Below are 55098 nucleotides of genomic sequence, written 5' to 3'. Positions count from 1 at the left end.
AACCTCCGGGACACCCGCTTCGAGGATGGCCCGGGTGCAGGGCGGGGTCTTGCCCTGGTGGTTGCAGGGCTCCAGGGTGACGAAAAGGGTGCAGGCGCGCGGGTCCACGCCCTTGGCCGCCGCGTCGCGCAGGGCTTCGACCTCGGCGTGGGCCTTGCCCCAGGCCGTGTGCCAGCCCCGGGCCACGACCTCGCCGTCGCGTACGAGCACGGCACCCACGCAGGGGTTGGGCGCGGTCAGGCCGCGGCCGCGCTCGGCCAACTCAATGGCCCGGCCCATGAAGCGCGCGTCATCTGCCATCGGTCTCCCTCTCCATGCGATGGTAGGGGATGCCGGCCTCGTCGAGCATCTCGCGCGACATGTCGTCGGGGTAGCCTTCGGCGAAATGGATGGCCCGCACCCGGCAGTTGATGAGCATCTTGGCGCACAGGATGCACGGCTGGGTGGTGCAGAAGATGTCCGCGCCCTCGATGCTCACGCCGTGGATGGCGGCCTGTATGATGACGTTCTGCTCGGCGTGCAGGGCCCGGCACAGTTCGTGGCGCTGCCCCGAGGGGATGCCCAGCTTTTCGCGCAGGCAGCCGATCTCCAGGCAATGGGTCAGACCTGCCGGTGCGCCGTTGTAGCCCGTGGCCAGGATGCGCTTGTCCTTGACGGCCAGGGCCCCGACCTTGCGGCGCAGGCAGGTCGAGCGCTCGGCCACGAGGTAGGCGATGTTCATGAAATATTGCGGCCAGGGGATGCGGTTGTCCATGGTCACCTCTTTGGAAACGAATCAACCACAGGGCCGTGGAAGCGGCCCTGTGGTTGGGGAAAGCCGGCGGGAAACGGCGCGGTTTACCAGGCGAAAAGCGGGAACTGGCCCGCGAATTTTTCCACTTCCCTGCTGATTTCGCGCAGTCGCGTCTCGTTGTCGAGACTGCCCAGAGTCGCGACGATCCACTTGGCCACCTTGCGCATGTCGTCGGTCTTCATGCCGCGGGTGGTCAGGGCCGGCGTGCCCAGGCGTATGCCGGACGTGACGAAGGGGGAGCGCGTCTCGAAGGGCACGGTGTTCTTGTTGACGGTCATGCCGGCGTGGTCCAGGCCGATCTCGGCGTCCTTGCCCGTGATGTCGTGGCTGGTCAGGTCCAGGAGCATGAGGTGGTTGTCCGTACCGCCCGAGACCAGGTCGAAGCCCGCGTCGGTCAGTTCCTTGGCCAGGGTCTTGGCGTTGTCCAGGACCTGCTGCTGGTAGTCCTTGAACTCGGGGCGCAGGGCCTCGGCAAAGGCCACGGCCTTGGCCGCGATGACGTGCATGAGCGGTCCGCCCTGGATGCCGGGGAAGATCTGGGAGTTGAGGGTCTTGCCGAATTCCTCGGAGCTCAGGATCATGCCGCCGCGGGGGCCGCGCAGGGTCTTGTGCGTGGTCGTGGTGGTGAAGTGGGCGTGCTTGATGGGCGAGGGGTGCAGGCCCGTGGCAACCAAACCGGCGATGTGGGCCATGTCCACCAGGAGCTTGGCCCCGACGCTGTCGGCGATGGCGCGGAAACGCTCGAAATCCAGGGTGCGCGGGTAGGCGCTGGCCCCGGCGATGATCATCTGCGGCTTGTGCTCCCTGGCCAGAGCCTCGACCTCGTCGTAGTTGATCTGGCCCGTTTCCTTCTCCACGCCGTAGAACACGGTCTTGAAGAGGCGGCCCGAGAAGTTCACGGGGCTGCCGTGGGTCAGGTGCCCGCCGTGGGACAGGTTCATGCCCAGGATCGTGTCGCCGGGCTGGATGGCCGCGAAATAGGCGCCCATGTTGGCCTGGGAACCGGAGTGGGGCTGGACGTTGGCGTACTCGGCGCCGAAGAGCTGCCGGGCCCGCTCCATGGCCAGGTTCTCGGCCATATCCACGAATTCGCAGCCGCCGTAGTAGCGCTTGCCCGGGTAGCCTTCGGCGTACTTGTGGGTCATGACGCTGCCCATGGCGATGCGCACCGCATGGGAGGTGAAGTTCTCGGAGGCGATGAGCTCGAGCTTGGTGATCTGGCGGTTGGTTTCCAGCTGGATGGCTTTGGCTATCTGCGGATCCTGGCGTGTGAGTTCGTCCATGGCTTCTCCACTCTGTTGGGCCGCGCGTGCGGCGGATCGTTATTTGAAACTGCGCAGGATGATGGAGGCGTTGGTGCCGCCGAATCCGAACGAGTTGCTGATTCCGTATTCAAGCGCCATTTCCCGGCTGCCGTTCGGCGTGTAGTCGAGGTCGCAGTCCGGGTCCGGGGTGTCCTGGTTGATGGTGCCAGGAACGATGCCCGTGACGAGGCTCATGGCCGTGAACACGGCCTCGGCTCCGCCGGCGGCGCCCAGAAGGTGGCCGATCATGCTCTTGTTGGCGGTGATGGGCATCTTGTAGGCGTGGTCGCCGAACACGGCCTTGAGGGCCTTGGTCTCGGTCTTGTCGTTGAGCTTGGTCGATGTGCCGTGGGCATTGACGAAGGATACCAGTTCCGGGGCCAGCTCGGCGTCGCGCAGGGCGCATTTCATGGCCTGGGCCATGCCCGTACCGGACTCCTCGGGGGCTGCGATGTGGTAGGCGTCGCCCGAGGCGCCGTAGCCCACGACCTCGGCGTAGATCTTGGCGCCGCGCTTCTTGGCGTGCTCGAGTTCTTCGAGCATGAGCAGGCCCGCGCCCTCGCCGATGACGAAGCCCGTGCGGTCGGCGTCAAAGGGACGGCTGGCCTTGGTCGGCTCGTCGTTGCGCGTGGACAGGGCCTTCATGGCCGTGAATCCCGACACGCCCATGGGCGTGATGGTCGACTCCACGCCGCCGGTGATACAGGCCTTGACCCGGCCGAGCTTGATGTCGGAGAAGGCGTAGCCGATGGCGTGGGTGGCCGAAGCGCAGGCCGAGGTGGTCACCAGGTTGGGGCCTTTGGCGCCGGTCTGGATGGAAATCTGCCCCGAGGCCATGTTGGCGATCAGCATGGGGATGAAGAAGGGCGAGATGCGTCCGGGCCCGGACTTGAGGAGCTTGGAATGGAAGTCCTCGATGGTCGACAGGCCGCCCAGGCCGCAGCCCAGCAGCACGCCGACCTCGGGGGCCGTCTCCTCGTCCATGACCAGGCCGCAGTCTTCCATGAGCTGCTTGCCTGCGGCCACGGCGATCTGGACGAAGCGGTCCATGCGTTTGGCGTCCTTGACGCTGGCATAGTCCGTGGGGTCGAAATTCTTCAGTTCGCCCGCGATCTTCGCGTCGAACTCCGAGGCGTCGAAGAGGGTGATGGGGCCGATGCCGCTCACGCCGGCCACAAGGTTGGCCCAGCTGTCCTGCAGGGTGTTTCCGATGGGGGTCAGGGCCGACAGGCCGGTTACGACAACGCGTTTACCAATCATGATCTTCTCGAAAAATGGGACATGCCCTGCGGACGGGTCCGCAAGACGGTGCATGAAAAAAAAGGTACCCCAGACGGACCGGGGTACCGTGTCATGTCGACGGTGCGGGTCCTTAGGACTTGGACTTGATGTAGTTGACGGCGTCCTGGACCGTGGCGATCTTCTGAGCGTCCTCGTCATCGATCTCGATGTCGAATTCCTCTTCCATGGCCATGATCAGTTCGGTCAGGTCGAGGGAATCGGCGCCCAGGGACTCCACGAAGGAGGACTCGGGCTTCACTTCATCCGCGGAAACGCCCAGCTGCTCAACCACCAGTTCTTTGACTTTTTCTTCGATAGACATTGCTTTCCTCCAAAGTGTGTATGCGTACGAATTGAGGAACCAGGCTACAGGTACATGCCGCCGTTGATTCCGAGCACCTGACCGGTGATGTAGGACGCCTGGTCGGATGCGAGATAGGCCACGGCGTCGGCGATTGCCTGCGCCGACCCGAGGCAGCCCAGGGGAATGCGTTCCAGGTACTTGTCCCGCACTTCCTTGGGGAGTGTTTCAGTCATGTCGGTCTCGATGAACCCCGGCGCGATGGCGTTGACGGTCACGCCGCGCGACCCCAGTTCCAGTGCCGCGGCCTTGGTCAGCCCGATGAGGCCGGCCTTGGATGCGCAGTAGTTGGCCTGTCCGGCGTTGCCCATCTGACCCACGACGGAAGAAATGTTGACGATGCGGCCGCGGCGCTGCTTGAGCATGATCTTGGCCGCCTGCTGCAGGCAGACGAAGGCGCCGGTGAGGTTGATGTTCAGCACCTGCTCCCACTGCTCGCGCTTCATGCGCATGATCAGCCCGTCCTTGGTGATGCCGGCGTTGTTGACCAGCACGTCGAGGCTGACCTTGTCCTTGATGTGCTCGGCGAAGAAGGCCTCCACGGCGTCCCAGTCGCTGGCATCCAGCAGGAAGCCCCGGGCAGTCCCGCCTGCGGCGGCGACTTCGGCGCACACGGCCTCGGCAAGCTCCGGACGGCTAACGTAGGTGAAATAAACCTGGTACCCCGAGCCTGCAAGTTTTTTTACGATGGCCCGGCCGATGCCGCGGGTGCCGCCGGTGACCAGTGCCGTCTTGATCGGTTCGCTCATGGTTGACCTCGTGGGGTTGCTGGAAACGCAGGAGTTGAGTGCGTACTCAATGACCGCTAAAATTGCAACAAGGCCGATGCCCAGGTGAATCCGCCGCCGAACGACGACAGCAGGACCTTCATGCCGGGCTGGATGCGGCCGGTGGCCACGGCCTCGGTCAGGGCGATGGGGATGGAGGCGGCCGAGGTGTTTCCGATGCGGTCGACGTTGACATAGACCTTGTCCATTCCGACATCGAGCTTCTTGGCGATGGCCTCGATGATGCGGATGTTGGCCTGGTGGGGGATGATGAGGTCGACGTCGTCGGCCGTCAGGCCGTTGCGCTCCAGGACCGTCTCCGAGACCTCGGCCATGCAGCGCACCGCGTACTTGAACACGTCGCGGCCGTTCATCTGTACGAAATATTCAGGACCCACTGGCTGGCCGAGAACCGGCTTGCAGGCCGAGCCGCCGCCGTGGATGGTCAGGAGGCCGCCGACCGATCCGTCGGCCTTGAGCATCGCGTCCAGGACCTTGACGGGACCGGGATTGGCCGCGCCCGTGACGATCGCCGCCCCGGCTCCGTCACCGAAAAGTACGCAGGTCGTGCGGTCTTCGAAGTTGACGCGCGAGGTGCAGACCTCGCTGCCGACGACAAGAATCCTGGCTTCCGGGTGGAGGCAGGTGAAAGCCCTGGCCGTTTCCAGACAATAGAGGAAGCCGGAGCAGGCCGCAGCCAAGTCGAAGGCGGGCAGGCCCTTGAGTCCCAGCATGTCCTGCAGCAGGCAGGCCGTGGTCGGGAGGTTGTAGTCCCCGGAAAAGGTGCCGACGAAGATGTGGGTCAGGTCCTGGGGCGCGAGGCCGGCGTTGTCCAGGGCCTTGCGGGCGGCGTTGAAGGCCAGGACCGAACAGGGCTCGTCGCCCTGGGCGAAGTATCGATTCGTGATGCCGGTGCGGGTCACGATCCATTCGTCGGATGTGTCGACCATGCGTTCGAGGTCCGCATTGGTCATGGCGGTCCGGGGCAGATGAAGCCCCAGGCCGGAGATGTAGCACGGTGAAGACATGTGATTCCTACGTTCCCTTGGGATCGCCGGGCCGAGTCCGGGGCTAGAGCGCCGAGGCTTCCTGACGCGTGGCCGAAGCCTGGCCGCTTCTGGAGAACAGGCTCAGTTCCGTGTTGGCGTGCAGGCCGGCCACGAGTTGGTCGTTGGCTTTTTTCTGCACGAAGAGCGCAGCCTGCTGCAGGGCGGTTGTGATGGCGCGGGCGTTGGACTTGCCGTGGCAGACCATGGCTATGCCGTTGAGGCCCAGGATGGGGGCGCCGCCGTACTCGGCGTAGTCGATCTTCGTGGCGAAGCGCTTGAACGCGGGCAGGGCGATGAGCGTCCCGAGCCGGGACCAGATGGATTTCTTGAGTTCCGTCTTGAGCATGGAGGCCAGGGCCGAGCCCAGCCCTTCGCTGAGCTTCAGGGCCACGTTGCCCACGAATCCGTCGCAGACGATGACGTCGGTCTCGCCGGTGAAGACGTCGCGGCCTTCCACGTTGCCGACGAAATTCAGGGATGAACTCTTCAGCAAGGCATAGGCTTCCTTGGTCAGCGCGTTGCCCTTGCCTTCCTCCTCGCCGATGCTCAGGATGCCGACCTTGGGATTGGCGATGCCCAGCACGTGCCTGGCCAGCACTTCGGCCATGAGGCCGAACTGGACCAGGTTGTAGGGCTTGCAGTCCGCGTTGGCGCCCACGTCGATGAGGACGATGGGCTTCTTGAGCGTTGGCATGATGGAGGCCAGGGCTGGCCTGTCCACCCCGTTTATGCGGCCGAGGATGAACATGCCGCAGGCCAGGGCGGCTCCTGAATTGCCGGCGGTGACGCAGCCGTGGGCGCGGCCTTCGCGCACCAGGCGGAAGGCCACCTGCATGGAGCTGTCCTTCTTGCGCCGCAGGATGTCCGAGGGCTTCTCGGCCATGCCCGCCACCTGGGTGGTGTGCACGACCTCGATTTCCACGTCGGCGTGCGGATGTCTGTCCAGTTCCTTGCGGATGGACGTCTCGTCACCGACCAGGATGATCCTGGCGCCGGTCTCGCGGGCAGCGGCGAGGGAGCCCGGAACATTCACTTCCGGGCCGAAATCCCCCCCCATGGCGTCCACGGCGAGACAGATGTCTTTAGGCATCTGCGGCCTTGGTGTACTGGCGTCCCTTGTATTTGCCGCAACCGGGGCAGATGCAGTGGGACAGGCTGGCTTCGCCGCACTCGCAGTACACGACGTTGGGGATGGCCACGTGGTCGTGGGAACGGCGCATGTTTCTTCTGGACTTGGATGTTTTCTTCTTAGGCAATGGCATGATGGCACCTCTATCCTGAACGAGATCTAATTGGTTTTGATTTTAACGCCTTGCAGCGCCCGGGCCAGAGGGGACTGGCTGTCCAGGTTGCTGCAGACGCATGGCTCCAGGTTCCTGTTTTTGCCGCAGTGCGGGCATAGACCCAAACACGTGTCGGCGCAAAGTATTTTTTCGGGCAGGGCCAGCTGGAATTCCTCCCACAAAAGCCCGGCCACGTTGAGTTCCCAGCCCGCGTCCGTGGCGCGGAGGTGGCTCTCTTCGCCTTCGAGGGCCTCGACATCCTCGTGGGCTTCGAAGGTGTCGAAGGCGTGGTCCACTTCGACGGTCGCATCCTCCAGGCAGCGGTGGCACGAAGCCTTGATTGCGCCCTTGATGCTGCCGTGGATCAGGAATCCGTCCGCCTGGGGGACGATGAAGAGCGTTGACAACAGGGGCGTCATGGCTTCAAAGTCGAACTGGAACTCCTTCCAGAGTTCCCGCCACAAGCCCTGATCCTCAAATGAAAATTCCCGACCGGTCGCCGGGAGATGTGTCAGCCCAATCCAATGTTCGACCATGAGTGTACCTCGAATCGAAACGTGTATATGGGTCTTCTTTTTCCTGTCAAGGATTTTTACTTGCCATTCCCGGCGGCCGGATATATGGGTGCAAATTCCTCTGGCGGCAAATTATGTTCATGGCCTGCCGGAAGGTCTCGGAGCTGCCAGGCCATGACAGCTTAAGATATTTTCACTACTCAGGAGGACGATATGTCAAAGGTATGCGAAGTATGCGGGAAGAGGCCCCAGGTCGGCAACAACGTCAGTCACGCCAACAACAAGACCAAGCGGCGCTTCATGCCCAACCTCCAGTCCGTTCGCGCCCAGCTGCAGTCCGGCGAAGTGAAGCGGATGCGTGTCTGCACCCAGTGCATCCGTTCCGGCGCCGTGACCAAGCCCGTCGCCAACTAGGCTGTCCTGTCTTTTCCAGCAAAAAAGGCGACCCTCGGGTCGCCTTTTTTGTTGATGATCGCTTTGCGCCTTCTCACTTCTTGAGCTGGTGGTTCACGAAGTCCCAGTTCACGAGCTTGTCGAGGAAGTCCTGCAGATAGTCCGCCCGCCGGTTCTGGTAATCAATGTAATAGGCGTGCTCCCACACGTCGGCCGTGAGCAGGGCCTTGGCGCCGTGGGCCATGGGCGTGTCGGCGTTGGGGGTCTTCATGATCTCGAGCTTCCCGTTTTTCTCCACCAGCCAGGCCCAGCCGCTGCCGAACTGCGTCATGCCGGCCTCCTTGAAGGCCTTGGCGAAATTTTCGTAGCTGCCGAAGGCCTGGTTGATGCCTTCGGCCACGGCCCCGGTAGGTGCTCCGCCACCGCCGGCCTTCATGCAGCGCCAGTAGAAGGAGTGGTTCCAGACCTGGGCGGCGTTGTTGAAAATGCCGACCTTGGAGGGGTCGCCGGCTGTGGCCATGACGATTTCACGCAGGGTCTTGCCGTAGAGGTCCGTGCCCGCAATCAGCTTATTGGTGTTGTCGATGTAGAGCTGGTGGTGCTTGCCGTGGTGGAAGTCGAAGGTTTTGGCGCTGATGTACGGGCTTAAGGCGTCCTTGGCGTAGGGAAGATCCGGGAGCACGAAGATCATACAAGCCTCCTTTTGATGAATGGAACATTGTGCCGCTTGTTCGGTGAAAATCCGTCCGTCGTGCGGACGGGGAGTCACACGGGGGAAGTCGACTCCAAAGTGAATCAATGGGGTGGTTCTGTCAACAGGAGACGAAGAAAAGGGTGACTTCTCACGGCCCGTCAATACAGGGCGAACTTGGCCAGACGCCCGTCCAGGCCGCCGTTTTTGAGGGGTTTTTTCCATTCGGGCTTGAGCCCGATGTGCTTGAGCAGGGTCCTGTCGCCGAAATAGACGAAGGCGGTGGAGCCCTGGCAATGGCGCTTCAGATGGTCGCCGAAATGCTTGAACCAGGCGCCCATGTCGTCGCCCTTGCCCAGGCGGATGCCGTAGGGCGGGTTGCAGACGATGGTCGTGCCGGCGAGGTCCAGGCGCTCGAAGAAATCCCTGCGTCCCACGATGACGTCCTCGCCGCCGGGCAGACGGGAGAGGTTGACGCGGGTGGCTTCCACGGCCGCGGGGTCCAGGTCGCTTCCGCGCAGGTCCGCTTCGTTCCCCGTTTCCGGGTCGATGGAAGACGTGTCGCGCCGTTCTCGCTCCCACAGGTTCTGCTTGAAGTCCGGTAGACGCTGGAAGCCGAAATTGCCGCGCAGCAGTCCGGCGGGGAGGTCGGCCGAAAGCATGAGGGCTTCGCACAGGATGGTTCCCGAGCCGCACATGGGGTCCACCAGAGGGGAGCGGCCATCCCAGCCGGTCATGCGCAGCATGGCCGCGGCCACGGTCTCGGCCATTGGCGCGTCGACACTCTGCACCCGGTAGCCGCGGCGGTGCATGGAGCCGCCGGAAACATCCAGGCTGATGGTCGCCGTGTCCTCGTGGATGTGCAGGTGCAGCCACAGGTCCGGTTCGCGCGGGTCCACGCTCGGCCGGCGGCCCGTGCGGTCGCGGAACCAGTCGGCCACGGCGTCCTTGAGTTTGAGGCCCGCGTATTGGGAGTGACCGATGGCGCTCTTGGAAACGTTGGCGAAGACGGCGAAAGTCTGATCCGGGGTCAGAAAGTCTGACCAGCGGACGTCCCGGGCCCCGGCGTAGAGGGCCTTGTCCGTGAGGCTGGGAAAGCGCACCAGCGGTGCAAGGACGCGCGAAACCAGCCGGGAACGGTAGACGATGTGGTACAAGGCCTGGTCGGCGGCGCGGAAACGCACGAAGCGGAAGCCGCGGGTGCAGTCCGTGGCCCCCAATTCGGCCAGTTCGGTCAGCGCCAGGTCTTCGATGCCGTCGGCGACCTGGGCGGTGAAGAGGTTGGATTTCTGGTAGTCGTACATGGGGTGGACCTTGTGGACGGTATGGACGGCATGGACGTGATGGACACGGCCGGAAGAGAAGGAAAAGGCCCGGTTCCCCGGGCCTTGGCTTACAGGGTCAGGGCCTTGCGGAAGCGCGCCAATGTGCGCTCGCGGCCGAGGACCTCCATGGTCTCGAAGAGGCCGGGGCTCATGGTCGTGCCGGTGATGGCCACGCGGATGGGCTGGGCCAGGGCCTTGAACTTGAGTCCGGTCTCCTCCAGGTAGGCTGCGGCCATGTCCTCCAGGCTCTTGTGGTCGAAGGCGGGCAGGGCTTCCATGCGGGAGGCCATGACGGCCAGGTGTTCGCGGATCTCCGGGGTCAGGAACTTGGCCAAGGCCGCTCCGTCGTAGGGCAGGGTCTCGGCGTCGTGCAGGAAGAAGGCGGCCTGCTCGGCCATCTCCTTCAGGGTCTTGGCGCGGGGCTGGTAGAGGGGGACGATGGCCTCCAGGTACTCGGGAGCGGGGTCGAACTGCGTGGCCTGGCGGACGATCTCGCCCAGCAGGCCAGCCAGCCGCGGCACGTCCCCGGTCTTGATGAAGTGGCTGTTGGTCCAGTTGAGCTTGTCCATGTCGAAGACCGAGGCCGATTTGCCGAGGCCCTCCAGGGAGAATTTCTCCAGCAGCTCGTCGCGCGTGAAGAGTTCGTCGTCGCCGTGGGACCAGCCCAGGCGCACGAGGTAGCTGAGCATGGCTTCGGGCAGATAGCCCATGTCCTTGTACATCATGACCGAGGTCGCCCCGTGGCGCTTGCTCATCTTCTTCTTGTCGGGCCCGAGGATCATGGGCACGTGGCCGAATTTGGGCAGGGGGAAGCCCAGGGCCTGGTAGATGAGGATCTGCTTGGGCGTGTTGTTCTGGTGGTCGTCGCCGCGGATGACGTGGGTCACGCCCATCTCGGCGTCGTCCACGACCACGGCCATCTGGTAGATGGCCGAGCCGTCGGCGCGGCGGATGACGAAGTCGTCCATCTCCTGCACGTCCCAGGCGATGGGTCCCTTGATGATGTCGTCGAAGACGACCTTGCCCGTGAGCGGCGTCTTGAAGCGCACCACCCGGCCCGGTCCGGGCCCGAGGCCCATCTCGCGGCACTTGCCGTTGTACTTGGGCTTGAGCCCGTTGGCGCGGGCAGTCTCGCGCATCTCCTCGACCTCTTCGGGCGTGCAGGAGCAGTAGTAGGCCCCGCCGGTCTCGAGCAGCTTGTCCACGTAACTGTTGTAGATGTCGCCGCGCTCGCTCTGGAAGAAGGGGCCCTCGTCGAAGTCCAGGCCCAGCCAGTGCATGGCGTCGATGATGGCGTCGGTCATCTCCTGCGTGGAGCGGGCCTGGTCCGTGTCCTCGATGCGCAGGATGAACTTGCCGCCGTTCTGGCGGGCGTACAGGTAATTGAAGAGCGCCGTGCGGGCGCCGCCGATATGCAGGTAGCCCGTGGGGCTGGGGGGGAAGCGGGTCACGATCTGGGTCATGGTGTTTTCCACTATCCGGCGGCTCACGCCGGCTGCTGCCGCGCCCCGCGCATGGCGGGGTGCGGGAAAAGGTTTTGGCTGTGTCGGGAGGGCCGATGGCGCGACGGGCTAGACGGCCTCGACGGCCTTTATGCCCGGCACCATCTTCTTGACGGCGCGCTCGATGCTGTTTCGAAGCGTCATCTGGGACATGGGGCAGCCCTTGCAGGCCCCGGTTAGGCGGACCTGGACGATGCCGCTGGGCAGGATACCGACCAGTTCCACATAGCCGCCGTCGGCCTGCAGGATGGGCCGCACGGTGTCGAGGGCTTTTTCGACCTGTTCTCGCATGGCGTTCTCCGGGGCCCGGGCACTATCCGCGGCGCCGGGCCCGTGTCAATCATTCCTCGAAGAGCAGCCCGGCCATGAGCTTTTCCGGGTCGCGGCGCTCGGGCACGACCTCGTGCGGGATCCTGTCCTCGTTCCAGTCCTTGGAGACGTAGAGGCCGCAGTAGCAGGCGCCGAACTCGGCCACGTCGGGCTCGCGGTAGACGCAGGGGCAGAAGATGTCCTTGTCCAGGTCGCGGTTGCCCGAGGCCAGGCGACAGGGGCAGGCCATGTAGCCGTAACGGTCGCGGTTGATCAGCAGGCTCTCCATGAGGTCAAGGACGAAGGCCCTGTCCCTGTTGAAAAAATAGCCCTTTGATTCCTGCAGAGGCCGCAACTTGTCGAGGAGTTCATCGGGCGTCATCATCTCTCAAGCGCCTCTTTGATCTGGTCCTGCTTGAAGCCGACGATGGCTTCCTCGTCCACGAGCAGGGTGGGGAAGGAGAGCTTGGGGTTGACCTTCTTGATGGCCTCGATGATCTGCTTGCGCTCCTCGCCTTCGAGCTTGTCGACGAAGATGCAGTCGTACTTGGCGCCGCAGTCGTCGAGGTATTCCTTGGTCTTCTTGCAGTGGATGCAGGTGCTCAGGGCGTAAAGCGTGATGGATTTGTTGTTCATAGATCCTCCTTGCTATGCAGAGGGCGTTGGGATAGCCCTTGGCCGTCTCATGGATTGGGAAGCTATAAAGATTAATCGCCCCGCCGTCCATGACGGGATGGGGCCTTCCTGTTGGAGAGCACAATGCGCGAGAATTTTTTGGTTTTCGGGTCGCCCAGGATTGAAGAGGACGAGATTGAGGAAGTGGTTTCCTGCCTGCGCAGCGGCTGGATCGGGACCGGCCCGCGGGTGGCGGAGTTCGAGCGCCGTTTCGCCGCCTACAAGGGCGCCACGCACGCCATCGCCGTCAACTCCTGCACTGCCGCCCTGCATCTGAGCATCTTGGCCGCCGGCATCGGGCCCGGCGACGAGGTCATCACCACGCCCATGACCTTCTGCGCTTCGGTCAACGCCATCATCCACGCCGGGGCGACCCCCGTCCTGGCGGACATCGACCCGCGCAGCATGAACATCGACCCGGAAAGGGTCAGGGCGAAGATCACGTCGCGCACCAAGGCCATCCTGCCCGTGCACTTCGCCGGCCGTTCCTGCGACATGGATCCGCTCTGCGCCATCGCCGAAGAGCAAGGCCTGACCATCATCGAGGACTGCGCCCACGCCATCGAGACGGAGTACCGCGGCCGCAAGGCCGGGAACTTCGGCGATTTCGGCTGCTTCAGCTTCTACGTGACCAAGAACGTCATCACCGGCGAGGGCGGCCTTATTCTCGCCCGCAAGCCCGAGTACGCGGCGCGTCTCAAGGTCCTGGCCCTGCACGGCATGTCCGCCGACGCCTGGAAGCGTTTCGGCGACGAGGGCTACAAGCACTATCTCGTGACCGAGGCCGGGTTCAAGTACAACATGATGGACCTGCAGGCGGCCATCGGCCTGCGGCAGATGGAGAAGGTCGAACCGTTCTGGGAGCGGCGCCGGGAAATCTGGACACGCTACATGGATGAACTGTCCGACCTCCCCCTGACCCTGCCCGCGCCCGTGGAGCCGGACACCCGCCACGCGTTCCACCTCTTCTCCATCCTGGTGGACGAGGCGCGGACCGGCATCAGTCGCGACGCCTTCCTGTCGGCAATGACGAAGTACAAGATCGGCGTGGGCGTGCATTACCTGTCCATCCCCGAACACCCGTTCTATCAGGGCCGCTTCGGCTGGTCTCCGGACCAGTACCCGCACGCCCGCGACATCGGCCGCCGCACGGTCAGCCTGCCCATCTCGGCCAAACTGACGGACGCCGACGTGACCGACGTCATCCAGGCCGTACGGGAGATTCTGGGCAAATAGGCCCGGCCGGCCCCATCCGCGATCCGACATGCACGGGGTGCAGGGGGCGAACCCCCTGCCCGCCGGAGGCAACCTCTTCCCCAAAGCCGGCCAGTCCGGCTTTTTTTACGCCCTGTTCACGACGTACGGCGCAAGGCGCGCCCGAATCGCCAGCGTTCGAGCAGAAAAAGGAGCAGGGCCGCCCAGACCATGGAGAAGCCCGCCAGCTGGGAGCGGGTGAAGGGTTCGTGGTACATGAAGACGCCCAGCAGGAACTGGATGGTGGGGGCGATGTACTGCAGGATGCCGATCATGGACAGGGGGATGCGCTGGGCTGCGGCGGCGAACAGGGCCAGCGGGGCCGTGGTGACCGCGCCTGCTCCGATCAGGAGCAGATCAGAGAGCGTGCCGGCGTGGAGGAAGACCCCCTTGCCGTCGAATTCGCTCCAGGCGAGCCAGGCCAGGGCGGGGGGGAGCAGGAGGGCGGTCTCCAGGGTCAGGCCCTCGAAGGCGGGCAGGGGCGCGCGCTTCTTGACCAGGCCGTAGAGGCTGAAGGTCGATGCCAGCACCAGGGCGACCCAGGGCAGGCGCCCGTAGTCGAAGGCGAGGTAGACGACCCCGACGGCGGCCAGGGCCAGGGGCGCCCACTGCAGACCCCGCAGGCGTTCGCGCAGGAAGAAGACGCCCAGCAGCACCGAAAGTAGGGGCGTGATGAAGTACCCCAGGCTCGCCTCAACGATGTAGCCCGCGTTGACGCTCCAGACATAGATGAACCAGTTCACGCCGATCAGAAGGCTTGCCAGGACGTAGCAGCGCCGGACCTCGGGGGACAGGCGGCCGCACAGGGGACGCAGTCGCCCGAGCAGGCCCAGGAACACGGCCAGAGTGACGAAGGACCAGGCGATGCGGTGCGACAGGAGTTGGGCCGTGGGCACGTGCCCCAGCAGCTTCCAGTAGACGGGCAGCAGGCCCCAGCTGATGTAGGCCCCGGCGGCCATGATGATTCCCGGTTGCATGTCGTGTCTTCTTCCCTTTCGAGTGTGGTTGCGGTGGCGGCGCGGGGCGGGCGGCGCCGCTAGAGGCTGTTCAGGTACTCCGGACCGAGTTGGCGCATCTGGTTCTGGACCCAGTTGGCCCGCTGCATGACGTAGGGAGATGGGCGCTGGGCCAGGAGCCGCCGCGGGTTGGGCAGCACCGAGGCCAGGATCGCGGCCTCGTAGCGGCTGAGACGGTCGGGCGTCTTGCCGAAAAATCGCTTCGCCGCCGCCTCGACCCCGTACGTCCCGTCCCCGAATTCGGCGATGTTCAGATACACCTCCAGAATCCTCTCCTTGGACCACAGGATTTCGAGCAGGACGGTCAGGCCCGCCTCCAGCGCCTTGCGCACGTAGCTGCGCCCGGACCAGAGGAAGAGGTTCTTGGCCACCTGCTGGGTGATGGTGCTCGCCCCGCGGACCCGCGCGCTTTTCTCGTTGTGCTCCATGGCGCGGGCGATGGCGTCCACGTCGAAGCCGAAGTGGCTGGGGAAGTTCTGGTCCTCGGCGGCGACAACGGCCAGGGCCATGTGCCGCGAGATGTCCTTTATCGGGGTCCACGCATACATGACGGCCGGGCCGCCGTCACCGAAAAGCCGCTCGGCGTGCCGTACGAGCATGAAAGCGCTGGTGGGCGGCGGCACGAAACGCAGGACGGCGATGAGGAGCACGATCCCCGGCAGGAGCCATCCGGCCCCGCGCAGCACGCGGCGCAGCAGGCCTGAAGGGCCGCTGCCCGGCTTGCCGCTGGTTGAGCGCGCCGGGGTGCGGCGCGTGGTGGCGGAGGTTGTCTTGCGTGCCATGTTGGGGCTAGTGGTTCGGTTGCAGGGCGGACGCCCGGCCAACGCTTGTGCGCTCGGGCCATGCCAAAGTCAATCCGCACCATACGAGGGGACGAACATGAATCTTCTGCGCAACGCAACCCTGGACACCATCCACGCCCGTCACAGCATACGGCAGTTCTCGCCCGAGCCCCTGCCCGAGGACATGCTCACGACCATTCTGGACGCGGCCAACCAGGCCCCTTCGGCCCACAACCGCCAGTCCTGGAAGTTCGTCGTCCTGGAGGGCGACGCCCGGACGGAACTGGCCGAACGCGTCTCAGCCATATCCAAGACCTTCGAGAAGCCGGCCTCGTCGCTCCTGCGCATGGCCGCCCGCAGCATAGCCTCGGCCCCGGCGACAATCGCCGTGGTCAACACCGGCGACCTCATCAGCCACGGCACGGAACTGTTCGAGGTCGACCGGGACCAGGCCTTCGACTTCTTCCGCACCATGGAGATCCAGAGCTCGGCCGCGGCCGTGGAGAATCTGCTCCTGGCCGCCACGTCCTTGGGCCTGGGCGCCGTGTGGCTGGGCATACTCTACCTGGTCAAGGACCGGGTGCTGGAGTTTCTGCAGGAGCCCGGGGGCGAGTTCATGGCCGTGGTGCCCGTGGGCAAGCCGCTTCGGCCCACCCAGGGTCCGAACAAGAAGCCTTTGGAGAACGTCGTCAAGAAAATCTGATCAGCCGGAGGTGGGCGTCATGGCCGAAATGCGCATAGAGACCGACAGCATGGGGCCCGTCGAGGTCCCGGCCGACCGTTACTGGGGAGCCCAGACCCAGCGCTCTCTGAAATACTTCCACATCGGGCATGACCTCATGCCGGGTGAAGTCATCCACGCCTTCGGCGTGCTCAAGCTCGCGGCGGCCCGGGCCAACCTGGGTCTCGGGAGGCTCCCGGGGGAATTGGCCGAGCCGATCATGGCCGCCTGCCGCGAGGTCATGGACGGGTCCCTGGCCGGACATTTCCCCCTGCACGTGTGGCAGACGGGCAGCGGCACCCAAACCAACATGAACGTCAACGAGGTCGTGGCCAACCGGGCCATAGAGATGCTGGGTGGGGTCATGGGCAGCAAGCGACCCGTGCATCCCAACGACCACGTCAACATGTCCCAGTCCTCCAACGACACCTTTCCGGCGGCCATGCACATCGCCGCGGCCCTCATGCTGACGGGCGAGTTCCTTCCGGCCGTGGAGGCCATGCGGGCCGGGCTGGAGGACAAGGCCGCGGCCTGGGACCGTATCGTCAAGATCGGCCGCACGCACCTGCAGGACGCCGTGCCCATGACCTTGGGACAGGAGTTCTCGGGCTACGCGGCGCTGCTGGCCGACAATCTGGAGCGCCTGCGCGGCTGCCTGCCGCATCTGTACCGGCTGGCCCTGGGCGGTACGGCCGTGGGCACGGGCCTGGGCACGCACCCCGACTTCGCGCGCACGGCGGCGCGGGAGATCGCGGATATCACGGGCCTGCCCTTCGAGCCCGCCCCAAACTTCTTCGCCGCCCTTTCGGCCCATGACGCCGTGGTCGCGACCTCGGGCGCCGTGCGCACCCTGGCCGGGTCCCTGATAAAGATCGCCAACGACATCCGCTGGCTGGCCTCGGGGCCCCGGGCCGGCATCGGGGAACTGGTCCTGCCAGCCAACGAGCCCGGCTCGTCCATCATGCCCGGCAAGGTCAACCCGACCCAGTCCGAGGCCATGACCATGGTCGCGGTGCAGATCATGGGCCTGGATGCTGCCGTGGGGTTCGCCGGGTCCCAGGGCAACTTCGAGCTCAACGTCTTCAAGCCCCTCATGATCTTCAATCTGCTGACCGGCATGCGCCTGGCGGCCGACGCCTGCCGGAGCTTCTCGGAGCACGCCCTCAAGGGCCTGGCGGCCGACGAGGCGGTCATCGCCCGGCATGTGGGGAATTCGCTCATGCTGGTCACGGCCCTGTCGCCCGTCATCGGCTATGACAAGGCCGCCGAGGTGGCCCACAAGGCTCACTCCGAAGGCACGGGCCTGCGGCAGGCCTGCCTTGAACTCGGGTATCTGGACGGGGAGAGGTTCGACGAGCTGGTGCAGCCGCTGCGGATGGCCAGGCCGCACGGGACGGGCTGATGATGCATTCCCGCCGCTCCGGGAAGCGGAGCGGCGGGAGGTCTACGCGCCTTTTTTGTCCCGTTGATTGAGTTCCGCCAGCCGGATGTACTTCTGGAAGGCGTAGAAGAAGGAGTTGACCGCCAGCACGAAGCCGGCCTTGCCGTCGAGGAAGCCGCGGCGGAAGACGTAGATCTTCAGGAACCTGGCCAGGCCGTGGCCCAGGGCCTTGGCCACGCCCGAGCGCTTGCCCTTGGCGTGCATCTCCTCGGCGGCGATCTGGGTGTAGTAGTTGATCTTGTCGACGTGCTGCTTCAGGTTCTCGTAGGGGTAGTGGATGATGTCGCCCGACAGGCGGCGCGTCTTGCCCCTGGGCTCGAAGCCGTAGTGCGGGCCCGAGACGTGCACGCCCGTGTCGGCCAGGCGGAAGACGCGCGGCAGCAGGTCGGGGTACCAGCCGCTGTGGCGCAGGAAGCGGTCGAAATAGAACGACGTGCGCGGGCAGATGAAGGCGCTCATGCCCTGCGTGTCCCCCAGAGCCGTCATGACCGAGGCCCGCAGTTCGTCGGACAGGATCTCGTCCTGGTCCAGGGATACCACCCATTCCGTCTTCACGTGCTCGAAGGCGAACTCGAACTGCTTCTTCGGGCCGGGCCAGGGGTTGACCAGCACCGTGGCCCCGTGGCGTTCGGCGATGTCGCGCGTGGCGTCGGTGCTGCCCGAGTCCACGACCAGCAGCCGGTCGCAGAAGTCCAGCGATTTCAGACATTCATCCAGATACTTGGCCCCGTTCAGGGTCAGGACCAGCCCCGTGACGGTGGGCCTAGCCAAGGCCCTTCTCCTCCAGTCCGCGCAGGATGGCGGCGAAGACTGCGTCCTCGTCCCTGTTGGCGTCCACCACCAGGAAGCGTCTGCGGTGCAGGGCGGCCCAGGTCAGGTAGCCTTCGCGGATGCGGGTGTGGAAGGCCATGCTCTCGGCCTCGAAGCGGCCTTCGGTGGTGGCCTTGTTGTCGCGCATGTTGCGGGTCAGGGCGCGTTTGAGGCCGATCTCCGGGTCCACGTCCAGGAGGATGGTCACGTCGGGCCACAGGCCCTGCACGGCCACGTCGTTCAATTGGTGCAGCAGGCTCGGTTCAAGCCCCCGGCCGTAGCCTTGGTAGACCACGGTTGAGTCGGCGAAGCGGTCGCAGATGACGGTCCGCCCGTCCTCCATGGCCGGCCGGATGATCGAGGCCACGTGCTGGGCGCGGTCGGCCAGGTAGAGGAACAGCTCGCCGGTGGGGCAGAGGTCGCTGTTTTTGGGGTCGAGGAGAATCCGGCGCAGTTCCTTGCCCAGGCGGCTCCCACCGGGTTCAAGGGAGTGCAGGACGTCGTGGCCCTGTCTCACGAAATGCTCGATGAGTTTTTTGCACTGCGTCGATTTGCCGCAGCCTTCCATGCCTTCGAACGTCAGAAACATGCATTCACCTCACTCGTGGTTGGATGTTGCGGTGAAGCCCATGGCCTTCAGCAGGGGCGAGGCGTCGGGTTTCGGGACGGCCTTCCTGGCCTGTTTCGGCTCCGCCCCCGGAGTCTGCTTCGGCGTGCGCTCCGGCTGGAAGAGGTAGCGGCCCAGGGTGCGGTGGTACTCGCTCCAGCCCTGCGCCTCCTCGCCTTCGGGGGTGGTCAGGGCGCCCTGCACGGTGTTGATCTTGGAATCCAGGTTGTCGGCGTAGTGCAGGACGAAGGCCTCCATGGTCTGCGGCACGCAGGGTGAGCCGAAGGCCAGTTCGCCGTGGTGGGCGACGATGATGTGCTTGAGGTGCATGGCCAGGCCCTCGGGCAGGTCCTTGGCCTTGCGCAGGAAGGGCCCCAGCAGCTCCAGGCCGATCTGGATGTGCCCCAGCAGGCGCCCGGAGTCGGTGTACTCGCGGCTGACGCCGTGGGACAGCTCGAAGGCCTTGCCCAGGTCGTGGCACAGGGCGCCCACGAAGAGGATCTCCTTGTCGATCTGCGGGTACAGCTCCGACAGGGCCCTGCAGATGCGCATGATGGACAGGGTGTGCTCCAGCAGGCCGCCGGCGTAGGCGTGATGGATGGTCTTGGCGCCGGGCGCGCTCAGCAGGGCTGTGCGGATGGTCTCGTCGCGCAGGATGCTTTTGCACAGGGCGGACCAGGGCTTGTATGTCAGTTCGGCGTGCAGGAAGGTCTCCAGCTCCTCCAGGAGCCGGGCCGGCGGGACGGCGGAGGTGGGCACGAAATCGGCCATGTCCAGGCCCCGTTCCGCGGGGTCGATCACGACCATGCTGTTGATCCGCAGCTGCCGGACGCCGTTGTACGTCTCCTCCCGGCCGTTGACCTCGACGAACTGATCGACCTGCAGGGACTCGTAGTTCTGGCTCTGGGGGAACCAGATGCGCGCCTCGATGCTGCCTGTTCGTCCCGTCAGGGTCAGGTGCCAGTATGGTCCGTTCTTGGCCTTTTTGGACTGGGCCTGGGAAATGACAAAAATGCCTGAAACAGTCTGATCTTCGGAAAAATCGCTTACGGATTTTTTTTCATTCGTCATCGAGTTGCAATTCCTGTATGAATATGGGAAAATACCGTTACGTCGAAGTATTATAATTTTCAAGAAGATTGGACGGTTGAAGCCTCGCCTGCTATGGTATCAAGCGGCGTCTTTTCCGTCCTTACAGGTAAGTTTTCGGCCTTGGCAAGGAGTGTGGCCCTGCCTGCCGGGTCAGAACGCTTTTCAGGGGCGGGGGCGTGTCGTTCGTGTGACCTGCAACGGAACATCCAAACACAAGCGAAAGTTATGTCCAAAAAGAAAGGTCTGGCAAAAGTGACGATTTACCCGGACTGGTGCAAAGGCTGCGGAATCTGTGCCGCCTTCTGCCCGGCCGGGGTGTTCGAGCTTCGTGCGGACGGCAAGTCTCACGTGGTCCGCGAGGAAGAATGCGTGAACTGCGGCTTCTGCGAACTGCATTGTCCCGATTTCGCGGTTTCCGTGACGCCCAAGGAGATCAGCCGCAGAAAGACCGATGCGTGCGTGGATCTGCGCGTCGAGGCCGCGGATCCGTCCGCCGGGACGGATCCGGGTCCGGAAGAGAATGTTGGAACACCTAACCGGGAAGAGGATCATGGCCACAAAAAAGCGTAAGAAGAAGGAAATGTTCGCCCTCGGCAACGAGGCCGTGGTCGAAGGCGCCCTGCTTGCCGGTTGCACCTTCTATGCGGGCTATCCCATCACCCCCTCCACGGAAATCGCCGAGGTCATGTCCGCCAGGCTCCCGCTGGTCAAGGACGGCGTCTTCCTGCAGATGGAGGACGAGATCGCCAGCATGGGCGCCATCATCGGTTCGTCCCTGGCCGGCCGCAAGTCCATGACCGCAACCTCCGGCCCCGGCTTCTCCCTCATGCAGGAGAACCTTGGCTACGCCTGCATGACCGAGGTGCCCCTGGTCCTGGTCAACGTCATGCGCGGCGGGCCGAGCACCGGACTGCCGACGAGCCCGGCCCAGGGCGACGTGCAGCAGGCGCGCTGGGGCTGCCACGGCGATCATCCCATCATCGTGCTTTCGGCCAGCGACGTGCAGGAATGCCTGGAAATGACCGTTGTGGCCTTCAATTTCGCCGAAAAGTACCGCACGCCCGTCATCCTGCTCCTGGATGAGATCACGGCCCACACCCGCGAGAAGATCGTCATCCCCGACCCGGAGGATTTCGAGATCATCTCCCGCGTCACGCCCGCCATGCCGCCCGAGTGGTACGTCTCCTACGAGGAGACCATGCGCGGCGTGCCGGCCTTGCCACCGCTCGGTTCGGGCTACCGCTTCCACGTCACGGGCCTGACCCACGACCAGAACGGCTTCCCGACCTCCAAGCCTGACGAGGTCAAGGCCCTCATGCACCGGCAGTTCCGCAAGATCGACCAGTTCTTCTACGACATCCAGCTGGTGGACGAGGTGAACTGCGACGATGCAGAGGTTGTCGTCGTGGCCTACGGCTGCGTGGCCCGTTCGGCCGAACTGGCCGTGCACATGGCCCGCGAGCGCGGGGTGAAGGCGGGGCTCCTGAAGCTCAAGACCCTCTTCCCCTTCCCCAAGACCGCGGTGCAGACCCTGGCGCGCCAGTGCAAGGCCCTCGTCGTGCCGGAGATGAACATGGGTCAGATTTCGCGCGAGGTGAAGCGCGTCAACAACGGCTTGACCCACGTCATCACCAACAACCGCGTCGACGGGCAGATCATCACCCCCTCGGAAATCTTCAAAAACATCATGCAGGCGTGACCATGGCACAGGTAACACAACTCATCCACGACTACCTCCGGCACAACAAGAAGTTCCCCCACGTGTACTGCGCGGGCTGCGGTCACGGCATCGTGCTCGGGTCGCTCATCCGCAGCGTGCACGGCCTGGGCTACGCCAAGGACGACATCGTGCTCGTGGCCGGCATCGGCTGCTCCGGCCGCATGGCCGTCTATGTGGACTTCAACACCGTGCACACCACCCACGGCCGGGCCCTGACCTTCGCCACGGGCATCAAGATGGCCAACCCGAACTTGAAGGTCATCGTGGTCATGGGCGACGGCGACGCCATGTCCATCGGCGGCAACCACCTCATCCACGCGGCGCGGCGCAACATCGGTCTGACCACGCTGGTCCTGAACAACAACATCTACGGCATGACCGGCGGCCAGTACTCGCCGACCAGCCCCGTGGGCACGGTCTCGGCCACCTCGCCCTTCGGGCAGCTGGAGCGCAGCTTCGACATCGTGGACATGGCCATGGCCAGCGGCGCGAGCTATGTGGCGCGCGGTACGGTCCTGCACGCGACCATGCTCGACGGGCTCATTTCCGACGCCCTGGAGAAGCCCGGCTTCAACCTGGTGGAGATCCTGACCCCCTGCCACACCCAGTACGGCCGCAAGAACAAGTTCAAGACCGTGGTCGACATGTACCAGTGGTACAAGAAGAACACCGTGAAGCTCGACCGCTACCGCCAGCTCACGCCCGAGGAGCAGGGCAAGTTCACGCCCATCGGCGTGTTCCGCGACGAGATGAGGCCAGGTCTGGAAACGCGGTACGCCGAACTGCGCAACAAGCTTCAGGAGCAGCGTCATGCCTAAGCAGCACGAACTGAATCGATTCGAGATCCGTCTCTCCGGCACGGGCGGGCAGGGTATCCTGACCCTGGGCAAGATCATGGGCCAGGTCCTGGCCATCGACCACGGCTTCCACGTCACCCAGACCCAGAGCTATGGCCCCGAGGCCCGCGGCGGCGCCAGCCGGGCCGACCTGGTCATCAGCTCGCACCGCATCAGCTATCCCAAGCCCGTAAACCTTGACATGCTCGTGGCTCTCAGTCAGGAGGCCTGCAACCTGTATTTTCGGAACCTGAAGCCTTCGGGCTTCCTGCTCGTGGACACCTCCCTGGTGACGCAGACGCCCTCGAACATCTTCTGGGGCCTGCCCTTCACGAGCATGGCCCGGGACAAGGTCGGCGTGGCCCAGGCCACCAACATCGTCTGTCTCGGGGCCTTGAGTCACTTTCTGCCTTTCATGAACTTCAACAACGTGAAAAAGGCCCTGGCCGGGGTGCTCCCGGCCAAGATACTGGACGTCAACGTCAAGGCCCTGACCCTGGGATACAACCAGGCCAGGAAACTCTATCCGGACGCTTCCGACAAATGGACATTCTCCTCACCAATGACGATGGAATCCGAGCAGTAGGTCTGCGAGCCCTGTACGCGGCGCTGGTCAAGGCCGGTCACCGCGTGCATGTGGCCGCGCCCATGACCGAGCAGAGCGCCGTGGGGCACTCGGTCACGCTCTTTTCGCCCCTGCGGGTCAGGGAAGTGGAGGAGTCGGGCTTCTCGGGTCTGGGCATCTCGGGCACGCCGGCGGACTGCGTCAAACTGGCCCTGAGCCACCTGCTCCCGAAGCGTCCGGACATGATCGTGTCGGGCATCAACGCCGGCGCCAACGTCGGCGTTGATGTCCTTTATTCGGGCACCGTGTCGGCGGCCACCGAGGGCGCCCTGGCCGGCATCCCGGCCATGGCCGTGTCCGTGGACGACTACCACCCGGAAGAGCTCTCGGCCCAGGCCGGGTACGCAGTGCGCATGCTCGGGGAGGACATCTGGTCGGGTTTCCCCAGCCAGTGCGTCCTGAACGTCAACTTCCCGGCCGGCCCCCTGGACCGGTCCAAGGGCCTCAAGGTCTGCCGCCAGACCTCGTGCACCTACCGGGACTGGTACGACGAGAGGAACGACCCCCGCGGCAACCCCTACTACTGGCTGTGCGGCGTCATCCCCCCGGAAAATGTTGAGCCCGACACGGACCGGGGATATCTGTCGCGCGGGTACATCACCGTCACGCCCCTGACCTTCGACCTGACCCATGCCGCGTACATGGAGACCCTGGCCCGGCAGCTGGCAAAGAACGAATAACCGGATTTCAAGGAGAACATCATGCCCCTGACCACCCCCAAGGAAATGTTTGCCCGAGGTTACGTCGAAGGGTTCGCCGTCGGCGGTTTCAACGTGAACAACATGGAGATCATCCAGGGGATCATGGAGGCGGGCAATCTCGAGAAATCCCCGCTCATCCTGCAGGTCTCGGCCGGCGCGCGCCGCTACGCCGGACAGGTCTACATCATCAAGCTCATGGAGGCCGCCCTGGCCGAGAACGACCTGCCCGTCTGCCTGCACCTGGACCACGGACAGAATTTCGAGATCTGCAAGGAAGTCATCGACGGCGGCTTCACCTCGGTCATGATCGACGGTTCGCATCTTCCCTACGAGGAGAACATCGCCCTGACCAAGAAGGTCGCGGCCTACGCCCATGACCGCGGCGTGTGGGTCGAGGCCGAACTGGGGCAGCTCTCCGGCGTGGAGGACGACGTGGACGTCGAGCACAGCGTCTACACCGACCCGGACCAGGCCGCCGAATTCGTCGGCCGCACGGGCTGCGACTCTCTGGCCATCGCCATCGGCACCAGCCACGGCGCCTACAAGTTCGCCGGCGAGGCCAAGCTCGACTTCGACCGCCTGGAGAAGATCAAGGCCCTGCTGCCCGGCTATCCCATCGTCCTGCACGGCGCGTCGTCCGTGCCCCAGGAGTTCGTCGAGATGGCCAACGCCTACGGCGCCGAGATCGCCGGTGCCAAGGGCGTGCCAGAGGACCTGCTGCGCAAGGCGGCCGCTTCGGCCGTGTGCAAGATCAACATCGACACGGACATCCGTCTGGCCATGACCGCCACTATCCGCAAGTATTTGGTCGAGAACCCGTCGCACTTCGACCCGCGTCAGTATCTGCAGGTCGCCCGTAACGCCGTGCGCGACATGGTGGCCCACAAGATCCGCAACGTCCTTGGTTCATCCAACAAGATTTAAGCCCACGAGGAACAGAACATGGCTGTCAAAATCGCACTGAACGGATTCGGCCGCATCGGCCGCTACCTGGCCCGCATCATGGCCGGCAACAAGGACCTTCAGCTGGTCCGCGTCAACGCTCGCGGAGACAACGCGCAGCTGGCGTACCTGCTCAAGTACGACTCGGTCCACGGCACCTTCGCCGGGGACGTCACGCCCAACGAGCAGGGCTTCCTGCTGAACGGCCAGCAGGTCGAGGTCACCCGCAACGCCCCCGACGCCTGGGACTGGAAGGGCATCGACATCCTGGTCGAGTCCACGGGCAAGTTCACGGACCGCGAGAGCTGCGAGAAGCACTTGGCCGCCGGCGCGAAGAAGGTCCTCATCTCCGCCCCGGGCAAGAACGCCGACCTGACCGTGGTCATGGGCGTCAACGACGCCCTCTACGACCCGGCCGCGCACAACATCGTCTCCAACGCGTCCTGTACGACCAACTGCCTGGCCCCGGCGGCCAAGGCCCTGAACGACGCCTTCGGCATCAAGCACGGCCTGATGACGACCATCCACTCCTACACCATGAGCCAGCGCATGCTCGACGGCACCCACAAGGACATCCGCCGCGGCCGGGCCGGCGCCATGAACATCCTGCCCACGACTACGGGCGCGGCCAAGGCCGTGAGCCTGGTCATCCCGGCCCTGGCTGGCAAGCTCGACGGCATGGCCGTGCGCGTGCCCACGCCCAACGTGTCCTTGGTGGACCTGGTGGTCGAGGTCGAGAAACCGACCACGGCGGCCGAAGTCAATGCGGCCCTGAAGGCCGCGGCCAGCGGTCCCGAGGGCGGCGCCATGGGCTACACCGAAGTGCCGCTCGTCTCCATGGACTACGTTGGCAGCCATTACGGCGGCGTGGTCGACGGCCTGTGCACCTCGGTCATGAACGGTTCCATGGTCAAGATCATCGTCTGGTACGACAACGAGGCAGGCTTCACACATCAGTTGAAGCGCCTGGTTGCCATGGTCGGGGCCAAGCTCTAGGGATTTCTGCACATTCCGCACAGAAACGCCCGGCCCGCCGGGCGTTTCCATTTTTGGGCGGCTTGCAATTCGGCCCCGCCTTTTCTAGTCTCCCCGTTCCGGCCCAGAAATCCCGTTTTTCCCCGAGAGCACCATGAGCGGTTTCACCCACCTGCATTGCCATTCCGAATACAGCCTCCTGGACGGCGCCATCCGCCTGAAGGACCTGTGCGCTCGGGCCGTGGATTTCGGCTTCTCCTCGGCCGCCATCACCGACCATGGCAACCTCTACGGCTCCCTGCCGTTCTACCTCGAAGCCAAGAAGCACGGCATAAAGCCCATCATCGGCAGCGAAGTCTACATCGCCGAGGACATGACCGACCGGGAGAACAAGAAGCGCTTCCACCTGGTCCTGCTGGCCCAGAACCTCACGGGCTTTCACAACCTGGTCAAGATCGTGTCCGCCGGATTTCTCGAGGGCTTCTACTACAAGCCCCGCGTGGACAAGAAGCTCCTGCGAGCCCACAGCGAGGGGATCGTCTGCCTTTCGGCATGCCTGCAGGGCGAAGTACCCTACGCCCTGCGCCACAGCACCTTCGACAAGGCGCTCATGGTGGCCCAGGAGTACATGGACATTTTCCCGGACCGCTTCTACCTGGAGTTGCAGTCCAACGGCCTCAAAGAGCAGGAGGTCGTCAACGACCGGCTCATGGAACTGGCCAGGGAGACGGGACTGCCCCTGGTGGCCACCAACGACTGCCACTACTTGGGCAAGGACGACTACGAGGCCCACGACATCCTGCTGTGCGTGGGCACGGGCAAGATCGCCTCGGAGAAGCAGCGCCTCAGGTTCGACACCAACGAGTTCTACTACAAGGCCCCCGAGGAGATGGAGGCGGCCTTCGCCCATTGCCCCGAGGCCATCGAGAACGCCGGCCGCATCGCCGACATGTGCGAGGTGGAGCTCAAGCTCAAGCAGCATTTCTTCCCGGTCTACGACGTGCCCGAAGGGTCGAGCCTGGACGAGGAGTTCCGCCGCCTGGCGGTGGAGGGTCTGAAGGAGCGCATCGCGGCGCTACCCTACGAGGTGGATGAGGAGTTCTACCGCGAGCGCCTGGAATTCGAGCTGGAGGTCATCATCGGGAAGGGCTTTCCGGCCTACTTCCTCATCGTCCAGGACTTCATCAACTGGGCCAAGTCACAGGGCATCCCCGTGGGGCCTGGGCGCGGCTCGGCCGCCGGGTCCCTGGTCTCCTACGCCCTGAAGATCACGGACCTGGACCCCATCCGCTACAAGCTTTTCTTCGAGCGCTTCCTGAACGTCGAACGCTCGTCCCTGCCCGATATCGACGTGGACTTCTGCTACAACCGGCGCGACGAGGTCATCAAGTACGTGACCCGCAAGTACGGGGCGGACCACGTGGCCCAGATCGTGGCCTTCGGGACCATGAAGGCCAAGGGCGCCATCCGCGACGTGGCCCGGGCCCTGGACGTGAGCCTCAAGGACGCCGACCGCATCGCCAAGCTCATCCCCGACGATCTGAAGATGACCCTGACCAAGGCACTGGACGAGGAGCCGGAGCTCAGAACCCTCATCGACAGCGACCCGCAGTACCGCAAGCTCTACGACGTGGCCCGCCGCCTGGAGGGGCTGGCCCGCCACTCGTCCATCCACGCCGCCGGCATCGTCATCTCCCAGAAGCCCATGGTCGAGTACCTGCCGCTGCACAAGGGCAAGAACGGCGAGGTCGTGACCCAGCTGGACATGAAGAAGGTCGAGCTCATCGGCCTCATCAAGTTCGACTTCCTGGGCCTCAAGACCCTGACGGTCATCGACGACGCCCTGAAGCTCATCCGCAAGAACAACAAGCCCGTGCCGATCCTGGAGAAGCTGCCCCTGGACGACCCCCAGACCTACGAGCTCCTGTGCCGAGGCGAGACCGACGGCGTGTTCCAGCTGGAATCCGACGGCATGCGGCGCGTCCTGCGCGGGCTCAAGCCTTCCTGTTTCGAGGACATCATCGCGCTCCTGGCCCTGTACCGCCCGGGGCCGCTCGAATCCGGCATGGTCGACGACTTCATCGGCCGCAAGCACGGCCTGCGCAAGGTCGAGTACGAATACCCGGAGCTCGCGCCCGTGGTGCACCCCATCCTGGAGGACACCTACGGCGTCATCCTCTACCAGGAACAGGTCATGAAGATCGCCTCGGACCTGGCCAAGTACTCCCTCGGCGAGGGCGACAACCTGCGCCGCGCCATGGGCAAGAAGGACCCGGCCGAGATGGCCAAGCAGCGGGTGCGTTTCCTGGACGGCGCGCGCGAGAACAACATTTCCCAGGAGGCGGCCGAGTACATCTTTGACCTGATGGAGAAGTTCGCGGGCTACGGCTTCAACAAGTCCCACAGCGCGGCCTACGCCGTCATCTCCTACCAGACGGCCTACGTGAAGGCCCACTACCCGGCCGAATTCATGGCTGCCATCATCACCTCGGAAGTCTCCAACTCCGACAAGATCCTGGCCCACGTCAGCGCCTGTCGGGACATGAACATCGAGGTCCTGCCGCCCGACGTGAACAGGAGCTTCAACGAGTTCACCGTCGAGGGCGAGTCCATCCGCTACGGCCTGTCGGGCATCAAGGGCGTGGGCGAGGGGGCCGTGGAGTCCATTGTCGAGGAACGGGAGAATGGCGGGAATTTTACCAGCCTGCTCGATTTCTGTCAGCGCGTGAATCTGCGCAAGGTCAATAAGAAGGTCCTGGAATCGCTGATCAAGTCCGGCGCCATGGACGCCTTCGGCTGCTCGCGCCGCGCCTTGCTGGAAGGACTCGACAAGGTCCAGGCCATGGCCCAGAAGCGGGCCAAGCGGAAAACCTCGGGGCAACTGTCCTTCATGAGCCTGGTGGAGGAGAATACCTGCAACCTGACGGGGCTCGGCGTCGAGGGCGAGGAGGCGGATCTGCCCGAATACGGGGACGACGAGAAGTGCCGCATGGAGAAGGAGGCCTTCGGGTTCTTTCTCATCGGTCACCCCCTGCAGCCTTTCCGGCAGGAGATCCGCAGGCTCGGGTACACGTCGCTGGCGCAGTGCGTGGACCTGCCCGAGAAGACGCCGGTGCAGGTGCCGGTGCTGGTCACTTCGGTCAAGACCATCTTCACCAAGAAGGGCGACCGCATGGCCTTCTGCGGCATCGAGGATCTGGGCGGCTCGGGAGAGGCCATCGTCTTCGCCGAACCGTACGCGGCCAGCCGCGACCTCCTGGCCTCGGAAGAGCCCCTGCTCATGACCGGCACCGTGGCCAAGCGGGAGGCCGCGGTCGGCGAGGAGGGCGAGGAGGGACCCAAGAAGGCCAAGGTTCTGGCCGAATCCTTCAAGCTCCTGGCGGACGTGGTGGGTTCGGGCTCCGAACCCGTGGTGCTCCTGGTGCGGGCCAACGGCCGCGAACCGGACTGGGCTGGGCTCGGCGACATCGTGTTGCGCTACCCCGGCCAGGCCCCGGTGCAGGTCGATCTGGTGCGCGAGGACTACGTGTGCCGTCTGCAGTTCGGGCCCGATTTCATGGTCGCGCCGTGTCCGGACTTCTGGCGGGAATTCGAACTGTGGCGTCAGGCCTGAAGGAGATGAACATGGGCAAGGGACAATGGCGGCTGCGGGTCAGCGGCGACTTCAGTTCGTCGCACCAGCTGCGGCATTACGAGGGCAAGTGCGAGAACATGCACGGCCACAATTTCGAGGTCGAGGTGGACGTGGTCGGAGACCGGCTCGACCCGAAACTCGGCATCCTCATGGATTTCAAGGTCTTGAAACGCCTTCTCAAGGCCGTGACCGACGAGTTGGACCACCGCCACCTGAACGAACTGCCCGCCTTCGCGGACCACAACCCGTCCTCGGAGCTGCTGGCGCAGTACGTCTACCGCCGCATGAAGGAGATGCTTGCCGCGCATCCCGTGCGCCTGGAGCAGGTCATGGTTTCTGAAAAGGCCAGTTCACGCGCCTACTATTCCGAAGGGGCGGACTGATGCGCGCGGTCCTGCAGCGGGTGCGCAGCGCCAGGGTCACTGTGGATGGGCGCGTGACGGGCGAGATCGGTCCGGGCGTGCTGATTTTCGTCGGCTTCGGCAGGGGCGACGAGCCCGGCATGGCCGGCGGGCCGGTCTGGAACAGGTTCGTGGACAAGCTCCTGGGCCTGCGGCTCTTCCCCGACGCCGGCGGGCCCATCAACGCGAGCCTGGCCGATCACGGCGGGGGGATCCTTGTCGTCTCCCAGTTCACCCTCTACGCCGACGTGCGCAAGGGGCGCCGGCCGTCCTTTTCCACGGCGGCCCCGCCCGAAGCCGCCCGGTCCCTGTACGACGCCTTCACCGCCGACCTGCGCCGCCGCTGGCCCGACGTGGCCGAGGGCGAGTTCGGCGCGGACATGGACGTGTCCCTGGTCAACTGGGGGCCGGTGACCATCTGGCTGGACAGCGCCGAACTGTAGCCTTCTCTTGGCAGGCATGTTGCTAGCGCAGAGCTGAACGTTCATTTTTTGACAGGACGCAACATGCCGCACTCATTCGGATCCTTCCGTATTCCTGGCCATCGCCCCGAGGAGGGGGTCAAACCTTGACCGCCGCCGACTATACCGCCGAAGCCCTGTGCGGCGAGGACGGCTCCCTGGACGTGCGCATCGTCAGTGACGGCCGCGCCCGCCATCTGGGAGGGCGTCGGGGGACCGAGAACGAGCTGCGTCGCGTGGCCGACGTGCCGGACGAGGGCGCGCTGCCCGTGCTGCTCGGCGCGGGCCTGGGCGCGGGTCTGGGCGATGTCCTGGCGCGGACCGCTGGCCCCGTGGCCGTGGTCGACGCCGAGGGAAAGGTCTACGGTCTGACGGGCGTGCGGAAAAAATGGCGCGATGATCCCAGGGTGCTGTGGCTGGACGAGTCAGACCCCGAGACCGTCCTGACCGCTCTGACCCGCTGGCAGCTCGGCCACGGCGGCCTGCCCTTCGCCCCGGTCCTCGACCCCTTCTACGCCCGGTTGCGCCCGGATTTTTACCGCGTCCTGGCCGAACGGCTCGAATTGTCCCGCAAGGTCGATTTTTGGGGCCGGGCGCGCTACCCCAAGTTTCGTTCGCCCGAGCCGCGGGTGCTCCTGCTGACGAGTTCCTATTTTCTGATGGGCGAACTGCAGGCGGCCTGCACGCGCCTCGGCTACGCCACCTGCTTCGTGCAGCTGCCCAGCCAGGAGGTGGGCAGCCAGGAGTTCGTGGAGCGCATGCTGGCGGAAATCCTGGCCTTCCGCCCCGACTTCGTGCTGACCATCAACCACCTCGGGGTGGACAAGGAGGGAATCCTTACCGGCCTCCTGGCCCGGCTCGAGCTGCCCCTGGCCTCGTGGTTCGTCGACAACCCCCATCTCATTCTCTACATCTACGAAAATCTCTCCTCGGACTGGGTCACGCTCTTCACTTGGGACGCGGACAACATCGCGTCCCTGAAGGCCCAGGGCTTCGGGCGCGTGCACTACCTGCCCCTGGCCACGGACCCGCATCGCTTCGCATTCGCGCCGGACACCAGGCCCGTGCGCGACGTGGCCTTCGTCGGCAACTCCATGGTGCACAAGGTGCGGGCCAAGCTCGAACGGTACGCATTCCCGGACGCGCTTGTGCGAGACGTCGAGGGTCTCGGCCGAGCCTTCATGGAGAGCGGGCTCCTGTCCGTCGGGGATTTTCTCGACCACGAACGCCCTGGCCATGCCGCGCTGTTCCGGTCACTTCCCGACGTGGACACGCGGCTGGCCTTCGAGACCCTGATCACCTGGCAGGCGACCCTGCTCTACCGCCTGCAGCGGGTCGAGCGCCTGCTGCCCTTCAAGCCCATGCTGGTCGGGGACCCGGGCTGGCATGAACTGCTGCCCAAGGGCGGCTGGACCTATCACCGTGAACTCAACTATTACGACGATTTGCCCCGGTTCTACCCGGCCACGCGTGTCAACTTCAACTGCACGAGCCAGCAGATGAAGGGCGCCGTCAACCAGCGCGTCTTCGACGTGCCCGTGTGCGGCGGCTTCCTGCTCACGGACCATCGTCGCCAGATGGAGGATCTCTTCGAGCCCGGCCGCGAAATTGTCTGCTACGGCGATCCCGGGGAAATTCCGGACCTGGTGCGCCACTACCTGGCCCGCGACGGCGCGCGGCGGAAGGTCACGGAGGCGGCGCGCAGCCGCATCCTGGCCGAGCATACCTACGACCTGCGCCTGGCGTCCCTGGCGCGGACCATGCGCGGGATCTACGGGTAAGCCGTGAAGAAGCCCATTCTCGTCATCCAGATGCAGCGCATGGGGGACCTGATTCTGTCCTTCCCGCTCTTCTTGTGGCTGGGCCGGGCGTTCCCAGGCCACCCGGTCTGGGTCATGGCCGAACCCGCCTTCGCCGGCCCCCTGGGACGCCTGAGTCCCAACGTGCGCTATCTGGGATACGGCCAGACCGACGCCGTGCTGCGCGAGAAATTTCATCTGGTCCTGAACCTGAGCCACAGGCCCGAGAGCATGGAGCTGGCGGGCCGCCTGCAGTCCGAAATGCTTGTCGGCGGCTATTCGCGGGACGGCGTCGTCCGCGTCAACGGCGCATGGCAGGAATACCGCCTTTCCCTGACGCACAACAACCGCCACAACCGGTTCCACTGGGCAGACCTGAACGCCCTGGACGTGATCCCACCGGACGTCATGGCCGCGACGAGCTGGCCCGGGCCGCGCGTCATGCCGGAGGTTGTGCGTCAGGTGGGGCTTTTTCTCGGCGCGAGCGAGCCGGACAAACGGCCTTCGGCGAAGTTCTGGGCGGAGCTGGTGGGGGAGGTCGAGAAACGCGGGTTGGTGCCCGTCCTGCTCGGCGGGCCGGCCGAAGGTGAGCTCGGCCGCGAGGTGCGCCGCCTGGCCGGCCGCCCTGTGGCCAGCGCCTGCGGGGCGCTGGGGCTCGATCAGTTCGCCGTGTTCGGCCAGAGCCTGGCGGCCATGGTCACGCCCGATACGGGGCCCATGCACTTGGCGGCCTGGTCGGGCCTGCGGGTCCTGAATCTGTCCATGGGGCCGGTCCACGCCTGGGAGACGGGGCCCTACCAGCCGGGGCATCTGGTCCTGCGCAGTTCCCGCGACTGCGTGGGCTGCTGGCGCTGCCGATTCGACAGTCCTCGCTGCCACGGGCCATTCAACCCGGCGCGGGTGGCACGCCTGCTGGACGCGGCCCTGCGCGGCCCCGCGAACCGTCTGGCGTCCATGCGCCTGCCTGGCCTGGAGATCCTTGCTTCGGGCCGCCGCGACGGCCTGTATCACCTCGCTCCGCTCTCAATCCGTCCCAAGGCGGGTCAGCGCCTCGGCGAGTACTGGCGGAACTTCTGGATGCACGCATTCGGCATCGGCACGGAGGCCGGGTGCCGCGTGGCCGCGGATGCCCTGCGCCGGGAACACGGCGGCCTGGCCCGCGTCATGGCTGTCCAGGCCGTGCGCTTCCTGCGCAGTCTGGCCGCGTGTGCCGATCCCGTGCGGCAGGCCCTTCAGTGGCAGTGCGCCTCGCCGTCGCTGCGCCCATTGAGCGGCTACTGCGCGGCGCACGTCTCCAACCGCGACGGATCGAAGGAGAGCCTGCGGCGGGTTCTGGCCCTGAGCGAGGAGCACGTTGGATTTCTGACGGAACGCTGACGCGTCACGGCTCCACGGAACAAAAAAGGCGACCTGCGGGCCGCCTTTTTTGTTCCGTTTTTGGTGGATGATTTCCCTACTGGATCGACGTCTCGGCCCCGCCTTCGTCCCAGCCGCCGCCCAGGGCGGCGTAGAGTTCGACCACGGCCAGCTGCCTGGCCAGGCGCGCGGCCAGGAGGTCCTGGCGGGCCGAGAAGAGGGTGCGCTCGGCGTCGTGCACGGCGAAGGCGCTCTCCAGGCCGGCTTCGTAGCGCTTGTCCACGAGGATGCGGCTCTGCCCCGCGCTGGCGACTCGCCGGGCCTGGGCCTGGGCCTGCCCTTCGTACCCTTCGTTCTTGGCCAGGGCATCGGAGACCTCGCGGAAGGCGTTCTGCACGGCCAGTTCGTAGGCTGCGACCCTGATCTGCCGGTCGGCCTCGGCCACCTTCAGGTTGGCCTTGTTCCGGCCGGCGTCGAAGATGGGCAGGGATATGCTCGGGATGAAGGTCCAGGTCCGGGCCGCGGCGTCGAAGAGGTCGTGGAGTTCGAGGCTCGCGTAGCCCATGCTGCCCGTCAGGCTGATGCGCGGGAAGAAGGCGGCCCGGGCCGCGCCGATCTGGGCGCCGGCGGCCCACAGGCGGTGTTCGGCCTCCAGGATGTCGGGCCTGCGGGCCAGCAGTTCCGACGGCAGGCCCGGGGCCACGGCGGCGCCCATGGCCACGTCGCGTACGGCTCTGGCCGGCAGGTCCAGTTCGGCCACGGGCCGGCCCGTGAGCACGGCCAGGGCGTTCTCGTCCATGGCCACCTGGGCCGTGAGACGGGCTTCCTCGGACTGGGTCACGGCCACGGCCTCTTCGGCCTGGTGGCGTTCCAGGTCCGTGGCCATGCCGTTTGCGATCCTGGCCAGGGTCAGATCCAGGGTGGCCTGGCGGCTCTGTCGGGTTTCACGGGCCAGATCCAGGGCCTCGCGGTCGCCGGCCAGGGTCAGGTAGGTCCGGGCCACTTGGGAGACCAGGGTGATGTGCACGGCTCGCCGCGCCTCCTCCGTGGCCAGGTATTCCTCCAGGGCCTTGTCTTCCAGGCTTCGGACCCGCCCGAACAGGTCCAGTTCGAAGGAGGCGACGCCGAGTCCCGCCGCCCATTGCCGGTCGATGCCCTCGATGCCGCCGCGCAGGTCGCCCGGGGAGCGGGTGTTGGAGTTCCGTCCCGAGGCATCGACGTTGGGCAGGCTGTCGGCCCGGACAACTCCGTACTGGGCGCGGGCTTTGTCCAGGGCGAGCACGGCCTGGCGCAGGTCTCTGTTCTCCAGCAGGGCCGTTTCGATGAGTTTCTGCAGGGCGGGGTCCGCAAAGACCTCCCGCCAGCCGGTTGCGTTGATGTCGGGCGACGTCGCGCCTGCGTCGGCCTTGGCGGCCGCCCACGTCGCGGGCAGATTCACCTCGGGCCGTTCGCGGTCCGGGGCCATGGTGGCGCACCCGCCCACAAGGAGCAGGGCCAGGGTCAGGATCATTCTTCGCATGCTTCGCCTCCGCTGGGGATGATGACGCGCGACGTGGAGTTCTTGGGGTTCCTGCGGGAGATGCCCAGCTTCGCCATGATGACGAAGAAGACCGGGACGAGCAGGGAGCCCAGGATGGTGGAGGCGATGGTGCCGCCGATGACGCCCGTGCCGATGGAGTTCTGGCCGCCCGAGCCGGCGCCAGAGTTCAGCGCCAGGGGCAGCACGCCCAGGCCGAAGGCCAGGGAGGTCATGATGATGGGCCGAAGCCTCTGGCGGGCCGCCTCGATGACGGCCTGGGCGAGGTCCATGCCCGACTCGGCCAGGCTCTTGGCGAACTCGACGATGAGGATGGCGTTCTTGGCCGCCAGGCCCATGGTCGTCAGCAGGCCGACCTGGAAGTACACGTCGTTGGTCATGCCGCGCAGGCTGACGGCCGCCAGGGCGCCGAGCACGCCGATGGGGATGACCAGGATGACCGAGGCCGGCAGGCTCCAGCTCTCATACAGGGCCGCCAGGCAGAGGAAGACCACGATGATGGACAGGCTGTAGAGCAGGGTCGTCTGTGATCCGGCTTGGCGTTCCTGGAAGGACAGGCCGGTCCATGAGAAGCCGATGCCCTCTGGCAGCTGCCTGGCCAGGGATTCCATGGTCGCCATGGCCTGGCCCGAGCTCTTGCCCGGGGCCGGGGCGCCCAGGATCTGCATGGCCGGGACGCCGTTGTAGCGCTCCAGGCGCGGCGAGCCCGACGTCCAGTGGGCCGTGGCGAAGCTCGACATGGGCACCATCTGGCCGGATTTGCCGCGCACGTGCCAGCGGCCGAGATCCTCGGGCATCATGCGGTAGGGCGCCTCGCCCTGCATGATGACCTTCTTCACGCGCCCCTTGTCCAGGAAGTCGTTGACGTAGGAACTGCCCCAGGCCGTGGCGATGACGCTTGTCACGTCGGACACGGCCAGGCCCAGGGCGCTGGCCTTGTCCCAGTCGATGTCGATGCGGTACTGGGGCGTGTCGTCCAGGCCGTTGGGCCGGACCATGGCCAGGTCGGGGTGCTGGCTGGCCATGCCAAGGAGCTGGTTGCGTGCGGCCGTGAGCTTTTCGTGGCCCAGCCCCGCCATGTCCTGCAGCTCGAAGTCGAAGCCCACGGCGTTGCCCAGTTCCAGCACCGCCGGCGGGGCGAAGGCGAAGACCATGGCGTCGCGGTACTGCGAGAAGGCGGCCATGGCGCGCCCGGCGATGGCCTTGACCCCGAGGTCCGGGGTTTTGCGCTGGCTCCAGTCCTTGAGGCGCACGAAGCACATGGCCGTGTTCTGGCCGTTGCCGGCGAAGCTGAAGCCCGCCACGGCCATCATGGATTCAACGGCCTGCTTCTCGTTTACCAGGAAATGGTGTTCGATGCGTTCCAGCACCTCGATGGCCCGGTCCTGGGTCGAGCCCACGGGCAGCTGGGCCTGCACGAAAAGGATACCCTGGTCCTCGTCGGGCAGAAAGCCCGTGGGCAGTCGCTGGAAGAGGAGCATCATGCCGCCGACGACCAGGGCGTAGACGATCATGGAGCGTCCCCAGTGCCTGGTCATGCCCCCGACCAGCTTCCGGTACCCGCTGGCCGTGCGGTCGAAGCCGCGGTTGAACCAGCCGAAGAAGCCGCGCTTGCCGTGTCCGGCCTTGGCGGGCTTGAGCAGGGTGGCGCATAGGGCCGGGGTCAGGATGAGGGCCACCAGGACCGAGAGGACCATGGCAGAGACCACGGTGATGGAGAACTGGCGGTAGATGACGCCCGTGGAGCCGCCGAAGAAGGCCATGGGTACGAAAACGGCGGAGAGGACTAGGGCGATGCCGACCAGGGCGCCCGAGATCTGGGTCATGGACAGGTGGGTCGCGTCGCGGGCCGAGAGGCCGTCCTCGTGCATGATGCGCTCGACGTTCTCGACCACGACGATGGCGTCGTCGACCAGCAGGCCGATGGCCAGGACCATGGCGAACATGGTCAGGGTGTTGATGGAGTAGCCGAAGGCCGCCAGCACCCCGAAGGTGCCCAGGAGCACGACGGGCACGGCGATGGTCGGGATGAGGGTGGCCCGGAAGTTCTGCAGGAAGAGGTACATGACCAGGAAGACCAGGACCACGGCTTCAAGCAGTGTGCGGACCACCTCCTCGATGGAGATGCGCACGAAGGGCGTGGTGTCGAAGGCGGCCACGACCTTCATGCCCGCCGGGAAGGTGGGGCTTATGTCCTTGATGTACTTGGCCACGGCATCGACGGTCTGCAGGGCGTTGGCGCCGGTGGCCAGCTTGATGGCCGAGGCTGCGGCGGGCTGGCCGTTGAAGCGGGAGGCGACCTGGGAGTTTTCGGCCCCCAGCTCCACCTTGGCCACGTCGCCAAGCCGCACGCTGGATCCGTCGGTGTTGACCTTGAGCAGGATGTCCCGGAACTGCTCCGGGGTCTGCAGGCGGTCCTGGACGCTGACCGTGAAGTTGATGCGCTGCTCCTCCACCGAGGGCAGGCCGCCCAGCTGGCCGGCAGAGATCTGGGCGTTCTGGGCCCGGATGGCTGCGGCCACGTCGGCCGGGGTCAGGCTGTAGGTGTGCAGCCTGTCGGGGTTGAGCCAGATGCGCATGGCGTGCTGGGATCCGAACAGGGTGACCTCGCCCACGCCCTCGACGCGGCTCAGCCCGTCAAGGATGTTGGCGGCCACGTAGTCGGCCAACTGCGCCCTGTTCATGGAGCCATCCTCGGACACGAAGCCCAGGACCTGCACGAAGTTCTTGACGGCCTTGGTGACCTGCACGCCCTGGGCCTGCACTTCCTGGGGCAGCAGGGCCATGGCCAGCTGCAGCTTGTTCTGGACCTGGACCTGGGCGATGTCGGGGTTGGTGCCGGCCTTGAAGGTCAGGGTGATGGTGGCCTGGCCCGAGGACTCGCTGGTCGAGGACATGTAGTCGAGGTTGTCGATGCCCTTCATCTTCTGCTCGATGACCTGGGTCACCGAGTCTTCAAGGGTCTTGGCCGACGCGCCGGGATAGGTCGCGCTGACGGACACGGACGGCGGGGCGATGGGCGGGTACTGCGAGATGGGCAGCCCGAAGATGGACAGGACGCCGGCCAGCATGGTGGCGATGGCCAGAACCCAGGCGAAGACCGGCCGGTTGATGAAAAAATGAGCCATGATATCTCCTTCTCTTTCCGGCTGGGGCGCGCGGAATCCGTTCGCGCCCCGGCGGGGCCGGGGCAACGGGGAGCGAGTTTATTGATTGGGGGACGGAATCAGTTGGCGGTCTGGGCGACGCGGACCTGCGTGCCGGGTCGCGCCTTCTGCAGTCCTTCGATCACAACGCGGTCGCCGGAGGCCAGGCCCTGGCGCACGATCCAGTCGCCGCCCACGGCGCGGTCCAGCTCCAGGGGGCGGGCGGCGATGGTCTCGCCGGCGTCCACGACCATGGCCATGGCCTGGCCCTGGGCGTTGCGGACCACGGCCTGCTGCGGAACGAGCATGGCCTTGGCCAGCACGCCTTCCTCGATGACCGCGCGGACATACATGCCGGGCAGCAGGTCGCGGTCGGGGTTGGGGAAGACGGCGCGCAGGGTCACGGAGCCGGTGCTCTGGTCCACGCTGGCCTCGGCCAGCTGCAGGGTTCCCTGCAGGGGATAGCTCGATCCATCCTCCAGGATGAGGCGGACCTTGGCGCCCGCCTCGCCGGCGGACTGCATGCTGCCGCTGGCCAGGGCGCGCTTGAGGCGCAGCAGTTCCACGTTGGACTGGGTCAGGTCGACGTAGATGGGGTCGAGCTGCTGTACGGCGGCCATGGCCTGGGCCTGGTTGGCCGTGACCAGGGCGCCGGGGGTGACGGAGGATCGGCCGATGCGTCCGCCGATGGGCGCCGTGACCCGTGTGCGTTCCAGGTCGATGCGCGCGGCGTCGAGCTGGGCCTGGGATGCGGCCACGTTGGCCTCGGCCAGGGCCAGGGCGGCCATGACCTCGTCATGGTCCTGCTGGCTCACTGCCTTGGTGCGGATCAGGTCGCGGTAGCGCGCGGCCTTGAGTCTGGCCGGTTCGAGCTCGGCCTTGGACTTGGCCACGGCGGCCTTGGCCTGGGCCACGGCCACCTCGTAGGTGGACGGGTCGATCTGGTAGAGGAGGTCGCCGGCCTTGACTTCCGTGCCTTCGGTGAAGGCGCGCTGCTTGATGATGCCCCCGACCTGGGGCCGTATTTCGGCCACCTGGTAGACGGCGGTCCGTCCCGGCAGTTCCGAGGTCAGGGTCACGTCCGTCTCCTGCATGGTGACCACGGCCACCTCGGGGGCGGGCTTGGCCTGGGCCGCGGCCGGCTGGTTGGCCTGGGATGGCTTGTGCCAGGCGAGATATCCGAGGCCGACTGCGGCCATGACGGCGATGACGATGAGTGTCTTCTTCATGAGTACCTTCCTGAAGTTCTGGTGCATGAAATTTATGAGTGACAGGTGATGATGCGGTAATACAATCAGGGGGCCACGGCCTGCAGGAACATCTGCCAGTTGGCCTCGGCCTGGGCCTTGGGGTCGATCATGTCGCCCCGGCGGCTGTAGAGGATGGCGATGGTCAGGAACTGCCCCAGGAACTGGACGAAAATGCGGTCGGCGTCGATGTCCCGGCGGATCTCCCCGGCGGCCTGACCTTCGCGGACGATGTCCGAGATCTGCGCCTGCTGCTGCCGGTGGCTCTCCACCAGGCGGGCCTTCAGGTCCGGTTCGTCGATCCAGATGGAATCCGAAAGGACGAGGATGGGCAGGGCGCGGTAGCGCTCGATGACGCTGACATGCAGGTCGAAGCAGCGGCGGAGTTTGGCCAGGGGCGGGCCCGGTTCCTCGAAGGCCATCCGTATGCCTTCGCTTTTCACGGAGTCGAGAAGGTCGAGGACGCTCGACAGAATGTCCGCCTTGCCCCCCGGGAAATGCCTGTACAGGGCCGGAGCGGTCACGCCCACGGCCCGGGCCACGTTGCGCGCTGTCAGGGCGCCGACGCCCTGATCGGCCACGAGGGCCAGGGCGGCTTCGGCGATCTGTTCGCGGCGGATGGTGGTGGTCAGTCGTTTTGCCATGGGCGGCTAGTTAACGATCGTTCACTTCGGCGTCAAGAAGGAAATTTCAAACTTCACAAAATGGGTCCGAGCCCGGAAAAGGGAGGACGTTCTGTACGGGATGTGGCAGGACATGGCCAGCGCGCCTGGCTTGCGAAAAGGGCAACGGGCTGAAATTTTTGCTTGCCAGCGCAGAATGATTTCTTTAGAAGTCTTCTTGATAATTTTTCCTAATAATAAACAACGCAACCATAAGGAGTAACACCCGATGAGCAAGACTACCGACAACCTGAAGGAAGCTTTCGCCGGAGAATCCCAGGCCAACCGCAAATACCTGGCGTTTGCCAAGAAGGCGGACGAAGAGGGGCTGCCGCAGGTTGCCAAGCTGTTCCGCGCCGCCGCCGAGGCCGAGACCATCCACGCCCACGCCCATCTGCGCCTGCTGAAGGGCATCGGCTCCACGGCCGACAACCTGAAGGAGGCGGTGGCCGGCGAGACCCACGAGTTCAAGTCCATGTACCCGGCCATGATCGCCGACGCGAGTGCCGAGGGCGAGAAAGCCGCCGAGCGCTACTTCGGCTTCGCCAACCAGGCCGAGGAGTGCCACGCCAACCTGTACGCCAAGGCCGCCGAGAAGATGGCCGCCCTTGAAGCCGTGGACTACTACGTCTGCAGCGTCTGCGGACACATCCATGAAGGCCAGCCCTCCGACAAGTGCCCCATCTGCGGCGCTGCCCCCAAGGCCTACAACGTCGTGGGCTAGTGTTCTGTCGCCTGCCCATGACCGCTTGAGCCGCATCCTTTCGGGGGTGCGGCTTTTTCATGCTTGCCGAAGGCACAGCCGGTCATATCTGACTGAAAATACGAGGAGGCGCCCCATGAAAATCGCCGTGGAAATCACGATCTTCGGGCACCGCTTTTCCGAGGTGGTCGACTACCCCGGCACGCCGCATTCCCAGGCCGAGGTCATTCGCTGGCTCATGAACCAGACCGAGTTCCGGTGGGTCGACTACGAACACTCCCGCAGCGAGGAGCGAATCCTGTACGATCTCGAGGACGGCGTGAAGCAGTGAAGCGGGTTGGCGTAAGGGCGCCCTTGCGACGGTGGGTCGGGGGGCTGAAAACAAGAAAGGCCGCGCTGTGGAGCGCGGCCTTTCTTGCTGGCTATTTCCTGACGGGCGGCGGGGTCGGGCGCCCCTTGGCCTTGGTGAAGACGAAGCCGCCGTCCTTGCCCTTGCGGTTGAACATGGACAGCACCTTCTCGGCTTCCTGGAAGGGCAGGGACACGAAGGCGAAGGTCTCCATGATCTGGATGTCCCAGACCTTGCGCGACGGGATGCGGCAGTTCTCGTCCAGGAAGGTCAGCAGGCGCTTGGGGGTCAGACCGTCCTTGCGGCCCTGGGTGACGAAGAGGCGGGTCTTGCCTTTCTTGTCGACCACGAAGGCGTCCTCGATCTCGCGGTAGTTGGAGGCGTCGAGTTCCTCCTGGAACATGTGCTGCAGCAGGGCGGCCAGGGTTTCGCGCGGCTTGCTCTGTTCGAGCAGTTCCTGGGCCATGCCCAGAAATTCCAGTTCCGGCTCCGTGGCCACGATGGCCGCCAGTTCCGCCCGGATACGCTCCTTCTTCATCTGGATGACGTCGCTGACCTTGGGCAGGCGCGCCTTGCGGATGTCCGTCTTGGCCTGCTTGCTGATGAACTGCAGGCGGCGGTATTCGGACGGCGTGATGAAGGTGATGGCGATGCCTTCCTTGCCGGCGCGGCCCGTGCGGCCGACGCGGTGCACGTAGGCCTCGGGGTCGTGGGGCAGGTCGAAATTGATGACGTGGGTCAGGTCGTGCACGTCGATGCCGCGCGCGGCCACGTCCGTGGCCACGAGGATGCGCGCCAGGCGCTTCTTGAACTTGGCCAGGATCTTCTCGCGCAGGCTCTGGGACATGTCGCCGTGCAGGGTGTCGGCGTCGTAGCCGCGCTCCATGAGGCGCTGGGACACGGCGTCGGCGTCGACCTTGGTGCGGGTGAAGACCAGCCCGTAGAAGTCCTCCTCCATGTCGATGATGCGGCACAGGGCCTCGAACTTGTCGGCCGCCGACACCTCGAAGTAGATCTGGTCGGTCTGGGTGGCGGTCAGCTGTTCGGACGCGGCGCGGATGACCTGGTAGTCGCCCATGTATTTCTTGGCCACGCGCAGGATTTCCGGGGGCATGGTGGCGGAGAAGAGCATGGTCCGCTTGTCGGCCGCCGTCTGCTCCATGATCTCCGTCACGTCTTCCAGAAAGCCCATGTTCAGCATCTCGTCGGCCTCGTCGAGGATGAGGAAGCGGATGCTTGAGAGGTCGAGGGTGCCGCGGCGCAGGTGGTCGAGGACACGGCCCGGGGTGCCGACGACCACGGACACGCCGCGCCTGAGGTTGCGCAGCTGGATCTCCATGGACTGCCCGCCGTAGATGGGGGTCACGCTGACGGTCCGGCCGCCGCGCAGGGAATTGATCTCCTCTGCCACCTGAATGGCCAGTTCGCGGGTCGGGGCCAGGACCAGGGCCTGCACCTTGCGGGCGTCCTGCTCCAAGAGTTCCAGCAGCGGCAGGCCGAAGGCCGCGGTCTTGCCCGTGCCCGTCTGGGCCTGGGCCACGATGTCGCTTTCGCCGGCCAGCACGGCCGGGATGGTCTTGATCTGGATGGGGGTGGGCTCCTCGAAGCCCTTGCGGGACAGAGCCTGGATGGTCAGGTCGGACAGACCCAATTCGGAAAAAGTCGTCATGATGATACCTTGCGGGCCCGAGGCCACGCGGTCAAAAGTGCCCGGCTCTGGAACCGGGCCTGCACCATGAGACCGACTGTCCAAGACGGGAGAAAACGCATTTCAGAAACGTGTGGAACCGGATGAGGCTGAAGCTCAAGAAGGTCGTGCGGATAGGGGGAACGCTCCCCCGCGAGGAAATGCTCGGGGTTAATAGACGACGTGCGCTCCGTTGGCAAGCAAAAAAGCGTCCTTTCCGGGGCCATCGCCCCGGCTCCGCCCTCAGCGGGCCAGGGCGATGGCGGCCAGGCTCTCCAGTTCTTCGGACAGGCCCAGGGCCTGGGTCATGCTTCCGCCCCAGCAGACCAGTCCGTGGTCGTCCATGAACACGGCCTGGAAATAGCGGGCGGCCTGTCCCGCGGATTCCCCGAGTTCCGGCGTGCCGGGTATTTCGGATGGGATGCGGGTCAGCTTGGTGGCGAAGACCTGCCCTTCGTAGAGGGGCAACTGCAGCAGGGACCCCTTGCCGCGCAGGGACAGGGCGATGAGCTTCGGGGGGTGGGTATGCACGATGGCCTGGGCCGCCGGCTGGTTGCGGTAGATTTCCAGGTGCACGGACAGCTCCGAAGAGGCCTGCGCCGACGACAGGGCGTCGCCGCTCTCAAGATCGACCACGGCCAAGTCCCGGGGCGAAAGGTGGCCCTTGGCGCTGCCCGTGGCGGTGATGACCACCCGGGAACCCTGACGCACGCTGATGTTGCCGTTGAACCCGGCGAAGAGCCCGCGCAGCCAGCCGTCGCGGCCCGCCTCGATGATGGCCCGTCCGGTGTCCGGGTTGACCAGGGACGGAAATTCCTCCCGGCCGGGGGCCGCGGAATTGTCCGGCTTGATGTCGATGACGGGCGTGCCGTCGATGACTTCCAGGGGATGGACCTGCATGCGCAGACCTTCGCGCCCGGTGATGCGCACGTTGTGCAGGCCGATGGGCGTGGGCCGGTCCGGGGAGCGGGTGGAGAAGATGCCGCGCATGGGCAGGTCGCGGTTGCCCCGGGGGTGGCAGCGCAGCACGGAGCGGTCGCCCTGGTGCATCCAGGTCAGCACGACGACGGCGTCGCCGATCTGGAGGTCCGTGGCCGCCGGTTCGAATTCGGGCATGATCTCGATCCAGACCGGGAGCAGGGCCGTGTCCCCGTGTTTGGGACATTCCTCGCGGGTGCGCAGGTGGGAGTGGACGATGCCGACGATGCTGGGGTTCATGTACGGTCCTTGGTGGATGTTTTCGCTGGTCAGTCTGAACCTACCGTCCGTGTAACGGCCAGTCAAACACCTGGCTTATTTCCGGATGGGCCGGCGCAGGGCGTCGTGCATTTCCGAACGACGCTTGTATTGGGGCATCGCGGGTGGTAGCGTCTTGACAAGACCTAACCGCAACCCGGAGCGCGCATGAACCGCTTCTCCACCAGTCTCCTTGGCGAGGCCAAAACCCTGCTGCTGGCCACGGACGGCTCGAACTACAGCGACGGCGCCGTCCAGGAGGCCGTCTTTTTCGGGCAGGCCTGCCAGGCCAGGGTCGTCGTGCTGCATGTCGTCAGGATCGATACGGAGTCCCTGAAGTCCGCCAATTCCAAGGTTACGCGCAGGCAGCAGGAGATCGCGCCCTACATGGAGGGAGTCCGCAGAATGGCCAGGGACAGCGGGGTGGAGTGCGAGACCGTGGTCGTCGGGTCGTCGGTTCCGGAGCACGCCATCGTCGAACAGGCGCGCATGCGCGGGGTGGACGTCATCCTTATGGGCCGCCACGGCCGCGCCGGCCGGCTGTACCTCATGGTCGGTAGCATGACCTCCAAGGTCATCGGCCTGGGTTTCCCCATGGTCCTCGTGTTGCCCAAGGATTCCCTGCTGACCGGGACGCATGTCCTCGTGGCCGTGGAGGATTCGCCGAGCAGCCGGCTGGCCGTGGAGGAGGCCCTGAGCCTGGGGATGTGCTGCGTGACCCTGCAGCGTCTGACCTTCGTGGCCGTGGCCAGACGCGAGAGCGGCCTCGGCGCGGCCCGCAAGATGGTCGAGGACGTCTGCGCGCGGGGCCGGGAGAAGTGGCCGCACCTGCAGTTCGAAGCCGTGGCCGACGTCGGGCACCCCTCGAACGTCATCGTCCGGGCCGCCGAGGAGCGCGGGGTGGACATGATCATGATCGGCGGGGTCAACGGCAGTCGGCTGCCGAGGATGTTCACGGGCCGCGTGACCAAGGAGGTCTGCGGCTGGGCGCACTGCGCCGTGCTGGTGGTCACTGCTTGAGGGCGTTTGCGGCGGTGCCGGGAACAGTCTGCGGTATCCTTCTTTCATGAATTTTCGGGCAAGGAACGGTCTCATGTCGATCAGGCTTTTGCGCTTCTTTCCCTTTCTGGCGTGGTTTCCCCTGTCCATGCTGACGGTGCGGGCCGACCTCATGGCCGGCATCACCGGGGCCCTGATCCTGGTGCCCAAGGCCATGGCCTATGCCCAGCTCTCGGGTCTGCCTCTCTACTTCGGGCTCTACACGGCCTTCGTGCCGGCCATCGTCGGCGCCCTGTGGGGGTCGTCCCGGCAGCTCGCAACGGGTCCCGTGGCCATCGTCTCCCTCATGACGGCCGCCGCGATCACGCCCCTGGCCGTGTCCAACACCCCGGAATACATCGGCCTGGCCCTGCTGCTGACCTTCCTCGTGGGCCTCATCCAGCTGCTGCTGGGCGTGCTCAAGCTCGGGACCATCGTCAATTTCGTGTCCCACCCCGTGATCCTCGGGTTCATGAACGCCGCGGCCATTATCATCGGCCTGTCCCAGCTGGATCTGATCCTGGGCATCCCCAAGGGGCGCAGCGACTTTTTCCTGAAGGATATCTGGGAGATGCTGCGGCTCGTCTCCCACACGCATCTGCCCACCCTGGGCATGGCTCTGCTGGGCCTGACCCTGCTTCTCGGGCTGAAGAGGGTTCCCGCCCTGTCCAAGGCCGGCGTCCTCGTGGCCGTGGTTATTGCCACGCTGGTCAGTGCCGTGGTCGGGTACGACAAGAAGAGCGGCGCCGTCCTGGAGGATATCGTCACGCCCCAGGCCCGCGGACTGGTCGCCGAATATGAGGCGACGAGCGGACGCATGAAGGAGGTGGCCGCGCTCATCGCCGACACCTCCGCCCGCAAGCGTCAGGCGGACAAGGACGGGCAGGTCTGGGCCGCGGCCGGCCTGCGGCATCAGGTCGAACTGGCCAGGCTGGATATGCGCTCCCTGGAGCGGCGGCACAACGAACTGCTGCGCGGCGTGCGTCAGCTGCGTTTCGTGCGTCCCGAAGGCATGGACTCGGGGCCGCTGTATGAGGAGGGGGAGGTGCCCGGCGACGTGGTGCCCGACGGACGGGCCTGGCACATCAAGGCCATCGACGGCGGCGTCATGAAGCTCGCCGGCGGCGGCGAGGTGGTCGGCGCGGTACCGGCGGGACTGCCGTCCCTGCAGTTCCCGGCCATGAATCTCGACGCGGCGCTGCAGCTCCTGTCCGCGGCCCTGATCATCGCCCTGGTGGCCTTCATGGAGTCCATCTCCATGGCCAAGGCCATGGCCAGCAAGGCCAGGCAGCACATCGACCCCAACCAGGAGCTCATCGGGCAGGGCCTGGCCAACATCGGCGGTTCGTTCTTCCAGGCCTATCCGGCCTGCGGCTCCTTCACGGGATCGGCCATCAACCTCCAGGCCGGGGCCAGGACCGGACTGGCCATGGTCTTCAACGGCCTGTTCGTGGCCGTGACCCTGCTCTTCTTTACGCCCTGGCTCTACCATCTGCCCAAGGCCGTACTGGCCGTGATCATCATCCTGGCCGTCGTCGGCCTGCTGACCCCCCACGCCTTCGTCCACACCTGGCGGGCCAACCGCGGGGACGGCGCGGTCGCGGCCGTGACCTTCGTCGTGACCCTCCTGGCCGCGCCGCACCTGGACCGGGGCGTCATTGTCGGCGCGGTCCTGTCCGTCTGTCTCTACCTGTACCGGACCATGTCCCCGCGCGTGGCCATCCTCGGGCGCTACGCCGACGGCACCCTGCGCGACGTGCACGTCCATCCCGGCCTGGCCACGTCACACAGGGTCACGGTCCTGCGCTTCGACGGCTCCCTCTATTTCGCCAACGTGGCGCATTTCGAGGACGCGGTGCTCAAGGCCGTGGCCGACCACCGCGAGGCCAAGTACCTGCTGGTCGTCGGGGACGCCATCAATTTCCTGGACTCTTCGGGCGAGGAGATGCTGCAAAGCCTGGTGGGGCAGCTCAGGGAGGCGGGCGTGGAGCCCGTGTTCTCGGGCCTCAAGCGGCAGGTTCTGGACGTCATGCGGGCCACGAGCCTCTACGAGCGCATCGGGGACGAGAACATCTTCGCCACGGAATGCCAGGCCCTGAAGGATATTTTTCAGCGGCTCGGCGAGAAGGTCGAGGACGACGCCCTGTTCGACCACGTCAAGGCCATGGTCTGCTGAACGGGGAGAATCCTTCGGACCGCCGGAAACGGGGCGTCGGCCTGGCCGACGTCCCGTTTCGTCATTCCAGTTCCACGAAGTCCTCGATGATGAGCTTGAGCCCGAAGCCGGGGAAGTTGATCTTGTACTTGTTGGGCTCCACCCGCTGCACGACCTTGCCGCGGCCGAAGATCTTGTGCCGGGCGTAGGTGCCCTGGACCGGAGTGTGGCCTTCGGGCCTGGCCCGGGGCGGCTCCTGGCCGGGGAAGTCCTCGGCGCAGGTCGAGGGCGTTGGGGTCGTCTGCGGTCTGAGGGGCGTCCTTGGCGACGGGGTCGTCTGCAGCCCGACGCCGCCCGTGAACTGCTCCCGGTAGCGGGACAGCAGATGCGCGGGGATGTCCTGCAGGAAGGGGCTGATCCGGGCCGGTGTGGTGGCCGCGAGTTCCCGGCTGTAGAGGGTCTCGGGGGAGAAGAGGGTCAGGCTGTCGCGGGCCCGGGTGCAGGCCACGTACAAGAGGCGCCGCTCCTCCTCGAAGTCGTCGTTGTCGTTCATGGCGTGACGCGAGGGAAAGCGGTCCTCGACCAGGTCGATGACCAGCACGGCGTCCCACTCCAGCCCCTTGGCCGAGTGCACTGTGGACAGGGTCACGGCTTGGCCGCGGGCCTCCTCGGCGTCGGGGCTGTCCAGGCTCAGGTCTCCCAGGAAGGAGGGGATGTCGTCGTAGCCCAGCGCGATCTGGGTCAGTTCCTCCAGGCCCGCCTCGCGGCGCGGGTAGTCGTCGGGGAACCGTTCCTTCATGACGGGCAGGTAGTAGTCGAGCACGAAGGTGATGGCCGTGGAGGGGCGCATGACCTGGGTGCGCAGGGTGTCCAGCACGCGCAGGAGTTCGTCCAGTTCCGGCTTCTTGGTCCGCTGGGCCTTGAGGAACGCCTGGTCGTTGATCATGGCCGCATGGTGGATCTTCTGGGCGCTCTTGGGCCCGATGCCCGGCACGTTGCCAAGCACCCGCTGCCAGGCCGGCAGGTCCGAGGCGTTCAGCCCCAGGCGCAGGCAGGCCAGCACGTCCTTGATGTGCGCCGCCTCGGAGAACTTGATGCCGCCGTACTTGCGGAAGGGCAGGGCGATCTTGTTCAGTTCCACTTCGACGTGGTATGATTGATACCCCGCCCGGAAGAGCACGGCGATCTGGTCCAGTGGGTGGGTGCGGGCCAGTTCGGCGATCTTGGCCGTGACCAGGCGGGCCTGGCTGCGGTCCGAGAAGGGCAGGACGTGCTCGGGCAGACGCGAGTCCGTGCGCTCGGAAAAGAGGCGCTTGCAGAACTTTTCGCGGAAGCCGTCGAGGATGGCGTTGGTCAGTTCCAGGATGGGCTGGGTGGAGCGGTAGTTCTGCTCCAGCTTGACGACCCTGGCGCCGGGAAATGTCTTCGGGAAGTCCAGGATGTTCTTCACGTTGGCGCCGCGGAAGGCGTAGATGGACTGGGCGTCGTCGCCCACGGCCATGACGTTGGGCCGCTCGTCCCCCGGCTTGGTCAGCAGGCGCACCAGCCGGGCCTGGACCAGATTGGTGTCCTGGTACTCGTCGACCATGATGTGCGAGATGGACGAGGTCACGGCCTCGCGCACGTGCTGGTGGTCGTTGAGCAGCCGTTCCAGCAGGAAGAGCAGGTCGTCGTAGTCCAGCAGGCCGCATTCGGCCTTGATGCGCTCGTACTCCTCGATGAGCCGGGTCAGGTCGTCCTCGTAGGTGCCGAGGTGGTACGCCTCCTGGCGCAGGACTTGGGACAGGGGCAGCTCCTTGTTGCGGCTCTTGCTGTACAGGCCCAGGATCGTGGCCCGCTTGGGAAACTTGCGGTCCCCGCGGCCGACGCGCAGGCGGTCCTTGGCCTGGCCCAGGATGTCCTCGCCGTCGCCGCGGTCCATGACCGTGGCGCCGCGTTCGAAGCCCAGCAGGCCCGCGTACTGCTTGAGCAGGGAGTAGGCGAAGCCGTGGAAGGTGCCGCCGCGAACGCCGCCCAGACCCTGGTGGCCCAGGAGCGCCTCGGCGCGGTGCAGCATTTCCGACGAGGCCTTGCGGGTGAAGGTCAGCAGCAGGATTTCAAAGGGGGAGACGCCGGACTCCACCAGACGCGCCAGGCGGTAGACCACGGTGCGGGTCTTGCCCGAGCCAGCGCCGGCGATGACCAGGACCGGTCCGTCCAGGGTGGTGGCGGCCTCGTACTGGGCCGGGTTGAGATCGTTTTCGTAGTCGATGCGCATGGGTCTCAGTTTTCCAGGATGGTGGCGGGGAGGCCGTAATGTTCGAGGATCAGGCGGCCGACGTCGGTGGGCGTGCGGGCTCCCGCGCCCATGGAGTCGTAGAAGAACACGTCGTCGGCCGTGTGCATGCCCTGGCGTCCAAAGTGTCCGAAGACGCCCGGCCTGCCGAATTTGCCCTTGAGGTCGAAACCGGCCTCGGGAACCAGGATCAGGTCCGGGGCCAGGTGGGCCTGGGGGCCGTGGTAGAGGTCTGACCCGCGCAGGACGCTGCGGACGACCCTGCGCCCGTGCCAGGTCAGCCCGGACAGGGCCCGCATGAGTTCCGGCACGAGCCGCTCGGCCTCGGCGCGTGTCAGCGTGCCGCGGGCGAATCGACCCTTCGTGTGCAGGTAGATGCGCCCCGGGTCAAGGGCGAAGGCCCTGGCGCCGGGGTCGATGGCGTCGGTGTCCCACTCGCTGCCGGGCGGGCGGGACAGGCGCAGCAGTCCCCGCTCCGCGAGCCAGGCGTTGAGGTCCACTTCCTGCACGAGGGAGGTGAAGCCGTGGTCGGCCATGATCACGAGGCGTTTGGGCCCGGACAGGGCCTCGTACATGCCAAGCACCCTCCCGACGAGCCGGTCCCAGGCGGCCATGAAACGCAGGGCCTCGGAGCGCCAGGGATGGAAGGGCTCCGTCAGGGCCGGGAAGAGGAAATGCCCCAGACGGTCCGTTTCCGTCAGCACGAGGAAGAAAAGATCCCAGGACATGTCCGGCCACAGGAGTTCCAGGGCCTTTTCCCGGCAGGCCAGGGTACGGTGAAGTTCTTCCAGCAGGAAGGCCGGGTCCGTGGCCCCGCGCACGGTGTCGGCCTCGACCGTGTAGCCGTGGTCCGCCAGGATGCCCGCCAGGGCCGGGGGATGCACGGCGCCTTCCAAGGCGCTTGCCGGGAAGCCCGCCACAAGCACGGCCCGCATGGGCCGCACCGGGGCCAGGTTGGGCATGTTCACGACCTTGGAGAAGAGCCCGGCTTCGGCCAGCCGTTCAAAGATGGTCGGACCGTGCACATGGGTGAAATCCGTGAACCGCAGTTCGTAGCTCTGCGGGTCCATGTGCGTGAAGCCGAAGACGCCGTGATGGCCCGGGGGGCTTGCGGTGAACATGCTGGTCCAGTTCACGGGCGAGAGTTCGGGCAGTTCGGCGGAAATGGCCTTGCAGTGCGGCGAGGCGACGACGGCCGAGAGGTTCGGCAGCAGCCCCTGGGCGCACAGTGTGCCGGCCAGGGACCAGGGCAGGCCGTCCAGCCCGAGGAAAACCAGTCGGGAAGAATGCATGGAGGCGGTGTAGCAGGGGGCGGGGACGTTGGCCAGACGCGAAAACCGCCCCGTCCGGACGGCGAATTTCGAACAAAGTGGCTTTCCCCCCTTGCGCATGAGCCCGTAGATATTAGAAAGCAAACTATTATCAATCGGCCCCGGAAGCCCCCTCGGACCATGCGGGACGCACCGGAGCTCAACCAACGGGAGCAAGCAATGATCAAGAGAGATAACGTCGTGACGTTCATGGGCAACCCGCTGACCCTGGTCGGCCCCGAGATCACCCCCGGCATGGCGGCCCCGGATTTCTCCGTGGTCGACAACGACCTGGGCCCCGTGTCCCTGGCAGCCCTGAAAGGCAAGGTGGCCATCATTTCCGCCGTCCCGTCCCTGGACACCCCGGTTTGCGACATGGAGACGCGTCGCTTCAACCAGGAGGCCCAGGCCCTCGGCGACAAGGTCAAGGTGCTGACCGTGAGCATGGACCTGCCCTTCGCCCAGAAGCGCTGGTGCGGCAATGCCGGCGTGGCCAACGTGCAGACCGTCTCCGACTACCAGGCCGCATCCTTCGGCCAGGCCTACGGCGTGCTTATCGACGGCCTGCGTCTCCTGGCCCGGGCCATTTTCGTGGTCGATGCGGCGGGCAAGGTGGCCTACGTGCAGGTCGTGCCGGAAGTGACCCACGAACCCGACTACGCCGCGGTGCTCGATGCCGTGAAAAAGCTGCTGTAATTCGTCTTCAACACATCACACTACACTCCATATTACGAGGAAGGTGACCCATGCTCAGTCCCAAGATGGAAAAAGCCCTGAACGATCAGATCAACGCGGAAATGTTCTCCGCCTACCTCTACCTGGCCATGGTGGCCTACTTCCAGGACAAGAACCTGAGCGGCTTCGCCAACTGGATGACCGTCCAGAACCAGGAGGAGTCGTTCCACGCCATGAAGTTCTTCAGGTACGTCGCGGAGCGCGGCGGGCGCGTGACGCTCGGCGCCATCGACAAGCCCCAGTTCGAGTGGGAGAGCCCCCTGGCGGCCATGGAGGCGGCACAGCAGCACGAGGCCTACATCACCGGCCGCATCAACGACCTCATGAACCTGGCCATCAAGGAGAAGGATCACGCCTCGGCCAACTTCCTGAACTGGTTCGTGGCGGAGCAGGTCGAGGAGGAGGACAGCGTGAACGAGGTCGTGCAGAAGCTGCGCATGGTCGGCTCTAACGGCGGGGGGCTGTTCATGATGGACCGCGACATGGCCACCCGCGTCTTCACTCCCCCGGTGGAATAGGGGTGAGCGGGACAGGCAGGCCTGTCCCGCCGAGCGGACGCTTTTTCGCAAGGGGTGTGTCGCGAAATGCATTGACAACCTGCTGAAGGCGGCAATAGACCGGCCGCAGCAGTCATACCCTCGTCCTCATGAAGGCAGGCCGGGTCTCCCGGCCGCCTTTTTTTATGTGAGTCCATGGAAAGAATCTGGGTCAAGATCGCTCGTCTGAGCCGTTACACCTACCTCCGCATCGTGCGCATCAAGGCTCCGGCCGAGTCCATCGCCCTGGGCCTGGCCCTGGGCGTCTTCGCCGGGGCCCTGCCTTTGCTGTCCTTGCAGATGGCCATCGCAGTGGCCCTGGCCCTGCTGCTGCGCGGGAACGTCATCGCTGCGGCCCTCGGCACGTGGTGGAGCAATCCGTTCAATTGGGCCATCGTCTTTCCCCTCTTCTACCTGCTCGGAAAGGTCTTTGTGCCCGTTGACGTCACGCCCCTGAGCATCGCCGAATTCATTCATCTGCCTCTGCTGGAACTCCTGCAGCGCGGTTGGCAATGGCTGCTCATCACCACCCTGGGAGGCGCCATCGCCGGCATCCCCATGTCCATTGCGACCTATTTCATCACCCTGCGCGCCGTGCGCATCTTTCACGACAGGCGCGCCATGCGGAAGCTGGAACGCCAGCGTCGGGTGCTGCGCCGTGGCTAGCTCCGGGTTTTCACAGCCCAAGAGGTCCCTGGGGCAGAATTTCCTGTCCGACCCCAACATATGCCGTCGCATCGTGGCCGCGGCCGAACTCGGCCCCGGAGACCCGGTCCTGGAGATCGGCCCGGGACGGGGCGCCCTGACCAGCGTTTTGGTCGGGCACGCCGGGCCGGTCATGGCCCTGGAGAAGGACTCGCACCTGGTGCGCTTCATCCGGCAGGAGTTTCCGCGCGTCGGCGTGGTGCACGCCGACGGCCTCGAATTCTGCTGGGAGGGTACGGGCGGGCTGCCCGGCCTGACCCTTGTCGGCAACCTGCCGTACAACGTGGCTTCGCCCATGATCTGGGAGATGGTCCACCGCTGCCGTTCCTGGAAGACTATGCTCTTCATGGTCCAGAAGGAGGTGGCCCTGCGGCTCACGGCCCGGGCCGGGAGCAGGACCTACGGCGCCCTTTCGGCCTGGGTCGGCAATTTCGTGCGGGCCGAGTACGTGTTCACCGTCCCCCCGCACGTCTTCACCCCGCGACCCAAGGTCGACTCGGCCATCGTGCGCTTCAGGCCACGGCCGGACCCGGCCCTCTCGGAAGCCGCCGCCCTGTCGCGCCTGCTCAAGGTTCTGTTCCAGCAACGCCGCAAGCAGCTCGGCACCATCCTCAAGGCGTACTGGTCCGAAGCCATCGAGGACTGGTGCGGGCAGGCGGGCGTGGACCGGCGCGTTCGGCCCGAGGACCTGGACCCCGATCTGCTGCGCAGGCTGGCGCCGTTGATCGTGTGCGGAAATGGGGGGGAGCGGGACCCGAAAAGCCCGAGAACGTAGGTATTGCCTGTATTTTTGGAAAATAGACTTGACTTTGCCCTGGAAATTCTGTTTGCCTGCGCTCTGGGCGTTTGCGCCGGAAACCTAGGCTGTATTTGGCTTCAGGCCTCTGGACATGGTCCTTTTCTTCCAGTAGGGAGGAGCGCATTCGCATCTGGGATTTTTTCGAATCAGGCTGGTTGTGCCACATGTTGACGGCTACGGGGTGCATGAGGCTTCTGGAGAGCCTCTCCGTGTCCGTTTGGTGAATTACTGCAAAGGAGGAAGACTGATGACGAAAGCTGAATTGGTTGCCAAGATGGCGGAAAAGGCCGGATTGACCAAGGCGAACGCCGAGCGTGCCCTTACCGAATTTCTGAAGGCCGTCCAGGAGACCCTGGTGACTGAAAAGAAGATGACCCTGACCGGCTTCGGCACCTTCGTGGTCGAAGAGCGCCAGGCTCGCACCGGCCGCAATCCCCGCACCGGCGAAGAACTGAAGATTCCCGCCTGCAAGGTCGTCAAGTTCCGCCCCGGCAAGGAACTGAAAGAAGCCATCAAGTAAGTCCGACAAGGGGGAGCTATGTTGCACGGGGAAACTGTTCAGAGCCCTCTGCCCCAGGATCTTCCCTGGTGGCAGCCGGACCATGCCATCTTTTTCGGAGTTCTCTACGCGGTTCTGTTCATTATCGGAAGCGGCGTGGGTGTTGTCATCCTCAAGTCTCTCGCCGAGACCATCAAGGAAAAGATGTAGCCGCCTGATTTTCAGAGCTTTTCAAGGGCGCCCAGGCGCCCTTTTTTTTCGCGCTTATTTCTCTTGCCATGCCTTTCGGCTTTGCGTAAGAAGCACAATTTCCTGCACGGTACGAAGTGCAGCCAAGATCGAGAACGGGAGGTGATCCGTTTGCCAGGTGTATACATGGGTGACAGCGATACGTTTGACTACTCCCTGCGGAAGTTCAAGAAGCAGGTCGAGAAGGCCGGTATCCTTTCCGAGCTGAAAAAGCGTCAGCATTTCGAGAAGCCCAGCATCCAGAAGAAGAAGAAGGAAGCTGCGGCCAAGAAGCGTCTGATGAAGAAGATCCGTAAACTTCAGGTGATGTAATGAGTCTCTCCGAGCGCATTGAAAAGGACTACGTTGCCGCTTTCAAGGCGAAGAGGACTGACGAGGTGGCTGTCTTGAGAATGCTCAAGGCAGCCGTCAAGAACAAGCAGGTCGAACTCCGGCGGGAGTTGGCCGACAATGAGATTCTCGACGTCGTGGCCAAGCAGGTCAAGCAGCGTCAGGAGTCCATTGACCAGTTCCGAGCCGCGGGTCGGGTCGATCTGGCTGAAATCGAGGAGCGCGAGCTTCTCATTCTGCGCACCTATCTCCCCACGGCCCTCTCTCCCGCAGAGTTGGAAGAGGCCGTCTCGATGACCATCCAGGCCCTCGGCGCTTCCGGCATGAAGGACATGGGCCGGGTCATGAACGCCATCCTGGGCGAATATGCCGGCCGCATCGACGGCAAGGAACTGAGCGCCCTGGTACGGGCGAAACTCTCTTCATAATCCTATGGATTCAAGAACATTGCAGCTGCTGGAATTCCCCAAGGTCCTGCA

The 55098-nt window shown here is 65.3% G+C and carries 58 protein-coding genes (2 of these 58 only partly in view); 29 read left to right on the top strand and 29 right to left on the bottom strand.

Features of this window, described 5'->3' with window-relative positions:
- The 10 genes from ribD to G394_RS0107405 all read right to left on the bottom strand — a co-directional run.
- Positions 1-300: the 5' portion of a bifunctional diaminohydroxyphosphoribosylaminopyrimidine deaminase/5-amino-6-(5-phosphoribosylamino)uracil reductase RibD gene (ribD, locus tag G394_RS0107450; RefSeq protein WP_028577130.1), read on the bottom strand. The gene continues 828 nt to the left of window position 1, outside the view; only the first 300 of its 1128 coding nucleotides appear in the window; the start codon lies at positions 298-300; its stop codon lies off the left edge, out of view.
- Entirely contained in the window at positions 290-754 is a 465-nt protein-coding gene (locus G394_RS0107445) for a deoxycytidylate deaminase (protein ID WP_028577129.1), read from the bottom strand. Before G394_RS0107445 ends, ribD begins: the two co-directional genes overlap by 11 nt.
- Before the next feature lie 83 nt (positions 755-837).
- Positions 838-2076: a serine hydroxymethyltransferase gene (gene glyA / locus G394_RS0107440; RefSeq protein ID WP_028577128.1), complete on the bottom strand. Its 1239-nt coding sequence runs from the start codon at positions 2074-2076 to the stop codon at positions 838-840.
- Between the two features lie 39 nt (positions 2077-2115).
- Complete coding sequence (gene fabF / locus G394_RS0107435) at positions 2116-3357, bottom strand: beta-ketoacyl-ACP synthase II (protein WP_028577127.1); 1242 nt, start codon at positions 3355-3357, stop codon at positions 2116-2118.
- 112 nt (positions 3358-3469) lie between these two features.
- Positions 3470-3700, bottom strand: a complete 231-nt coding sequence (gene acpP / locus G394_RS0107430; RefSeq protein ID WP_028577126.1) for an acyl carrier protein — start codon at positions 3698-3700, stop codon at positions 3470-3472.
- A gap of 44 nt (positions 3701-3744) precedes the next feature.
- Positions 3745-4488 carry a 3-oxoacyl-[acyl-carrier-protein] reductase gene (gene fabG / locus G394_RS0107425; RefSeq protein ID WP_028577125.1) on the bottom strand — a complete coding sequence of 248 codons (744 nt, stop codon included), beginning with the start codon at positions 4486-4488 and terminating at the stop codon, positions 3745-3747.
- A 56-nt stretch (positions 4489-4544) separates the two neighbouring features.
- Positions 4545-5534, bottom strand: coding sequence for a beta-ketoacyl-ACP synthase III (locus G394_RS0107420; RefSeq protein ID WP_028577124.1), 990 nt, complete (start codon positions 5532-5534; stop codon positions 4545-4547).
- Positions 5535-5577: 43 nt separating this feature from the next.
- Complete coding sequence (gene plsX / locus G394_RS0107415; protein ID WP_028577123.1) at positions 5578-6645, bottom strand: phosphate acyltransferase PlsX; 1068 nt, start codon at positions 6643-6645, stop codon at positions 5578-5580.
- Complete coding sequence (gene rpmF / locus G394_RS0107410) at positions 6638-6817, bottom strand: 50S ribosomal protein L32 (RefSeq protein ID WP_012805285.1); 180 nt, start codon at positions 6815-6817, stop codon at positions 6638-6640. Before rpmF ends, plsX begins: the two co-directional genes overlap by 8 nt.
- Positions 6818-6843: 26 nt before the next feature.
- The gene (locus tag G394_RS0107405; RefSeq protein ID WP_051307028.1) at positions 6844-7302 is read right to left on the bottom strand and encodes a YceD family protein; all 459 of its coding nucleotides are present in this window, start codon (positions 7300-7302) and stop codon (positions 6844-6846) included.
- Between the two features lie 264 nt (positions 7303-7566).
- Between G394_RS0107405 and rpmB the strand changes: the two genes are divergently transcribed.
- On the top strand, positions 7567-7767 hold the full coding sequence (gene rpmB / locus G394_RS0107400) for a 50S ribosomal protein L28 (RefSeq protein ID WP_028577121.1): 201 nt from the start codon (positions 7567-7569) through the stop codon (positions 7765-7767).
- Positions 7768-7840: 73 nt separating this feature from the next.
- On the opposite strand, the gene G394_RS0107395 is transcribed toward rpmB, so the two are convergent.
- The 6 genes from G394_RS0107395 to G394_RS0107370 form a co-directional block, all read right to left on the bottom strand.
- Positions 7841-8437, bottom strand: a complete 597-nt coding sequence (locus tag G394_RS0107395) for a superoxide dismutase (protein WP_028577120.1) — start codon at positions 8435-8437, stop codon at positions 7841-7843.
- 161 nt (positions 8438-8598) lie between these two features.
- Complete coding sequence (locus G394_RS0107390; protein ID WP_028577119.1) at positions 8599-9741, bottom strand: THUMP domain-containing class I SAM-dependent RNA methyltransferase; 1143 nt, start codon at positions 9739-9741, stop codon at positions 8599-8601.
- An 89-nt stretch (positions 9742-9830) separates the two neighbouring features.
- Positions 9831-11225 carry a glutamate--tRNA ligase gene (gltX, locus tag G394_RS0107385; RefSeq protein ID WP_028577118.1) on the bottom strand — a complete coding sequence of 465 codons (1395 nt, stop codon included), beginning with the start codon at positions 11223-11225 and terminating at the stop codon, positions 9831-9833.
- A gap of 108 nt (positions 11226-11333) precedes the next feature.
- Complete coding sequence (locus tag G394_RS0107380) at positions 11334-11555, bottom strand: NifU family protein (protein WP_028577117.1); 222 nt, start codon at positions 11553-11555, stop codon at positions 11334-11336.
- A 49-nt stretch (positions 11556-11604) separates the two neighbouring features.
- Entirely contained in the window at positions 11605-11955 is a 351-nt protein-coding gene (locus tag G394_RS0107375) for a ferredoxin-thioredoxin reductase catalytic domain-containing protein (RefSeq protein WP_028577116.1), read from the bottom strand.
- Complete coding sequence (locus tag G394_RS0107370) at positions 11955-12209, bottom strand: glutaredoxin family protein (RefSeq protein ID WP_028577115.1); 255 nt, start codon at positions 12207-12209, stop codon at positions 11955-11957. Before G394_RS0107370 ends, G394_RS0107375 begins: the two co-directional genes overlap by 1 nt.
- Before the next feature lie 123 nt (positions 12210-12332).
- On the opposite strand from G394_RS0107370, the gene G394_RS0107365 reads away from it, so the two are divergent.
- Positions 12333-13484 (top strand): DegT/DnrJ/EryC1/StrS family aminotransferase, encoded by a 1152-nt coding sequence (locus G394_RS0107365; protein WP_028577114.1) that lies wholly within the window; start codon positions 12333-12335, stop codon positions 13482-13484.
- A gap of 116 nt (positions 13485-13600) precedes the next feature.
- Here G394_RS0107365 and rarD read toward each other — a convergent pair whose 3' ends face one another.
- Positions 13601-14479 carry an EamA family transporter RarD gene (gene rarD, locus G394_RS18355; protein WP_043775025.1) on the bottom strand — a complete coding sequence of 293 codons (879 nt, stop codon included), beginning with the start codon at positions 14477-14479 and terminating at the stop codon, positions 13601-13603.
- A 59-nt stretch (positions 14480-14538) separates the two neighbouring features.
- The gene (gene mtgA / locus G394_RS0107355; protein ID WP_084435418.1) at positions 14539-15300 is read right to left on the bottom strand and encodes a monofunctional biosynthetic peptidoglycan transglycosylase; all 762 of its coding nucleotides are present in this window, start codon (positions 15298-15300) and stop codon (positions 14539-14541) included.
- A gap of 97 nt (positions 15301-15397) precedes the next feature.
- Between mtgA and G394_RS0107350 the strand changes: the two genes are divergently transcribed.
- Together G394_RS0107350 and fumC are read left to right on the top strand one after the other, a co-directional pair.
- The gene (locus G394_RS0107350; RefSeq protein ID WP_028577112.1) at positions 15398-16003 is read left to right on the top strand and encodes a nitroreductase family protein; all 606 of its coding nucleotides are present in this window, start codon (positions 15398-15400) and stop codon (positions 16001-16003) included.
- 19 nt (positions 16004-16022) lie between these two features.
- Positions 16023-17423 carry a class II fumarate hydratase gene (fumC, locus tag G394_RS0107345; protein WP_028577111.1) on the top strand — a complete coding sequence of 467 codons (1401 nt, stop codon included), beginning with the start codon at positions 16023-16025 and terminating at the stop codon, positions 17421-17423.
- 42 nt (positions 17424-17465) lie between these two features.
- On the opposite strand, the gene G394_RS0107340 is transcribed toward fumC, so the two are convergent.
- The 3 genes from G394_RS0107340 to G394_RS18350 are packed head-to-tail and all read right to left on the bottom strand — an operon-like array spanning position 17466 to position 19950.
- On the bottom strand, positions 17466-18233 hold the full coding sequence (locus G394_RS0107340; protein ID WP_028577110.1) for a glycosyltransferase family 2 protein: 768 nt from the start codon (positions 18231-18233) through the stop codon (positions 17466-17468).
- Positions 18226-18861, bottom strand: a complete 636-nt coding sequence (gene tmk / locus G394_RS0107335) for a dTMP kinase (RefSeq protein ID WP_028577109.1) — start codon at positions 18859-18861, stop codon at positions 18226-18228. Before tmk ends, G394_RS0107340 begins: the two co-directional genes overlap by 8 nt.
- 9 nt (positions 18862-18870) lie before the next feature.
- A complete protein-coding gene (locus tag G394_RS18350) occupies positions 18871-19950 on the bottom strand; it encodes a 3'-5' exoribonuclease YhaM family protein (RefSeq protein WP_043775022.1) in 1080 nt (359 codons plus the stop codon).
- A 246-nt stretch (positions 19951-20196) separates the two neighbouring features.
- On the opposite strand from G394_RS18350, the gene G394_RS0107325 reads away from it, so the two are divergent.
- From G394_RS0107325 to G394_RS0107270, 12 genes are all read left to right on the top strand, one after another.
- Complete coding sequence (locus G394_RS0107325) at positions 20197-20541, top strand: 4Fe-4S dicluster domain-containing protein (RefSeq protein ID WP_028577108.1); 345 nt, start codon at positions 20197-20199, stop codon at positions 20539-20541.
- The gene (locus G394_RS0107320; protein WP_028577107.1) at positions 20522-21670 is read left to right on the top strand and encodes a 2-oxoacid:acceptor oxidoreductase subunit alpha; all 1149 of its coding nucleotides are present in this window, start codon (positions 20522-20524) and stop codon (positions 21668-21670) included. The genes G394_RS0107325 and G394_RS0107320 overlap by 20 nt, the downstream gene beginning before the upstream one ends.
- A gap of 2 nt (positions 21671-21672) precedes the next feature.
- Positions 21673-22509: a 2-oxoacid:ferredoxin oxidoreductase subunit beta gene (locus tag G394_RS0107315; protein WP_028577106.1), complete on the top strand. Its 837-nt coding sequence runs from the start codon at positions 21673-21675 to the stop codon at positions 22507-22509.
- Positions 22502-23113, top strand: coding sequence for a 2-oxoacid:acceptor oxidoreductase family protein (locus tag G394_RS0107310; protein WP_028577105.1), 612 nt, complete (start codon positions 22502-22504; stop codon positions 23111-23113). The genes G394_RS0107315 and G394_RS0107310 overlap by 8 nt, the downstream gene beginning before the upstream one ends.
- On the top strand, positions 23071-23832 hold the full coding sequence (gene surE, locus G394_RS0107305; protein WP_028577104.1) for a 5'/3'-nucleotidase SurE: 762 nt from the start codon (positions 23071-23073) through the stop codon (positions 23830-23832). The genes G394_RS0107310 and surE overlap by 43 nt, the downstream gene beginning before the upstream one ends.
- Positions 23833-23853: 21 nt before the next feature.
- Positions 23854-24777, top strand: a complete 924-nt coding sequence (gene fba / locus G394_RS0107300; RefSeq protein WP_028577103.1) for a class II fructose-1,6-bisphosphate aldolase — start codon at positions 23854-23856, stop codon at positions 24775-24777.
- Positions 24778-24795: 18 nt separating this feature from the next.
- Complete coding sequence (gene gap / locus G394_RS0107295; protein WP_028577102.1) at positions 24796-25791, top strand: type I glyceraldehyde-3-phosphate dehydrogenase; 996 nt, start codon at positions 24796-24798, stop codon at positions 25789-25791.
- Positions 25792-25924: 133 nt separating this feature from the next.
- A complete protein-coding gene (gene dnaE / locus G394_RS0107290; RefSeq protein WP_028577101.1) occupies positions 25925-29383 on the top strand; it encodes a DNA polymerase III subunit alpha in 3459 nt (1152 codons plus the stop codon).
- 11 nt (positions 29384-29394) lie between these two features.
- Positions 29395-29787: a 6-carboxytetrahydropterin synthase QueD gene (gene queD / locus G394_RS0107285; RefSeq protein WP_211226236.1), complete on the top strand. Its 393-nt coding sequence runs from the start codon at positions 29395-29397 to the stop codon at positions 29785-29787.
- A complete protein-coding gene (gene dtd / locus G394_RS0107280; protein WP_028577099.1) occupies positions 29787-30248 on the top strand; it encodes a D-aminoacyl-tRNA deacylase in 462 nt (153 codons plus the stop codon). The genes queD and dtd overlap by 1 nt, the downstream gene beginning before the upstream one ends.
- A gap of 125 nt (positions 30249-30373) precedes the next feature.
- Entirely contained in the window at positions 30374-32047 is a 1674-nt protein-coding gene (locus G394_RS0107275) for a CgeB family protein (RefSeq protein ID WP_051307026.1), read from the top strand.
- A 3-nt stretch (positions 32048-32050) separates the two neighbouring features.
- A complete protein-coding gene (locus tag G394_RS0107270) occupies positions 32051-33442 on the top strand; it encodes a glycosyltransferase family 9 protein (protein WP_028577097.1) in 1392 nt (463 codons plus the stop codon).
- A 76-nt stretch (positions 33443-33518) separates the two neighbouring features.
- Here G394_RS0107270 and G394_RS18345 read toward each other — a convergent pair whose 3' ends face one another.
- The 4 genes from G394_RS18345 to G394_RS0107250 all read right to left on the bottom strand — a co-directional run bounded on the left by G394_RS18345 (position 33519) and on the right by G394_RS0107250 (position 39995).
- A complete protein-coding gene (locus tag G394_RS18345) occupies positions 33519-34940 on the bottom strand; it encodes an efflux transporter outer membrane subunit (RefSeq protein ID WP_043775017.1) in 1422 nt (473 codons plus the stop codon).
- Positions 34928-38086 carry an efflux RND transporter permease subunit gene (locus G394_RS0107260; RefSeq protein ID WP_028577096.1) on the bottom strand — a complete coding sequence of 1053 codons (3159 nt, stop codon included), beginning with the start codon at positions 38084-38086 and terminating at the stop codon, positions 34928-34930. Before G394_RS0107260 ends, G394_RS18345 begins: the two co-directional genes overlap by 13 nt.
- Before the next feature lie 98 nt (positions 38087-38184).
- The gene (locus G394_RS18340; RefSeq protein ID WP_425387231.1) at positions 38185-39198 is read right to left on the bottom strand and encodes an efflux RND transporter periplasmic adaptor subunit; all 1014 of its coding nucleotides are present in this window, start codon (positions 39196-39198) and stop codon (positions 38185-38187) included.
- Between the two features lie 200 nt (positions 39199-39398).
- Entirely contained in the window at positions 39399-39995 is a 597-nt protein-coding gene (locus tag G394_RS0107250) for a TetR/AcrR family transcriptional regulator (RefSeq protein WP_028577095.1), read from the bottom strand.
- Between the two features lie 247 nt (positions 39996-40242).
- On the opposite strand from G394_RS0107250, the gene G394_RS0107245 reads away from it, so the two are divergent.
- Both G394_RS0107245 and G394_RS0107240 read left to right on the top strand, forming a co-directional pair.
- Positions 40243-40737: a rubrerythrin family protein gene (locus tag G394_RS0107245; RefSeq protein ID WP_028577094.1), complete on the top strand. Its 495-nt coding sequence runs from the start codon at positions 40243-40245 to the stop codon at positions 40735-40737.
- 115 nt (positions 40738-40852) lie between these two features.
- Positions 40853-41047: a hypothetical protein gene (locus tag G394_RS0107240; protein WP_028577093.1), complete on the top strand. Its 195-nt coding sequence runs from the start codon at positions 40853-40855 to the stop codon at positions 41045-41047.
- 91 nt (positions 41048-41138) lie between these two features.
- Here the strand turns inward: G394_RS0107240 and G394_RS0107235 are convergent, their stop codons facing one another.
- Both G394_RS0107235 and tsaA read right to left on the bottom strand, forming a co-directional pair.
- On the bottom strand, positions 41139-42734 hold the full coding sequence (locus tag G394_RS0107235; RefSeq protein WP_028577092.1) for a DEAD/DEAH box helicase: 1596 nt from the start codon (positions 42732-42734) through the stop codon (positions 41139-41141).
- Between the two features lie 261 nt (positions 42735-42995).
- Positions 42996-43970 (bottom strand): tRNA (N6-threonylcarbamoyladenosine(37)-N6)-methyltransferase TrmO, encoded by a 975-nt coding sequence (gene tsaA / locus G394_RS0107230; protein WP_028577091.1) that lies wholly within the window; start codon positions 43968-43970, stop codon positions 42996-42998.
- 186 nt (positions 43971-44156) lie between these two features.
- Here tsaA and G394_RS0107225 point away from each other — a divergent pair, with 186 nt between their 5' ends.
- On the top strand, positions 44157-45008 hold the full coding sequence (locus G394_RS0107225; RefSeq protein ID WP_028577090.1) for a universal stress protein: 852 nt from the start codon (positions 44157-44159) through the stop codon (positions 45006-45008).
- A gap of 73 nt (positions 45009-45081) precedes the next feature.
- Complete coding sequence (locus tag G394_RS0107220) at positions 45082-47202, top strand: SulP family inorganic anion transporter (protein ID WP_028577089.1); 2121 nt, start codon at positions 45082-45084, stop codon at positions 47200-47202.
- A 61-nt stretch (positions 47203-47263) separates the two neighbouring features.
- On the opposite strand, the gene G394_RS0107215 is transcribed toward G394_RS0107220, so the two are convergent.
- A complete protein-coding gene (locus tag G394_RS0107215) occupies positions 47264-49438 on the bottom strand; it encodes an ATP-dependent helicase (RefSeq protein WP_043775012.1) in 2175 nt (724 codons plus the stop codon).
- Between the two features lie 5 nt (positions 49439-49443).
- Positions 49444-50748: an alkaline phosphatase family protein gene (locus G394_RS0107210; protein WP_028577087.1), complete on the bottom strand. Its 1305-nt coding sequence runs from the start codon at positions 50746-50748 to the stop codon at positions 49444-49446.
- Positions 50749-50946: 198 nt separating this feature from the next.
- Between G394_RS0107210 and tpx the strand changes: the two genes are divergently transcribed.
- From tpx to G394_RS0107165, 9 genes are all read left to right on the top strand, one after another.
- Positions 50947-51462: a thiol peroxidase gene (tpx, locus tag G394_RS0107205; RefSeq protein ID WP_028577086.1), complete on the top strand. Its 516-nt coding sequence runs from the start codon at positions 50947-50949 to the stop codon at positions 51460-51462.
- A 50-nt stretch (positions 51463-51512) separates the two neighbouring features.
- Positions 51513-52019 (top strand): ferritin, encoded by a 507-nt coding sequence (locus G394_RS0107200; protein WP_028577085.1) that lies wholly within the window; start codon positions 51513-51515, stop codon positions 52017-52019.
- A 174-nt stretch (positions 52020-52193) separates the two neighbouring features.
- Positions 52194-52703 (top strand): DUF2062 domain-containing protein, encoded by a 510-nt coding sequence (locus G394_RS0107195; RefSeq protein ID WP_043775010.1) that lies wholly within the window; start codon positions 52194-52196, stop codon positions 52701-52703.
- A complete protein-coding gene (gene rsmA, locus G394_RS18335; protein ID WP_051307023.1) occupies positions 52696-53517 on the top strand; it encodes a 16S rRNA (adenine(1518)-N(6)/adenine(1519)-N(6))-dimethyltransferase RsmA in 822 nt (273 codons plus the stop codon). The genes G394_RS0107195 and rsmA overlap by 8 nt, the downstream gene beginning before the upstream one ends.
- Positions 53518-53788: 271 nt before the next feature.
- Positions 53789-54061: an HU family DNA-binding protein gene (locus tag G394_RS0107185; protein WP_028577083.1), complete on the top strand. Its 273-nt coding sequence runs from the start codon at positions 53789-53791 to the stop codon at positions 54059-54061.
- Positions 54062-54079: 18 nt separating this feature from the next.
- Positions 54080-54250, top strand: coding sequence for a hypothetical protein (locus tag G394_RS21150; protein WP_156902504.1), 171 nt, complete (start codon positions 54080-54082; stop codon positions 54248-54250).
- 150 nt (positions 54251-54400) lie between these two features.
- Entirely contained in the window at positions 54401-54601 is a 201-nt protein-coding gene (gene rpsU / locus G394_RS0107175; protein WP_028577082.1) for a 30S ribosomal protein S21, read from the top strand.
- Complete coding sequence (locus tag G394_RS0107170; protein WP_028577081.1) at positions 54601-55047, top strand: GatB/YqeY domain-containing protein; 447 nt, start codon at positions 54601-54603, stop codon at positions 55045-55047. The genes rpsU and G394_RS0107170 overlap by 1 nt, the downstream gene beginning before the upstream one ends.
- A gap of 4 nt (positions 55048-55051) precedes the next feature.
- Positions 55052-55098: the 5' end (the start) of an endonuclease MutS2 gene (locus G394_RS0107165; RefSeq protein WP_028577080.1), read on the top strand. 2251 nt of this gene lie beyond the right edge of the window; only the first 47 of its 2298 coding nucleotides appear in the window; it begins with the start codon at positions 55052-55054; the stop codon falls past the right edge of the window.

Source organism: Desulfomicrobium escambiense DSM 10707 (genome assembly GCF_000428825.1).
Classification (GTDB): Bacteria; Desulfobacterota; Desulfovibrionia; order Desulfovibrionales; family Desulfomicrobiaceae; genus Desulfomicrobium; species Desulfomicrobium escambiense.
This window is presented reverse-complemented; position numbering and strand designations above follow the sequence as displayed.

Excerpts from the sequence above, each read along its gene's own strand:
- G394_RS0107375 (WP_028577116.1), bottom strand. The coding sequence starts at position 11,955 with ATGACGCCCGATGAACTCCTCGACAAGTTGCGGCCTCTGCAGGAATCA.
- fba (WP_028577103.1), top strand. The coding sequence starts at position 23,854 with ATGCCCCTGACCACCCCCAAGGAAATGTTTGCCCGAGGTTACGTCGAA.
- G394_RS0107235 (WP_028577092.1), bottom strand. The coding sequence starts at position 42,734 with ATGACGACTTTTTCCGAATTGGGTCTGTCCGACCTGACCATCCAGGCT.
- tsaA (WP_028577091.1), bottom strand. The coding sequence starts at position 43,970 with ATGAACCCCAGCATCGTCGGCATCGTCCACTCCCACCTGCGCACCCGC.
- mtgA (WP_084435418.1), bottom strand. The coding sequence starts at position 15,300 with ATGGCACGCAAGACAACCTCCGCCACCACGCGCCGCACCCCGGCGCGC.
- dtd (WP_028577099.1), top strand. The coding sequence starts at position 29,787 with ATGCGCGCGGTCCTGCAGCGGGTGCGCAGCGCCAGGGTCACTGTGGAT.
- glyA (WP_028577128.1), bottom strand. The coding sequence starts at position 2,076 with ATGGACGAACTCACACGCCAGGATCCGCAGATAGCCAAAGCCATCCAG.
- G394_RS18350 (WP_043775022.1), bottom strand. The coding sequence starts at position 19,950 with ATGACGAATGAAAAAAAATCCGTAAGCGATTTTTCCGAAGATCAGACT.
- G394_RS0107365 (WP_028577114.1), top strand. The coding sequence starts at position 12,333 with ATGCGCGAGAATTTTTTGGTTTTCGGGTCGCCCAGGATTGAAGAGGAC.
- G394_RS0107245 (WP_028577094.1), top strand. The coding sequence starts at position 40,243 with ATGAGCAAGACTACCGACAACCTGAAGGAAGCTTTCGCCGGAGAATCC.
- G394_RS0107445 (WP_028577129.1), bottom strand. The coding sequence starts at position 754 with ATGGACAACCGCATCCCCTGGCCGCAATATTTCATGAACATCGCCTAC.
- G394_RS0107185 (WP_028577083.1), top strand. The coding sequence starts at position 53,789 with ATGACGAAAGCTGAATTGGTTGCCAAGATGGCGGAAAAGGCCGGATTG.
- acpP (WP_028577126.1), bottom strand. The coding sequence starts at position 3,700 with ATGTCTATCGAAGAAAAAGTCAAAGAACTGGTGGTTGAGCAGCTGGGC.
- G394_RS0107195 (WP_043775010.1), top strand. The coding sequence starts at position 52,194 with ATGGAAAGAATCTGGGTCAAGATCGCTCGTCTGAGCCGTTACACCTAC.
- G394_RS0107390 (WP_028577119.1), bottom strand. The coding sequence starts at position 9,741 with ATGTACGACTACCAGAAATCCAACCTCTTCACCGCCCAGGTCGCCGAC.
- G394_RS21150 (WP_156902504.1), top strand. The coding sequence starts at position 54,080 with ATGTTGCACGGGGAAACTGTTCAGAGCCCTCTGCCCCAGGATCTTCCC.
- G394_RS0107350 (WP_028577112.1), top strand. The coding sequence starts at position 15,398 with ATGAATCTTCTGCGCAACGCAACCCTGGACACCATCCACGCCCGTCAC.
- gap (WP_028577102.1), top strand. The coding sequence starts at position 24,796 with ATGGCTGTCAAAATCGCACTGAACGGATTCGGCCGCATCGGCCGCTAC.
- G394_RS0107320 (WP_028577107.1), top strand. The coding sequence starts at position 20,522 with ATGGCCACAAAAAAGCGTAAGAAGAAGGAAATGTTCGCCCTCGGCAAC.
- rpmF (WP_012805285.1), bottom strand. The coding sequence starts at position 6,817 with ATGCCATTGCCTAAGAAGAAAACATCCAAGTCCAGAAGAAACATGCGC.
- G394_RS0107420 (WP_028577124.1), bottom strand. The coding sequence starts at position 5,534 with ATGTCTTCACCGTGCTACATCTCCGGCCTGGGGCTTCATCTGCCCCGG.
- G394_RS0107380 (WP_028577117.1), bottom strand. The coding sequence starts at position 11,555 with ATGCGAGAACAGGTCGAAAAAGCCCTCGACACCGTGCGGCCCATCCTG.
- queD (WP_211226236.1), top strand. The coding sequence starts at position 29,395 with ATGGGCAAGGGACAATGGCGGCTGCGGGTCAGCGGCGACTTCAGTTCG.
- G394_RS0107395 (WP_028577120.1), bottom strand. The coding sequence starts at position 8,437 with ATGATCTTCGTGCTCCCGGATCTTCCCTACGCCAAGGACGCCTTAAGC.
- G394_RS0107200 (WP_028577085.1), top strand. The coding sequence starts at position 51,513 with ATGCTCAGTCCCAAGATGGAAAAAGCCCTGAACGATCAGATCAACGCG.
- G394_RS0107260 (WP_028577096.1), bottom strand. The coding sequence starts at position 38,086 with ATGGCTCATTTTTTCATCAACCGGCCGGTCTTCGCCTGGGTTCTGGCC.
- G394_RS0107240 (WP_028577093.1), top strand. The coding sequence starts at position 40,853 with ATGAAAATCGCCGTGGAAATCACGATCTTCGGGCACCGCTTTTCCGAG.
- surE (WP_028577104.1), top strand. The coding sequence starts at position 23,071 with ATGGACATTCTCCTCACCAATGACGATGGAATCCGAGCAGTAGGTCTG.
- fumC (WP_028577111.1), top strand. The coding sequence starts at position 16,023 with ATGGCCGAAATGCGCATAGAGACCGACAGCATGGGGCCCGTCGAGGTC.
- rarD (WP_043775025.1), bottom strand. The coding sequence starts at position 14,479 with ATGCAACCGGGAATCATCATGGCCGCCGGGGCCTACATCAGCTGGGGC.
- plsX (WP_028577123.1), bottom strand. The coding sequence starts at position 6,645 with ATGCCTAAAGACATCTGTCTCGCCGTGGACGCCATGGGGGGGGATTTC.
- fabG (WP_028577125.1), bottom strand. The coding sequence starts at position 4,488 with ATGAGCGAACCGATCAAGACGGCACTGGTCACCGGCGGCACCCGCGGC.
- G394_RS0107370 (WP_028577115.1), bottom strand. The coding sequence starts at position 12,209 with ATGAACAACAAATCCATCACGCTTTACGCCCTGAGCACCTGCATCCAC.
- G394_RS0107210 (WP_028577087.1), bottom strand. The coding sequence starts at position 50,748 with ATGCATTCTTCCCGACTGGTTTTCCTCGGGCTGGACGGCCTGCCCTGG.
- G394_RS0107215 (WP_043775012.1), bottom strand. The coding sequence starts at position 49,438 with ATGCGCATCGACTACGAAAACGATCTCAACCCGGCCCAGTACGAGGCC.
- G394_RS0107315 (WP_028577106.1), top strand. The coding sequence starts at position 21,673 with ATGGCACAGGTAACACAACTCATCCACGACTACCTCCGGCACAACAAG.
- G394_RS18345 (WP_043775017.1), bottom strand. The coding sequence starts at position 34,940 with ATGCGAAGAATGATCCTGACCCTGGCCCTGCTCCTTGTGGGCGGGTGC.
- G394_RS18340 (WP_425387231.1), bottom strand. The coding sequence starts at position 39,198 with ATGCAGGAGACGGACGTGACCCTGACCTCGGAACTGCCGGGACGGACC.
- tpx (WP_028577086.1), top strand. The coding sequence starts at position 50,947 with ATGATCAAGAGAGATAACGTCGTGACGTTCATGGGCAACCCGCTGACC.
- gltX (WP_028577118.1), bottom strand. The coding sequence starts at position 11,225 with ATGACCCAGATCGTGACCCGCTTCCCCCCCAGCCCCACGGGCTACCTG.
- fabF (WP_028577127.1), bottom strand. The coding sequence starts at position 3,357 with ATGATTGGTAAACGCGTTGTCGTAACCGGCCTGTCGGCCCTGACCCCC.
- dnaE (WP_028577101.1), top strand. The coding sequence starts at position 25,925 with ATGAGCGGTTTCACCCACCTGCATTGCCATTCCGAATACAGCCTCCTG.
- G394_RS0107170 (WP_028577081.1), top strand. The coding sequence starts at position 54,601 with ATGAGTCTCTCCGAGCGCATTGAAAAGGACTACGTTGCCGCTTTCAAG.
- G394_RS0107310 (WP_028577105.1), top strand. The coding sequence starts at position 22,502 with ATGCCTAAGCAGCACGAACTGAATCGATTCGAGATCCGTCTCTCCGGC.
- tmk (WP_028577109.1), bottom strand. The coding sequence starts at position 18,861 with ATGTTTCTGACGTTCGAAGGCATGGAAGGCTGCGGCAAATCGACGCAG.
- G394_RS0107325 (WP_028577108.1), top strand. The coding sequence starts at position 20,197 with ATGTCCAAAAAGAAAGGTCTGGCAAAAGTGACGATTTACCCGGACTGG.
- G394_RS0107250 (WP_028577095.1), bottom strand. The coding sequence starts at position 39,995 with ATGGCAAAACGACTGACCACCACCATCCGCCGCGAACAGATCGCCGAA.
- G394_RS0107220 (WP_028577089.1), top strand. The coding sequence starts at position 45,082 with ATGTCGATCAGGCTTTTGCGCTTCTTTCCCTTTCTGGCGTGGTTTCCC.
- rpmB (WP_028577121.1), top strand. The coding sequence starts at position 7,567 with ATGTCAAAGGTATGCGAAGTATGCGGGAAGAGGCCCCAGGTCGGCAAC.
- G394_RS0107225 (WP_028577090.1), top strand. The coding sequence starts at position 44,157 with ATGAACCGCTTCTCCACCAGTCTCCTTGGCGAGGCCAAAACCCTGCTG.